The 40,469-nt window shown below is 72.3% G+C and carries 43 protein-coding genes, 1 tRNA gene and 1 riboswitch (1 of these 45 running past the window's edge); of the genes, 17 read left to right on the top strand and 27 right to left on the bottom strand.

The genetic code is table 11. The features are described from left to right. Nucleotides 1–503 precede the first annotated feature (503 nt). The 7 genes from IE99_RS0124010 to IE99_RS0123980 form a co-directional block, all read right to left on the bottom strand. Nucleotides 504–1,286, bottom strand: coding sequence for a patatin-like phospholipase family protein (locus IE99_RS0124010; protein ID WP_030175201.1), 783 nt, complete (start codon nt 1,284–1,286; stop codon nt 504–506). Between the two features lie 88 nt (nt 1,287–1,374). Then, nucleotides 1,375–1,731 carry a hypothetical protein gene (locus IE99_RS0124005; protein WP_157610464.1) on the bottom strand — a complete coding sequence of 119 codons (357 nt, stop codon included), beginning with the start codon at nt 1,729–1,731 and terminating at the stop codon, nt 1,375–1,377. A 258-nt stretch (nt 1,732–1,989) separates the two neighbouring features. Further along, nucleotides 1,990–2,577, bottom strand: coding sequence for a phospholipid scramblase-related protein (locus IE99_RS0124000; RefSeq protein ID WP_030175194.1), 588 nt, complete (start codon nt 2,575–2,577; stop codon nt 1,990–1,992). Between the two features lie 206 nt (nt 2,578–2,783). Beyond that, nucleotides 2,784–4,409 carry a chaperonin GroEL gene (groL, locus tag IE99_RS0123995; protein WP_030175191.1) on the bottom strand — a complete coding sequence of 542 codons (1,626 nt, stop codon included), beginning with the start codon at nt 4,407–4,409 and terminating at the stop codon, nt 2,784–2,786. A gap of 433 nt (nt 4,410–4,842) precedes the next feature. Continuing rightward, nucleotides 4,843–5,118: a MoaD/ThiS family protein gene (locus IE99_RS0123990; protein ID WP_030175188.1), complete on the bottom strand. Its 276-nt coding sequence runs from the start codon at nt 5,116–5,118 to the stop codon at nt 4,843–4,845. A gap of 18 nt (nt 5,119–5,136) precedes the next feature. Continuing rightward, complete coding sequence (gene thrC / locus IE99_RS0123985; RefSeq protein WP_030175185.1) at nt 5,137–6,381, bottom strand: threonine synthase; 1,245 nt, start codon at nt 6,379–6,381, stop codon at nt 5,137–5,139. 16 nt (nt 6,382–6,397) lie between these two features. Further along, a riboswitch (SAM riboswitch) is annotated at nt 6,398–6,539 on the bottom strand. Nucleotides 6,540–6,636: 97 nt separating this feature from the next. Beyond that, the gene (locus IE99_RS0123980; protein ID WP_037559984.1) at nt 6,637–7,578 is read right to left on the bottom strand and encodes a cation diffusion facilitator family transporter; all 942 of its coding nucleotides are present in this window, start codon (nt 7,576–7,578) and stop codon (nt 6,637–6,639) included. A 124-nt stretch (nt 7,579–7,702) separates the two neighbouring features. Here IE99_RS0123980 and IE99_RS0123975 point away from each other — a divergent pair, with 124 nt between their 5' ends. Then, on the top strand, nt 7,703–9,139 hold the full coding sequence (locus IE99_RS0123975) for an alpha,alpha-trehalose-phosphate synthase (UDP-forming) (RefSeq protein WP_030175179.1): 1,437 nt from the start codon (nt 7,703–7,705) through the stop codon (nt 9,137–9,139). A gap of 22 nt (nt 9,140–9,161) precedes the next feature. Here IE99_RS0123975 and IE99_RS0123970 read toward each other — a convergent pair whose 3' ends face one another. Together IE99_RS0123970 and IE99_RS0123965 are read right to left on the bottom strand one after the other, a co-directional pair. Beyond that, nucleotides 9,162–10,187: a sulfotransferase family protein gene (locus IE99_RS0123970; RefSeq protein ID WP_030175176.1), complete on the bottom strand. Its 1,026-nt coding sequence runs from the start codon at nt 10,185–10,187 to the stop codon at nt 9,162–9,164. Between the two features lie 100 nt (nt 10,188–10,287). Continuing rightward, nucleotides 10,288–10,839 carry an RNA polymerase sigma factor gene (locus IE99_RS0123965; protein WP_030175173.1) on the bottom strand — a complete coding sequence of 184 codons (552 nt, stop codon included), beginning with the start codon at nt 10,837–10,839 and terminating at the stop codon, nt 10,288–10,290. Between the two features lie 57 nt (nt 10,840–10,896). Here IE99_RS0123965 and IE99_RS30675 point away from each other — a divergent pair, with 57 nt between their 5' ends. Both IE99_RS30675 and IE99_RS0123950 read left to right on the top strand, forming a co-directional pair. Further along, nucleotides 10,897–12,861 carry a protein kinase domain-containing protein gene (locus IE99_RS30675; RefSeq protein WP_051713129.1) on the top strand — a complete coding sequence of 655 codons (1,965 nt, stop codon included), beginning with the start codon at nt 10,897–10,899 and terminating at the stop codon, nt 12,859–12,861. Between the two features lie 133 nt (nt 12,862–12,994). After that, nucleotides 12,995–13,582, top strand: a complete 588-nt coding sequence (locus IE99_RS0123950; RefSeq protein ID WP_030175167.1) for a PadR family transcriptional regulator — start codon at nt 12,995–12,997, stop codon at nt 13,580–13,582. Between the two features lie 54 nt (nt 13,583–13,636). Here IE99_RS0123950 and IE99_RS0123945 read toward each other — a convergent pair whose 3' ends face one another. The 4 genes from IE99_RS0123945 to IE99_RS0123930 form a co-directional block, all read right to left on the bottom strand. Further along, complete coding sequence (locus IE99_RS0123945; protein WP_030175165.1) at nt 13,637–14,491, bottom strand: hypothetical protein; 855 nt, start codon at nt 14,489–14,491, stop codon at nt 13,637–13,639. A gap of 153 nt (nt 14,492–14,644) precedes the next feature. Continuing rightward, nucleotides 14,645–15,472 (bottom strand): hypothetical protein, encoded by an 828-nt coding sequence (locus IE99_RS0123940; RefSeq protein WP_051713127.1) that lies wholly within the window; start codon nt 15,470–15,472, stop codon nt 14,645–14,647. A gap of 424 nt (nt 15,473–15,896) precedes the next feature. Then, nucleotides 15,897–16,718 carry a trehalose-phosphatase gene (gene otsB / locus IE99_RS0123935; protein ID WP_037559982.1) on the bottom strand — a complete coding sequence of 274 codons (822 nt, stop codon included), beginning with the start codon at nt 16,716–16,718 and terminating at the stop codon, nt 15,897–15,899. A gap of 19 nt (nt 16,719–16,737) precedes the next feature. Further along, nucleotides 16,738–17,055, bottom strand: a complete 318-nt coding sequence (locus tag IE99_RS0123930; protein WP_030175157.1) for a DUF3263 domain-containing protein — start codon at nt 17,053–17,055, stop codon at nt 16,738–16,740. 359 nt (nt 17,056–17,414) lie between these two features. Between IE99_RS0123930 and IE99_RS0123925 the strand changes: the two genes are divergently transcribed. After that, a complete protein-coding gene (locus tag IE99_RS0123925) occupies nt 17,415–18,005 on the top strand; it encodes a MarR family winged helix-turn-helix transcriptional regulator (RefSeq protein WP_051713125.1) in 591 nt (196 codons plus the stop codon). A gap of 71 nt (nt 18,006–18,076) precedes the next feature. Here IE99_RS0123925 and IE99_RS0123920 read toward each other — a convergent pair whose 3' ends face one another. The 4 genes from IE99_RS0123920 to IE99_RS0123905 all read right to left on the bottom strand — a co-directional run bounded on the left by IE99_RS0123920 (nt 18,077) and on the right by IE99_RS0123905 (nt 21,234). Beyond that, nucleotides 18,077–18,349, bottom strand: a complete 273-nt coding sequence (locus IE99_RS0123920) for an SHOCT domain-containing protein (protein WP_084219889.1) — start codon at nt 18,347–18,349, stop codon at nt 18,077–18,079. 117 nt (nt 18,350–18,466) lie between these two features. Further along, nucleotides 18,467–20,215 (bottom strand): S8 family peptidase, encoded by a 1,749-nt coding sequence (locus tag IE99_RS30670; RefSeq protein ID WP_051713123.1) that lies wholly within the window; start codon nt 20,213–20,215, stop codon nt 18,467–18,469. Between the two features lie 120 nt (nt 20,216–20,335). Then, on the bottom strand, nt 20,336–20,797 hold the full coding sequence (locus IE99_RS0123910) for a hypothetical protein (RefSeq protein WP_030175146.1): 462 nt from the start codon (nt 20,795–20,797) through the stop codon (nt 20,336–20,338). 161 nt (nt 20,798–20,958) lie between these two features. Continuing rightward, nucleotides 20,959–21,234, bottom strand: a complete 276-nt coding sequence (locus IE99_RS0123905) for a GlsB/YeaQ/YmgE family stress response membrane protein (protein WP_030175143.1) — start codon at nt 21,232–21,234, stop codon at nt 20,959–20,961. Between the two features lie 179 nt (nt 21,235–21,413). On the opposite strand from IE99_RS0123905, the gene IE99_RS0123900 reads away from it, so the two are divergent. From IE99_RS0123900 to IE99_RS0123880, 5 genes are all read left to right on the top strand, one after another. Further along, nucleotides 21,414–21,896: a hypothetical protein gene (locus IE99_RS0123900; protein ID WP_030175141.1), complete on the top strand. Its 483-nt coding sequence runs from the start codon at nt 21,414–21,416 to the stop codon at nt 21,894–21,896. Nucleotides 21,897–21,985: 89 nt separating this feature from the next. Further along, nucleotides 21,986–22,975, top strand: a complete 990-nt coding sequence (locus IE99_RS0123895; RefSeq protein ID WP_037559997.1) for an Acg family FMN-binding oxidoreductase — start codon at nt 21,986–21,988, stop codon at nt 22,973–22,975. Beyond that, a complete protein-coding gene (locus IE99_RS0123890; protein WP_051713121.1) occupies nt 22,972–23,466 on the top strand; it encodes a hemerythrin domain-containing protein in 495 nt (164 codons plus the stop codon). The genes IE99_RS0123895 and IE99_RS0123890 overlap by 4 nt, the downstream gene beginning before the upstream one ends. Before the next feature lie 31 nt (nt 23,467–23,497). Beyond that, on the top strand, nt 23,498–24,847 hold the full coding sequence (locus IE99_RS0123885) for a beta/alpha barrel domain-containing protein (RefSeq protein ID WP_030175132.1): 1,350 nt from the start codon (nt 23,498–23,500) through the stop codon (nt 24,845–24,847). Further along, on the top strand, nt 24,844–26,034 hold the full coding sequence (locus tag IE99_RS0123880; RefSeq protein WP_211258907.1) for a TIGR04053 family radical SAM/SPASM domain-containing protein: 1,191 nt from the start codon (nt 24,844–24,846) through the stop codon (nt 26,032–26,034). Before IE99_RS0123885 ends, IE99_RS0123880 begins: the two co-directional genes overlap by 4 nt. Before the next feature lie 81 nt (nt 26,035–26,115). Here the strand turns inward: IE99_RS0123880 and IE99_RS0123875 are convergent, their stop codons facing one another. Continuing rightward, nucleotides 26,116–26,658 (bottom strand): hypothetical protein, encoded by a 543-nt coding sequence (locus tag IE99_RS0123875; RefSeq protein ID WP_030175112.1) that lies wholly within the window; start codon nt 26,656–26,658, stop codon nt 26,116–26,118. A gap of 217 nt (nt 26,659–26,875) precedes the next feature. Between IE99_RS0123875 and IE99_RS30665 the strand changes: the two genes are divergently transcribed. After that, nucleotides 26,876–27,775: a helix-turn-helix domain-containing protein gene (locus tag IE99_RS30665; RefSeq protein WP_051713119.1), complete on the top strand. Its 900-nt coding sequence runs from the start codon at nt 26,876–26,878 to the stop codon at nt 27,773–27,775. 82 nt (nt 27,776–27,857) lie between these two features. Here IE99_RS30665 and IE99_RS0123865 read toward each other — a convergent pair. Then, a tRNA-Thr gene (locus IE99_RS0123865) sits at nt 27,858–27,933 on the bottom strand. A 145-nt stretch (nt 27,934–28,078) separates the two neighbouring features. Here IE99_RS0123865 and IE99_RS0123860 point away from each other — a divergent pair. Beyond that, complete coding sequence (locus IE99_RS0123860; RefSeq protein ID WP_030175107.1) at nt 28,079–28,426, top strand: YciI family protein; 348 nt, start codon at nt 28,079–28,081, stop codon at nt 28,424–28,426. Continuing rightward, nucleotides 28,427–29,614 carry an RNA polymerase sigma factor gene (locus IE99_RS0123855; protein ID WP_030175105.1) on the top strand — a complete coding sequence of 396 codons (1,188 nt, stop codon included), beginning with the start codon at nt 28,427–28,429 and terminating at the stop codon, nt 29,612–29,614. Here the strand turns inward: IE99_RS0123855 and rlmB are convergent. Next, complete coding sequence (gene rlmB / locus IE99_RS0123850) at nt 29,595–30,569, bottom strand: 23S rRNA (guanosine(2251)-2'-O)-methyltransferase RlmB (protein ID WP_037559981.1); 975 nt, start codon at nt 30,567–30,569, stop codon at nt 29,595–29,597. The two genes, IE99_RS0123855 and rlmB, sit on opposite strands and share 20 nt — an antisense overlap. Before the next feature lie 22 nt (nt 30,570–30,591). After that, a complete protein-coding gene (gene cysS, locus IE99_RS0123845; protein WP_030175101.1) occupies nt 30,592–31,983 on the bottom strand; it encodes a cysteine--tRNA ligase in 1,392 nt (463 codons plus the stop codon). A 243-nt stretch (nt 31,984–32,226) separates the two neighbouring features. Between cysS and IE99_RS0123840 the strand changes: the two genes are divergently transcribed. Continuing rightward, nucleotides 32,227–32,994 carry a DUF2637 domain-containing protein gene (locus tag IE99_RS0123840; protein WP_030175099.1) on the top strand — a complete coding sequence of 256 codons (768 nt, stop codon included), beginning with the start codon at nt 32,227–32,229 and terminating at the stop codon, nt 32,992–32,994. Here the strand turns inward: IE99_RS0123840 and ispF are convergent, their stop codons facing one another. Continuing rightward, the gene (gene ispF / locus IE99_RS0123835) at nt 32,995–33,465 is read right to left on the bottom strand and encodes a 2-C-methyl-D-erythritol 2,4-cyclodiphosphate synthase (RefSeq protein ID WP_030175096.1); all 471 of its coding nucleotides are present in this window, start codon (nt 33,463–33,465) and stop codon (nt 32,995–32,997) included. 22 nt (nt 33,466–33,487) lie between these two features. Next, the gene (locus IE99_RS0123830; RefSeq protein ID WP_030175092.1) at nt 33,488–33,970 is read right to left on the bottom strand and encodes a CarD family transcriptional regulator; all 483 of its coding nucleotides are present in this window, start codon (nt 33,968–33,970) and stop codon (nt 33,488–33,490) included. A 321-nt stretch (nt 33,971–34,291) separates the two neighbouring features. Here IE99_RS0123830 and IE99_RS0123825 point away from each other — a divergent pair, with 321 nt between their 5' ends. Together IE99_RS0123825 and IE99_RS0123820 are read left to right on the top strand one after the other, a co-directional pair. Next, a complete protein-coding gene (locus IE99_RS0123825; protein WP_030175089.1) occupies nt 34,292–35,047 on the top strand; it encodes a hypothetical protein in 756 nt (251 codons plus the stop codon). A 126-nt stretch (nt 35,048–35,173) separates the two neighbouring features. Next, a complete protein-coding gene (locus IE99_RS0123820) occupies nt 35,174–36,046 on the top strand; it encodes a hypothetical protein (RefSeq protein WP_157610462.1) in 873 nt (290 codons plus the stop codon). A 60-nt stretch (nt 36,047–36,106) separates the two neighbouring features. Here the strand turns inward: IE99_RS0123820 and IE99_RS0123815 are convergent, their stop codons facing one another. Both IE99_RS0123815 and IE99_RS0123810 read right to left on the bottom strand, forming a co-directional pair. Then, a complete protein-coding gene (locus tag IE99_RS0123815; protein WP_483852548.1) occupies nt 36,107–36,778 on the bottom strand; it encodes a winged helix-turn-helix domain-containing protein in 672 nt (223 codons plus the stop codon). A gap of 76 nt (nt 36,779–36,854) precedes the next feature. Further along, complete coding sequence (locus IE99_RS0123810; protein ID WP_030175080.1) at nt 36,855–38,039, bottom strand: sensor histidine kinase; 1,185 nt, start codon at nt 38,037–38,039, stop codon at nt 36,855–36,857. 181 nt (nt 38,040–38,220) lie between these two features. On the opposite strand from IE99_RS0123810, the gene phoU reads away from it, so the two are divergent. Both phoU and IE99_RS0123800 read left to right on the top strand, forming a co-directional pair. Next, nucleotides 38,221–38,883, top strand: coding sequence for a phosphate signaling complex protein PhoU (phoU, locus tag IE99_RS0123805; protein ID WP_030175077.1), 663 nt, complete (start codon nt 38,221–38,223; stop codon nt 38,881–38,883). 154 nt (nt 38,884–39,037) lie between these two features. Beyond that, complete coding sequence (locus IE99_RS0123800) at nt 39,038–39,976, top strand: DUF6924 domain-containing protein (RefSeq protein WP_030175074.1); 939 nt, start codon at nt 39,038–39,040, stop codon at nt 39,974–39,976. A gap of 63 nt (nt 39,977–40,039) precedes the next feature. On the opposite strand, the gene IE99_RS0123795 is transcribed toward IE99_RS0123800, so the two are convergent. After that, complete coding sequence (locus IE99_RS0123795; RefSeq protein ID WP_030175071.1) at nt 40,040–40,456, bottom strand: VOC family protein; 417 nt, start codon at nt 40,454–40,456, stop codon at nt 40,040–40,042. Between the two features lie 10 nt (nt 40,457–40,466). After that, on the bottom strand, nt 40,467–40,469 hold the end of the coding sequence (locus tag IE99_RS0123790; RefSeq protein WP_245623323.1) for a helix-turn-helix transcriptional regulator. Its footprint extends 372 nt past the window's final position; only the last 3 of its 375 coding nucleotides appear in the window; the start codon falls outside the window, past its right edge; the stop codon is at nt 40,467–40,469.

The following is a 40,469-nucleotide window of genomic DNA, read 5'->3' as shown; positions in this document are numbered from 1 at the left end:
CCGGATCGATAAAGGCACTGGCTTTTAACACGCTGTTGAGTTCTCAAGAAACGGACACCCACCGCGCTCAACCCGCATCCGCGAGTCTCGCCCCGGGGCGACTCATTTACTTTATCGGTTCCGCCTGGATTGTCAATTCCGGGCTTCCGATCCGCTGTTCGGTTCCGCTTGCGCGGTTCCTTTCCGGCGGTGGAGCTATTTCATCAGATCCGGCTCGAATGTCAAATTCGAGCTTTTCTGACCCCGCCCACGGCGCTGCCGACGCGACGAAGCCGCATCGACTGGTTCGTGAGTGGGTTCCCTTTGGGCCGGCCGCCTCTCGGCGTCCCGCTCCCCGTGGGGCGAAGAGAACAGTATGCCCATGGCGGCGCAACGTCAAACCGGCCGGCGACATCCGGCGCGTCGCTGCGGTGCGCCGCGCCCCGGCAGTCGCAGCGTGTCCCGCTTGACCTGCGATTTCGTTCCCGATCGCGGTTCTCCGCCACCGGAGATCGCTCATCGGTTCAGAGCTTGCCGGCCGCCTCCGCGGCCTGGCGGACGCCGGCGCGGTAGGCGGCGCCCCAGACGGTGTAGTCGCCCAGGACGGGACCGAACACCTCAAGGGACTCCTCGTCCGGAACGATCCGGACGTCCACGTGCACGTCCCCCTTCCAGGCGTACAGGTGCGCCACCGGCTCGACCAGCACGATCCTCTCGGCGCCGGCGGCCAGGCCGACGTTGCCGCCGCCCGCGATGCCGCCGTCCATGTACCGGCGTCCGCCGATGCTGATCGGCGGGTAGAAGCCCGGCATCGCGCAGCTCGCCGCCACGGCCGCCACCGCTGGGGCGCCGCTGTCGCGGTCCCACACCACGGGTTCACCGCTGTCCACATCGACTCCTGTGATCAGCAGCCGGGCCCGTGGCCACTCCCGCGCCCCGGTCAGGAACTCCATCGACGCGAGGTGGGCTTCCTCGGGGATCGTCTCCGTCTCCAGCGCGATCCGCCCCGCCAGCCGTCGCGCCTGCGCCGGGTCCAGGGTGGGGTCGCCGAGGACGGCGAGCACCTCGTCCAGCCGTCCGGGGCCCGGCGCCGGACCGCGCGGAGTCGGCAGGACCGCGAGCTCCTCCAGGTTCCGTCCGGAACGCAGCGCCGCTCCGACGATCGCACCCGCCGAGCTGCCGACGATCAGGTCCGCGTCGGCGAGGTCCGCGCCGTGCTCCCGCATTCCGGCGGCGAGTCCCGTCATCCAGGCGGTTCCGACCAGACCACCCGGTCCGAGAACGACCGCGGTATTCGTGAGATCCATGCGATGATCCTGCGACCTCAAGCGCGGTCAAGGTCAAGACGACGGCTGTTCCCGGGCTGACGCGCCACATGCGAGTCGGGGCCGGGGATCAGGGTTTGGCCTGGTAGCCGCCGACGAAGAGGATGCCCTCGGCGATCATCCAGACGGCGGCCGCCGTGGCGAGCAGCGCGTCCAGGCGTTGCGGGCGGTGCCGGACGGACGGGGTCGTCCAGGCGGCCACGCCGATTCCGGCGGCCAGCGCCGCGACCGGGAGGGAGGCGGACACCGCGGTCGCGAAGTCCGCGCCGCACTGGAGGTCGTGCCCGGTGCCGGTGCCGCAGAAGGCGGCCTCACCCCAGCCGCCGAGGCCCGAGAAGGCCCAGAGGACGGCCAGCGCGCAGTTCGCGATGGTCGGAACCGCCGGTGAGATCCACCAGCCGTTCGGACGTCCGGGCCCGGCCTGCACGAGCGGAACGTACCTCGCCTCGGCGTGCACCGGAAGCCGAGTGGGGGAACCGGCGCGCCGACCCCGACCGGCGCCTCAGCCGTCGACGACCGGAACCGTCGCGATCGCGAGCGAAGCCAGGTTCGAGCGAAGCGAGAACCTGATCGCGCAGCGAGCCCCCCGGGCGAGTCGAAGCGATGCAGCGATCGCACCGCAGTGCCCGTAGAAGGAAGGCGCCCAAGCGCCTGACGCCAAGGGCGCTGCAAGCAGACACAGCAATCAAACAAGGTCCTTGGATTCGTGGAGGTTCATGTCCATGACGATGGCGGTCATGGCGGCCATGGTCCGCAGGGGTTCGGGGACGGTGCCGAAGATCTCGACGTCGTACTTGTCCGCGTTGGTGAGCAGGTGGGTGGCGAGGCCGGCCCATTTCTTGCGGACGTGGGCGACCTTGCCGCCCTGGACGGCGGTGACCTCGAAGTTGTTGTGTCCGAGGTCCACGGTGACGAGGCCGACGCGGGTGTCCTCGCCGTCCCGGAGGAGGTAGCGGCGGCCGATGCGCTCGGTGACGAAGGCGCCGAGGAGTTCACCGACGGGCGTGCGGATCTCGGTGCGTTCCCGTCCGGCGGCCTTGTCGATGATCAGGAGGGGTTCGCCGTCGGGGGTGGTGAGGAGGACCGCTCGGGCGTCCAGGTCGGATTTGCCGATGGCGGTCCGGAGGGTCTCCAGGCCGCGGCGGTCGTTCTTCTCGGCGGCGATGGCGAGGACGGTGCCGTCGCCGTCCATCACCCTGTACCGGGATTTGGCGAAGGGGCCTCGGCGTGGCTGTTCGACCCTGAGGTTGGGGGAGGCGAAGACGTCGCTCACGGGTTCTCCTGCCTGTCGGGGGCATCTCGTGGACGCGTCCGCCGCTTCGCGGCGGGAACGGTGTCCAGGCGGCGATCCTCCCAAGGTGCGCGGGTGGAGGGAAGGAACTCGCGTTTTCCGGCCGTGCGGTGGAGGGCGGGCCGGATGCGCAAAAGGGGCGGCCCGTGGGGCCGCCCCTCTCATGGTGCGTGGTTACGCGGTGCCGATCAGAAGTCCATGCCTCCGCCGTCGGGCATGCCCGCCGGGGCCGGGTTCTTCTCGGGCTTCTCGGCGATGACCGCCTCGGTGGTCAGGAACAGCGCGGCGATCGACGAGGCGTTCTGCAGCGCGGACCGGGTCACCTTGGCCGGGTCGAGGATGCCCGACTCGAACATGTTGACGTACTCGCCGGTGGCCGCGTTCAGGCCCTCGCCCGGGGTGAGCGAGCGGACCCGCTCCACCACGACGCCGCCTTCGAGGCCGGCGTTCACGGCGATCTGCTTGAGCGGCTCCTCGAGGGCGCGCTTCACGATGTTCGCACCCGTGGCCTCGTCGCCCGCAAGCTCCAGCTTGTCGAACGCCTTGGCGCCGGCCTGCAGCAGCGCGACGCCACCGCCGGGGACGATGCCCTCTTCGACCGCGGCCTTCGCGTTGCGGACGGCGTCCTCGATGCGGTGCTTGCGCTCCTTGAGCTCCACCTCGGTCGCGGCGCCGGCCTTGATGACGGCGACGCCGCCCGCGAGCTTGGCCAGGCGCTCCTGGAGCTTCTCGCGGTCGTAGTCGGAGTCGGTGTTGTCGATCTCGGTGCGGATCTGGTTGACCCGGCCCGCGATCTCGTTGGCGTCACCGGCGCCGTCCACGATCGTCGTCTCGTCCTTGGCGATGACGATCTTGCGGGCGCGGCCGAGCATGTCGACCGAGGTGTTCTCCAGCTTGAGGCCGACGTCCTCGCTGATGACCTGGCCGCCGGTGAGGACGGCGATGTCCTGCAGCATGGCCTTGCGGCGGTCGCCGAAGCCGGGGGCCTTCACCGCGACGGACTTGAAGATGCCGCGGATCTTGTTGACGACCAGCGTGGCCAGGGCCTCGCCCTCGACGTCCTCCGCGATGATCAGCAGCGGCTTGCCGCCCTGCATGACACCCTCGAGGACCGGCAGCAGGTCCTTGTTGGCCGAAACCTTGCCCTGGACGATCAGGATGTACGGGTCCTCGAGGACCGCTTCCATCCGCTCGGGGTCGGTCACGAAGTAGTGCGAGATGTAGCCCTTGTCGAAGCGCATGCCCTCGGTGAGCTCGAGCTCCAGACCGAAGGTCTGGCTCTCCTCGACCGTGATCACGCCTTCCTTGCCGACCTTGTCCATCGCCTCGGCGATCATCTCGCCGATCTGCGTGTCGCCGGCGGAGATGGAGGCGGTGGAGGCGATCTGCTCCTTGGTCTCCACGTCCTTGGCGAGCTTGGACAGCTCCTCGCTGACGCGCTCGACCGCGGCCTCGATGCCCCGCTTCAGGGACATCGGGTTCGCGCCGGCCGCGACGTTGCGCAGGCCCTCGCGTACCAGGGCCTGGGCGAGGACGGTCGCCGTGGTGGTGCCGTCACCGGCGACGTCGTCGGTCTTCTTGGCGACCTCCTTGACGAGCTCCGCCCCGATCTTCTCCCACGGGTCCTCGAGCTCGATCTCCTTGGCGATCGACACACCGTCGTTGGTGATCGTGGGAGCGCCCCACTTCTTCTCCAGCACGACGTTGCGCCCCTTGGGACCAAGGGTCACCTTCACGGCGTCGGCGAGCTGGTTCATGCCGCGCTCGAGACCGCGGCGGGCCTCTTCGTCGAACGCGATCATCTTTGCAGCCATAGGCTCCAGTCCTCCCGGAACAAGGTGGCTTGAAGGGATCGAGCCGACGCCCGCGACGGACGGCCCCCGCCGACGGCTGCCATTCCGCCGCCGGGCTGAGGCCTCGTCGCCCCGACCCACAAACTGTGAAGCTGTCACTCTCCACAGCAGAGTGCCAATGTTTGTTTAGCACTCTACCCTGCCGAGTGCAAGCAACGAACATCCTCGCCCGGGCCGCCCGTCCACGCCGGGCGAAACCCGTCCGACCTGCGAGGAAAGCCCGTTTTGGCCGGTCTCGAACGTGCCGTGGGCCGGCCCGCGCAGGCGGTTTCCGCCTCGCCGCGACCGTCTGCGACCTGCCTCGAAGCGAGCGAGCCCGACCCGAGTGCCCTGCGAGGGCGCACTCGGGTCGGGCTCGCGATGTCGTCCGCCATCCCCCCGCGAGGGCGTGCGGTCAGCCGCCCGCGACCGCCGGGATGATGGAGATCTGGGCGCCCGCCGGGGTCGGGGTGTCCAGGCCCTCGGTGAAGCGGACGTCCTCGTCACCGACGTAGACGTTCACGAAGCGGCGGATCTTGCCCGCGTCGTCCAGGATGCGGGCGGAGATGCCGGTGAAGTTGGCCTCCAGGTCGGCGACGACCGCGCGGAGGGTGTCGCCGTCGGCCTTCACCTCGGACTCGCCGCCGGTGTAGGTCCGCAGGATCGTCGGGATGCGGACGGACACGCTCATTGTTGGTCTCCTTCGTTCTCAGGCGAGGCCGGCGGCGCGGAACGCCTCCAGGGACGGGGCGATGTTCGCGGACGGCGCGACCACCGGGGACACGGCGTCCAGGGTCTTGAGGCCGTCACCGGAGTTGATGATCACGGTTTCGGCGGCGGGGTCGAGCTGCCCGGTCTCGACCAGCTTGCGGAGGGTCGCGACGGTGACGCCGCCGGCGGTCTCGCCGAAGATGCCCTCGGTGCGCGCGAGGAGGCGGATGCCCTCGACGACCTGCTCGTCCGTGACGTCCTCGACGGACCCGCCGGTGCGGCGCGCCACGTCCAGGACGTAGGGGCCGTCGGCGGGGTTGCCGATCGCGAGCGACTTCGCGATCGTGTCGGGCTTCACCGGCCGGACGACGTCGTGGCCCGCCTTGAACGCGGCGGCGACGGGGCCGCAGCCGGCGGCCTGCGCGCCGAACACGCGGTACGGCCTGTCCTCGACGAGGCCCAGCTTGATGAACTCCTGGAACGCCTTGTCGATCTTGGTGAGCTGGGAGCCGGACGCGACCGGCACCACGATCTGGTCCGGCAGCCGCCAGCCGAGCTGCTCGGCGATCTCGTAGCCGAGGGTCTTGGAGCCCTCCGCGTAGTACGGCCGGACGTTCACGTTGACGAACGCCCAGTCCTCCTGCTCGCCCGCGATCTCGGACGCGAGCCGGTTGACGTCGTCGTAGTTGCCGTCGACGGTCACGAACGTGCCGCCGTACACGGCCGTCGTGATGATCTTCTGCGCCTCGAGGTTCGACGGGACGAACACCGCGCTGCGGATCCCGGCGCGGGCCGCGGCGGCGGCGACCGCGTTCGCGAGGTTGCCGGTGGACGGGCAGGCCAGCACCTTGAAGCCGAGCTCGCGGGCGGCGGCCAGCGCGACGGCGACGACGCGGTCCTTGAACGAGTGGGTCGGGTTGCCGCTGTCGTCCTTCACCCAGAGCCGCTGCAGGCCGAGCGACTCGGCGAGCTGGTCGGCGCGCACCAGGCGGGTCAGGCCGGGCTCGATGTTGGGGGTGTCGGCGACGTTCGCCGGGACGGGCAGCAGCCCGCGGTAACGCCAGATGTTCTGGGGGCCGGACTCGATGCTCTCGCGGGTGACGGAGCCGAAGTCGTAGGCGATTTCGAGCGGACCGAAACACGCTTCGCATGCGTAGTGCGGGCCGAGTTCGCGGGAGGATCCGCATTCGCGGCAGACGAGAGCGGTAGCGGGTCCGAGGTCAACGGCAGGCGTGAGTGCCATGTGGGCGAGGCCTTTCTCCCCATCTTCCCTGCGCCACCTTGGTCGCAGGCCGGAGTTGGCACCATCTCCCGGCCGGCCCCGCAGGATCGCGAGCGCACATGAGCCGAGTGGTTGCCGGGGCTTCGCAGGGCCGGTCCCTCCACCCCTCTGGATGAGCGATATTCAGTTGTCGAGACCATCCCCGTTGAGGGAGATCTGGCATGACTTTACCCGATCTGACCGGATGCCAGGCAGGTGCGTCCAGCACGTGAGACGTTACCCGAGGCCGTCATTGATCACGCGCTGGGTCGGGTCGAGGAAGACGTGCCGGACGATCGGGAGGCGCTCGCGAAGGCGGCGGTCGATGCCCTCGGCGACGTCCTCGGCCTCGTCGGCGCTGATCGCGTCGGAGAAGTGGACCTTGGCGGCGACGAGCAGATCGTCCGGACCGAAATGCATGGTGAGCAGTTCGTCGATGCCGGTGACGCCCCGCGCGCCGGCGATCTCGGCGCGGATCTCGCGCTGCACGGAGGGCTCGGCGGCCTGGCCGATGAGGAGCCGCCGGCTGTCGATGCCGAGCACGACCGCGACGACGACGAGCAGCAGGCCGATCAGGATGGAGGCCAGGCCGTCCCACAGGTCGGAGCCGGTGATCTCGCGGAGGATCAGGCCCGCGAAGGCGAACGCGAGCCCGACCATGGCGGCGGAGTCCTCGAAGAGGGCGGCCTTGAACGTCACGTCCGGCGTGGTACGGACGTGGTCGACCAGCGGGCGGCCGTTCTCGCGGGTCTCCCGCCGCGCCTGGGTGACCGCCCGCAGCAGGGAGCCGCCCTCCAGCACCGCGGCGACCCCGAGGACGCCGAAGGCGAGCCAGGCGTGCTCGCCGGTGCCGGTGCCGCCGCGCCCGGTGATCGCCAGGACGCCCACGAAGATCGAGTAGCCGCCGCCGGCCACGAAGATGCCGAAGGCGGCGAGCAGCGACCAGAAGTAGCGCTCGTTGCCGAACCCGAACGGGTGGCGCGGGGTGGGCGGACGGGCGCTGCGCCGCAGCGACGTGAGCAGGAACGCCTCGTTGAGGGTGTCGGCGATCGAGTGCGCGCCCTCCGCGAGCATGGCGCTCGACCCGGCGAGGACCCCGGCGATGAGTTTGGTGACCGCCAGGAGGAGGTTCGCCGCCCCGGCGACCAAAACCGTCTTTCTGGTCTCGGACGCGCTCACCCCGGGTCGGCTACCCGCAAAGAAATCCCCTAATCCCGGCCTTCGTCACGTATTGCCTCTTGCGCCTCGGTAAATTTCACGGGTCACTTTGAACCTTCGCCGTCTCAGCTGAGACCCTTCGGTTATGAGCCAAGTGCTGGTGGCCTCGAACCGCGGCCCGGTGTCGTTCTCCCTGTCCGATGACGGCGCGCTCAGCATGCGGCGCGGGGGCGGCGGGCTGGTGTCCGGCCTCGCCGGCGTCGCCGCCGAGACCGACGTGCTGTGGGTCTGCGCGGCGCTCGGCGACGCCGACCGCACGGCCGCCGGGCAGGCCCCGGACAACAGGCTCGAACGGGCCGGACACGACACCGGCGGCGCGTCCGTCCGGATGCTGGACATCCCGGAGGCGACCTTCCACCGCGCCTACAACGCGGTCGCGAACTCGACGCTGTGGTTCGTCCACCACCTGCTCTACGACACCCCGCGCAGCCCGCACTTCGACGCGCGGGCGCGCCGCGACTGGCAGTCGTACGAGGCGTACAACGCCGCGTTCGCCGACGCGCTCGCCCTCGACGCGGCACCCGGCGCGAAGGCCGCGATCCAGGACTACCACCTGTCGCTGGCCCCCCGGATGCTCCGCGACCGGCGCCCCGATCTGAAGATCGCGCACTTCTCGCACACCCCGTGGGCGCCGCCCGAGTACTACCGGCTGCTGCCGGACGACATCGGCGAGCAGGTCCTGCGCGGCATCCTCGGCGCCGACCACGCCGGGTTCCTTACGGAGCGGTGGGCGTCCGCGTTCCTCGACTGCTGCGAGCGGCTGCTGCCGGACGCGCGGGTCGACCGCGCGGCCCGCACCGTCGCGTCCTCCGGGCGGGTGACGCGCATCGGCGTCCACGGCCTCGGGGTGGACGGGGCGGCGCTGCGCGAGCGGGCGGCCCGGCCGGACGTCGCCGAGCGGGCCGAGGCGCTGCGGGCGCAGGTCGGCGACCGGCAGCTCATCGTCCGGATCGACCGGACGGAGCTGTCCAAGAACATCGTGCGCGGGCTCGCCGCGTACCGGGAGCTGCTGCTCAATCACCCGGAATGGCGCGGACGCGTCGTCCACCTGGCGTTCGCCTACCCGTCGCGCACCGACCTGCCCGAGTACCGCGACTACACGGCGGCGGTACGGCGGGCGGCGCAGCAGATCACCGACGAGTTCGGCACGCCGGACTGGGACCCGCTGATCCTCCAGGTGAAGGACGACTATCCGCGGTCGCTCGCCGCGTACGGGCTCGCCGACGTGCTCGTCGTGAACCCGATCAGGGACGGGATGAACCTCGTCGCGAAGGAGGGTCCCATCCTTTCCGGGCGGGGCTGCGCACTGGTCCTGTCGCGGGAGGCGGGCGCCGCCGCCGAGCTGGCGGACAACGCCCTGGTGGTCAACCCGTACGACGTGTCGCAGACCGCGGAGGCGCTGCACCGGGCCCTGCTGATGCCGTCCCGCGAGCGCGAGGAGCGCCGCGCCCGCCTGGTCGCCGCCGCGACGGCCCTTCCGCCCCAGCGCTGGTTCGCCGACCAGCTCGCCGCCCTCGGCTGAGCCGGCCGGGGCGGGCGGGCGGTCAGCCCTCGACCGGCTCGGCGGCCTGAACGGGCTCCAGGCGGCATTCGACCGGTCCAGGTTCGTTGCGCCGCCGCCACAGGTCGCGGAGGTCGGCCTTGCGCTGCGCCATCCGGCGGTGGGTGCTGGTCCGGGCGAGGCGGGCGAGCTGCGCGGCGGACGGCTTGGGCAGCCCGCTCGGCTCGTACCCGTAGTCGGTGAGCCGGTCCCCGAACGCCGTCTCGGCGAGGGCGATCTGCCACGGTTCGAGGCGCTGCGCCCAGGATCCGACGCGGGTCGGCGTGACGGCGCTGTGGGTGCGGTCGTGCCACTTCTTCCGGGACGGGACGGTCTCCTTCGCGACGTCCCGCGGATCCGCCATCGACGGGTGGAACTCCTCGCCGAGGAACGCGCAGAGACGGGTCAGCTCGTCGGCGGGGTCCGCGACGAGGCGCTCGTACTGCAGCTCGTAGAAGGTGTCGGGCCCCAGCCGGTCCGCCATCTTGCGGCCGGTGTCGATCGCCTCCCGCCACGCGGAGATCGCGTGGTGCACGTCCAGGTGGTACCAGGGCATCTCCTGCAGGGAGGCCACGCAGTCCCGGCCGTCCCGGATGAGGTGGATGAACTGGGCGTTCGGGAACATCCGCTGGAGCGTCGGGATGTGCTTGAAGTAGCTCGGCCGCTTGTCGCCCCAGCGCGGCTTGCCGTGCGAACGGGCGTACGAGCGGAACACGATGCCGATCGCCGAGCCGACGGTCGGCGGGCCGGCGACGATCTCCTCGACCACCTGGTCGGCGTCCAGCCCGAGGTCACCGAACTTGGTCTCCTTGCGGTCGGTGATCCAGCGCGCCAGCATCCGGCGGTTCTCCGGGTCGCCGAGGTCGCCGAAGTTGATCCGCGCCCGGTAGACGTTCAGCAGGAACCGGGTCTCGGCCGGGATCGCGATCCGCGGGTGCGAGTGCAGCATGAGCTGGAGCAGCGTTGTCCCCGAGCGCGGGCAGCCGAGGACGAAGATTGGCCGGTCGGACGTGCAAAGGGCTGGTGACATGCGGAAATCGTCGCCGCGCCGGTCCCGCCGCATCCAGTGACTGGGCGCAAGGTTGCCGTCGGATGACCGATGTTTTAGCCGCGCCATGCACGCGGCGGCGTCAGGTGTAGGACTCGCCGAGCGTCTGCCTGACCTGCTTGCGGGCCTCGTGGATGCGGGACTTCACCGTGCCGAGCGGCAGCTTGAGCTGCTCGGCGATCTCCGCGTACTCCAGCTGGGAGACGTCCCGCAGGACGAGGGCCTGGATGAGGTCGGGCTTGCGGGCCTCGAGGTCTTCCATGGCGTCCAGGATGTCGACCCGGGAGCCCGCGATGACACTGGTGCGGCGCGGGTCGGGACGCTGCTGGGGCAGCTCGCCGGCCTGCTCGACCGAGCGGCGCTTCAGCGACCGGTAGGTGGAGCGGGCCGAGTTCGCCACGACGACGTGCAGCCACGTGCTGAACCGGGACCTGCCCTCGAACCGGTGGATGTTGCGGGCGACCTGCAGCAGCGCGTCCTGGCATGCCTCCTCGGCGTCCTGCCGGCAGGGCAGGAACCGGGAGCTGTGCCGCAGCACGTCCGGCTCGATCTTGCGGAGGAGCTCGTTCAGGGCGCCCTGGTCGCCCTGGGCGGCCTTGCCCGCCAGCTCCTCGGTCCTCTCATCGAATGCCATCGCCGCGCCTCAAGTCTCGATCACGCACTCACCCCGTTTGTTCGGCATGATACGGGAGTGTCCTTCCCACCATCAGTCGGCCGTTACCGAATCGACCGCGTCCTGGGTTCCGGGGCGTTCGCGTCTGTGTGGCTCGGGCACGACGACGCACTCGAGTCGCAGGTCGCCATCAAGGTCCTGTCCGGCAGCCTCATCGACGACCTGGACGTGCGGAATCGGTTCCTGGAGGAGGCGCGGATCCTGCGCCGCGCCGACTCCGAGCGGCTGGTCCGCGTCCACGACATCGGGGAGCTTCCCGACGGGCGGCCCTACTTCGTCATGTCCTACGCGGATCGCGGAACCCTCGGGGACCGCATGCGCGAACGGCCACTTGCGGTCAACGAAGCCCTTGCGCTCGCCGAGGAGATCGCCTACGGCGTCGAGGTGATCAACACGCTGGGCGTGATCCACCGCGACCTCAAGCCGTCCAACGTGCTGTTCCAGTCGACGCCGGACGGCGGCGAGAAGCTGCTCATCGCCGACCTCGGGCTCGCCAAGGCGCTCGCGCACGCGTCCGGGGCGTTCACGCTGCCGGTCGGGACGCCCGGGTACATGTCGCCCGAGCAGGCGCGTTTCGGCGGCGGGCTGGACGTGCGCGCCGACGTGTACGGGCTCGGCGCGCTGATCTACCACATGCTGACCGGGCGGGCGCCCGGCCCGGCGCCGGTGAAGGTCCCCCCGAGCGAGCTGCGCGAGGGCGTCTCCCCCGCGCTCGACCAGGTGATCCTGCGCGCCCTGGAGGTCGAGCGGGAGAAGCGCTGGCCGACCGCGGAGGCGTTCGCCGAGGCGCTGTCGACGCTGCGTCCGACGGCGACCCCCGCGACCCCCGCACCGCCCGCGACGCCCGCCGGACCGCCGCCGATCTCGTCGGACGAGACCGTCCAGGACTTCCATCCCGACGGCACGCCCGGCGGTGCCCAGTCGCCGCCCGGCGGTGCCCAGCAGCCGCCGAGCGGCCCGGGGCACACCTCGCCGTCCGGCACGGAGCAGCCGCCCGCGGCGCAGACGCGGTTCGAGGAGCCGGGGGACGACGACCGGACGTCCGAGATGCGCGTCCCGCCGGCCGCTCAGGGGCCCGGCGACGCGACGGTCGTCGACCGGCCGGCCGGCGGTCCGCTGGAGTCGCCGACGAGTCCCGACCAGGGCCGCCCCGCGCCCCCGCCGGGCGATCAGGGCAAGACGGCCGTGTTCCCGGCCCAGCCGCCCCCCGGGCCCCCGCAGGGGCCGGGCGGCCCGGGACAACCCGGCCACCCCGGTCCTCCCGGGCAGCAGGGCGGCTCGGGGCAGCCGTTCGGCGCGCCGCCGCCCACCGGCTTCCAGCCGCCGCCCGGCCCCGGGCAGCAGGGCGGCGGGCGGTCCGGCGGGACGCCGAAGAGGTTCGTGACCCCGCTGATCATCACGGCGATCGTGCTGGCGGTCGCGCTGGCGGGCGGTCTCGCGCTCGGCACGCTGTTCTCCGGCGACGACGGCGGGAAGGACGGCGAGGACGGCAAGGGCGGCGTCCCGAAGGACTTCGTCGCGATCACCGACGCGTCCGGCAAGATCAAGGTCGCGGTGCCGAAGGTGTGGCCGAAGCAGCAGGAGGCCACCTGGCAGCCGTCGACCGTCGCGCTCGCCGACCCGCAGGCGCGGCCGGTGCTGCGCGCCACGCCGGACATCGCGGGCTTCAAGGGCGACGGCAAGAGCCCCGGCGTCTTCATCGGCGTGACCACGGACGTCGCCGACGGGAAGCTGCCGCCGCCCGGCGCGGCGACCCACGCGCAGTGCACGAAGGGCGCGGTGGAGAACTACACGACGCCCGACAAGGCGCTCAGCGGGACGATCACGCGGTTCACCGGCTGCAAGGCGGGGACGCCGTTCGTCACCGAGGTCGGCCTGAAGGACAGGTCCGGCAAGTTCGGCCTGTGGATCCGGATCAAGGAGTCCGACGGCCGCGACGTGACCAAGAGCGTCCTCGGCACGCTGAAGGTCACCGGCCCCTAGCCTTCCCGCACGCGACACGACCCCGTCACCGGACCGCCGGTGGCGGGGTCGTTCGCTGTGTGCACGGTTTGCATCACGACAGATTCCGATATATCGTTAATGCATCGCAAGCAATCGACTGAAGGAGTCATCGATGTATCACCACGAATCACGGCGCGGCGGCCCCCGGAACTCCGGGCAGCGCGCGCGCCGCGGCGAAGGGTTCGGCCCCTGGGGGCCCGGTTTCGGACCCGGTCCCGGCGGCCCGCGAGGCAGGGGCGGTGGACGCGGCCGGCGCACCCGGCGCGGAAACGTCCGCGCCGCCCTGCTGGCCCTGCTCGCCGAGCGGCCCATGCACGGCTACGAGATGATCCAGGAGCTGGACGGCCGCACCGGCGGCGTCTGGCGGCCGAGCCCGGGTTCGGTCTACCCGACCCTCCAGCTGCTGGAGGACGAGGGCCTGGTCAGCAGCAGGGAGGAGGGCGGCAAGCGGCTGTTCTCCCTCACCGCGACCGGAGGGGAGGAGGCCGCGAAGCAGACCATCGCCCCCTGGGACGAGGTCGCCGAGGCCGCCGGTGAGAACGTCCTGCGCGGACGCGAGGCCATCGGGCAGCTGATGGGCGCCCTGCACCAGGTCATGGCCGTCGGCAGCGAGGCGCAGAAGGCCCGTGCCCTGGACGTCGTCAACGACGCCCGCCGCCGCCTCTACGGGATCCTCGCCGATGACCCTGAGGCGGAGTAACCCCGAGGACGGCCGCCGTGGTCCGCCGGACGCGTCCGGCAGGCCACGGCGGTCTCATTTCGCGGGGAAGGGGGCGTGCTTCGCCGGCCGGTCGCCCATGTAGATCTGGCCCCACACGTACAGCCCCAGGTCGCGGCGGGTCACCGTCCGCCGCACCGGCACGTTCATCGTCGCCCGGACGAGGTAGGACGCGCCCGCCGGCATGTACTTGTCGCCGCCGTCCCCCGCCACCGGCCTGCCGCCGGAGATGGTTTGGACGACCTCGCTGCGGGTCGGCGGCGTGCACATGCTCGCCGGAACCCCCGTCTGCGGTTCGCATCGTGTGCGCGCGGACGCAATCACCAGGTTCCGCTTCACGAACACGTCGCCGGGGAAGTCGAGCAGCACCTGCTGCTTCGTCGGGTTCGTCAGGACGTACTCGATGTAGGCGAACGACATGCCGGCCGGCGGCGGCGACGTGAGCGTCGCGGCCACGCCGTCGTTCACCCCGGCGGTCACGGCCGCGATCCGGTACCGGGCGCCGTACGCGGTGCCGACCTCGATCGGGGCGCCGCCGCGCGGGCGCGGGCCGCCCGCCGTCGCGGTCGCGGTCTCGGTACCGCCGTTGGCGGTGACCTTCCCGTCCGTCTCGTCCTCGGAGCCGGGGATCAGCAGGAGACCTGCCGTGACCAGCACCGCGAGCCCGAGCACTCCGCCCCCGACCAGGATGCCGAGGCGGCCCGCGGACCCCCGCCCGGCGCGGGCGTCGCGGCGCCGCTCGGCGCGCGAGCCGATCCGCACCTCCACGCCGCCCGTCTCGTACGACCCCGTGAGCCCGGCCGCGGAACGGGGGGCCGCGCCGGGGCCGGGTTCGGGCGGCGCGCCGCCGAGGCCGCCTTGGCGATGCAGGGGTCCGGGTTCCGTGTTCACCGTCTAGCCTCTCGCATTTCGGGCGTTGATTCCGTGGTGGCCGCGATGCCGTCACGATCAGCACATCTTGGCGCAAACGGCCGCGGAATCCATAGCGGGCGCGGGAGAGTCGCACCGGACGCCATCACATCCGGCCACGGCGGGTGCCCGGCGTCAGCCCTTCGGGAACGGCGCGCGCTTCGCCAGCCGATCCGCCATATAGAGCTGCTTCCACACGTAGAGGCCCATGTCGCTGCTGGTCAGCGTCTTCTGCACGGGCACGTCGACCGTCGCCCGGACGAGGTAGGACGCGCCCGCCGGCATGTACTTGTCGCCGCCGTCCCCGTCGACCGGCCGGCCGCCGGAGAGCGTGCGGACGACCTCGCTGCGGGTCGGCGGCGTGCACATGTCCTCGGGGACCCCGGCCTGCGGCATGCAGCGTCCGCGCGCGTCCGGCGTCACCAGGTTCCGCCTCACGAACACGTCGCCGGGGAAGTCGAGCAGCACCTGCTGCTTCGTCGGGTTCGTCAGGACGTACTCGATGTAGGCGAACGACGTTCCGGTCGGCGGGGACGACTGGAGCGTCGGCGCCACGCCGTCGTTCACGCCGCCGGTCACGGCCGCGATGCGGTACCGGGCGCCGTCGGCGGTGCCGACCTCGATCGGCGTCCCGCCCCGTGGCAGCCGCCCGGCCGGCGCGCCCGCGTCGGTCCCGCCGGCGGCGGTGGTGCCGCCGCCCTCCTCGTCCCCGGGCCCGGAGGTCAGGACCAGGCCGCCGGTGACGAGCGCCGCGAGCGCCAGGACCCCGGCGGCGACGATCCCGCTACGGCGTCCCGCCGTCCCCTGCCGGGACTCCCGCGCCCGCAGGTGCCGCTCGGACCGCGACCCGAGCCGCACCTGGACCCCGCTGGTCTCCCGGGCCCCCACCAGCCCGGACGCGGCGGTCGGCGGCGCCGTCTCGGCGGCGACGGGCGGCCGGCTGACGGGCTGCGCCGGCGGCACCGCCGGATCCTCGGGCCTCCCCAGCGGAGCGCGCGCCCCCGTGAGGGGGGGTGCGGCGGCGACGATGGGACGGGTCGGGGCGCCCGGGGGGATCGGTGTGCCGCCCGTGGTCGTCGCGGTGGGCGAGACGATGGGGAAGCCGTCCGTGGGCGTGGCCCGGGGAGGCAGGTCGTATGAGGGCGGGGCGCTCGCGAACTGCCCCGGCGTCCGTCCCAGCTCGCCCGGACGGCGTGGAGATCCAGGTTCCATGTTCACCGTCAAGCCTCCCCCCGCTCGGGCGTGGGTTCCATGTTCGCCACACCGCCGTCACAATCCAGCATATTTTGACCCGAACGGCAGCGAGATCCACAGAGGCCGTCCAAGAGTCGCTCCAGATCTCATAAATCTGGTCACGACTCTTGTCACCCGGCGATGAGAAACGGCGTCAGGGCGTGGGGGCGAGCAGCGTTCCGAGCAGGTCGACGACGCCGGACGGGCCGTCCACGACCAGGTCCGCGCGCTCGGCCAGCGCGGTCACCTCGGTGGAACCGCTGCACACCGTCACGCCGGGAACCCCTTCGTCGCGCAGCGCGTCGATCGCGTCGAACGCCGCGAGGTCGCCGAGGTCGTCGCCCGCGAACAGCACCGCCGACGGACGGGAGCCCCGCTCGTCGAGGAACGTGCGCAGCGCCCGGCCCTTGTCCATGCCGGGCGGCCGCAGCTCCAGGACGAACCGTCCGGGCTCCACGACCAGGCCGGTGCGCTCGGCGAGCGCGGCGAGCAGGCTGCGCAGCCGCTCCAGCGCGACCTGCGGTTCGGCGCAGCGCCGCGTGTGCACGGCGAGCGCCCGGCCCTTGTCCTCGATGAACACCTCGGCCGGGGCGCCGGACGCGGCGAGCACGCCCGGCAGCTTCGCGCGCGCCTCCGACACGCCGGGCGGCGGCTCGGGCGCGGTCAGGACGCCGGCCTCCCAGCGCTCCAGCCCGTACTGCCCGAGCACCACGAGCCCGTCGATTCCGGCGAACCCGCCGTACTCCACGGCGACGGCGGCCGGCCGGCCGGTGATCACGACGATCGCGCCGACCCGCGTGGCGAGGCCGGCCAGCGCCTCGGCCGCCCGGGGATGGGCGCGGGCGGCCGCCGGATCGGCCACGATCGGGGCGAGGGTGCCGTCGAAGTCGAAGCCGAGCACGGCCCCCTCGGGAGCGGTGCGGATCGCGTCGAGTCCGGCCGCGCCGGCGGCCGTCACGGGGTGGGGAGAGTTCACACCGACCAGTGTGGGTGATTCACGGCCGGATGCCGAACCGGCGCTCGGCGCGGCGGCGCTGCCGCTGCGAACGCATCCGGCGGAGACGCTTGACCAGCATCGGGTCGCACTCGAGCGCCTCGGGCCGGTCGATGAGGATGTTCAGGAGCTGGTAGTACCGCGTCGCCGACATGTCGAACAGTTCGCGGATGGCCTGCTCCTTGGCTCCGGCGTACTTCCACCACTGCCGTTCGAAGGCGAGGATCCGGCGGTCGCGCTCGGAGAGGAGGTCGGCGGGGAAGACGGCGTCGTCCTCCGGGCCTTCGGTCACGGGTTGCAGGGCTGAGCCATCGTCCATGGTTCCGTCCTGGTGGGGGCCTGCGGCCGGGGAAGCGCCGTCGCGGGGGGCGTCGCCGGGGACGTTCGCCGCACGCATGGAAGTCCCCTCTGTGGTTACTGATCCCGGGTCGTCCGGGTTCGGCCGGGAGCCATGCTAGCCGTCCCGGCCGACAAGTTCCGGTGGTTCGCGCGGGAGGCATCGGCCGGGTTCAGTGCACCACATCCCCCTTCACCTGGGACTTCGCAAGGCCCACGTGTCCCGGAAGCGGACGTGCGCCGCAGCGGCACCGCGCGTCGTGCGCGGACGCCCCCGGGCTAGGGTGAGGACCCATTCGGTCCGGCGGCCCGGCCGGAGCGGGCACGAACGGGAGATCCTGGATGACGACGGAGCGCTTCACGGCCGCGGGGACGGTCCTCGACGGCGGGACGGCCCCCGACCCGGTCCTCACCGGCATCGATGTCGCGCTCTTCCATCTCCGGCGTGTCTGGGCCAAGCCGGACCTGATGAAGCGCATCCGCGCGCAGAATCCGTGCGGGCCGGGCGCGCGCCCCCTCCAGCTCTCGAACCTGATGGTCGTGCACGCGGTCCACGAGCTGACCGCGACCGGCCCCCCGGCCGAGGTCACCGTCGGCGCCGTCGCGGACGCCCTGGACGTCGACCCGTCGACGGCGAGCCGCCTCGTCACGCACGCGATCGACGCCGGGCTGGTGTCGCGCCGCCCGTCCCCGGTCGACGCGCGCCGCGCCAACCTCGGGCTGACCGATACCGGCCGCCGGGTCAAGGACGTCGCGGACCGGTTCCGCCGCGGCTACCTCGACACGCTGATGGCCGGCTGGACGGACGCGGAGCGCACCGCGTTCGCCCGGCTCCTCACCCGCTTCGCCGACACCGCCGCCCGGGTTCCGATGGACCCGGACGGCGTCCTGCGCATCTTCGAAGAGGCCGGCGCGCGCCACGCCCCCTGCTGAGCCCCGCGCGATCCGGGACGGGAGCCGGGCAGAGCCGCAGCCCGCCCGCCGATGAGCCGGGAGGCGGCTCGTCATGACGAGCCGTGGAGGCCCGCCATGCGCCGGAGGAACTCGTCGTCGTCGATCTCGCCGCGGGCGAACCGCTCGGCGAGGATCGACCGGGCCCCCGCCATCGGGTCGCCCGCGCCCGCCGCAGGCGTCCGGCGGCGGATCAGGTAGAAGGCGCCGATCAGGACGGCCAGCCAGAGCAGGCTGAAGGTGATCGGGAAGACGGGCCAGAAGGCGGGCGGGTCGCCCTCGCCGTGCCACCCGGGGTGGAACCGCGTCGCGAATGTCGTCAGCATGGTCATCGACCTCCGGTCTCGTTCGGATGGATCGATGCTCCGGGACAGGTCCGGCCGCCGTCGTCGTACGGCCGGAGGCACTCCCCCTACGCCCGCCGGAGTAGCGCCGAGGCTCCGCTACCACCAGGGCGGGCGGTACTCCTCGTCGTCGTCCGGTTTCGCGGGCGGCGGGGCGGCGGGCTCGTCCGTGACGGCGGGCTCGCCGGGGTCGGCCAGGGCGCTGCGGCGGAACCGCTCCCAGTCCTCGTCGTCGAGGGGTCCGGTGTCGCCGGCCGGGGACGGGTCGCCGGGCCTGCTCGTGTGCGCATCGCCGTTCGCGGGCACGCCGCCGTTCGCGGGCGCGTGGCCGTTGCCGTTGAGGGGGGCGGGGGCCCGGGCGCCGCCGTCCGGCGCGAACTCCCCCGGGACGAACGGACGCAGCTCCGGCGCGGGCCTGGGCGCCGGGCCGGGCGGCGGCTCCTCGACCGGGACCGGTTCGGGGGTGCCGGCGAACTCGGGGGGCGGTCCGGCCTGGGCCGCGGCGACGCTCGCGGCGACGGGCTCGCGGGGCTCGTCCGGCAGCGCGTCCGGCGCGTCCTCCTCCTCGGGGCGCCGCTGCCGCCAGCCGAGCACGAGCCCGACGACCACCAGCACCCCGCCGCCGCCGAGCACCGCCGGCAGGAGCCACCCGGAGTCCTCGGCGGGCTCCTGCTCCGCGATGGGCGCGGGGCTCGCCGACGCCGGGGGCGCCGGCTCCGGGGCGCCCGCCGTGCGGTTGATCGCGGCCGCGGCGACGAGCGTGCGGACGGCGTCCACGGGCCCGGCGCAGGTGCTGGACCCGGTCGGGCGGCCGGCGCGCGCGGGCGACCCCTGGACGAGGGCGCGGCGCACGTCCTCCGGGTCGAGGTCCGGGTAGCGGGAGCGGACGAGCGCGGCGACCCCGGCGACCATCGCCGACGACGCGCTCGTGCCCGACCCGACGATGTAGCCGCCGCCCGCGTCGGCGCTGACGATGTCGACGCCGGGCGCGCAGACCGCCACGTACGGGTGCCGGTTGCTGTCCTTCCACACGCGCAGCCGCTTGTCGAGCGCGCCGACGGCGATGACGCCCGGGTACGCGGCGGGGAAGTTCTTCCGGTTCGCGCTCGACCCGTCGTTGCCCGCGGACGCGATCAGCACGACGCCCTTGCCGAGCGCGTACCTGATGGCGCTCTCCCCCGACCGGCTGCCGTTGTAGGCGGGGCGGCCGCCGCCGAGCGACATGTTGATGATGTCGGCGCCCTGGTCGACGGCGTACCGGATGCCCTGCGCGACGGGGTCGCGGTCGCCGGCGGCCTGCTGGTCGCCGCGCCGCAGCGGGTCGTCGTTCTCCAGCGTCACCCGGACGGACAGGATCCGGCTCTGCGGCGCGACCCCCATCATCCCCTCCGACAGCCCGGGGCCGTGGCCGTGACCGGCGATGATGCTGGCCATCGACGTCCCGTGCAGGCCCCAGTACCGGCCGCCGGGGCGGCGCGCGCCGCCGGCGAGGTCGGGGCCGCTGACGACGCGTCCGGTGAGGTCGGGGTGGCGGCGGTCGACGCCGGTGTCGAGGACGGCGACGGTGACGCCCGCGCCCTTGGACCACTTCCAGGCCCGCTGCGCGCGCATCGCCGTCAGGTGCCACTCGCGGGCGCGGATCTGGTCGGCGCGGGACGCGGCGGCCGCGGCGAAGGGGGCGCCCGCGGCGGCGCCGCGGACGTCCTGCCGGGGGGCGAGCCGGTCGTCGCCGGGAGCGATCGCGACCGGGACGGCGACGGCCGCGCCGAGCGTCAGGACGGTGAGCACCGCGGTGGTGCGGGCACCGGCCCGCGCGGCGGGACGGGCGCGCCGGCCTGCCTGGGACACGCCGCCGCACCTCCTCCCGGATCGCGCCTGGTCTGATGAGCCCCGTGGGACGCGAGGCATCATTCTGCCACGCGAATCGCCCGCCTCCCGGGCACTCGTCACATTAGGGGACCGCCCGGATCAGACGCAGGTTCCGTAGGGTTTGTCACAGCGGAGCGCCTTCCCCCCGAGCGCGGGCCTGACCTTGGCGATGAGCTCCCCGGGGCCGGTCACGAGCCAGTTCGGGCCCCGCAGGATCGCGAACTCGCCCTGCTCGCCGAGGGCGCTCTGCCCGACGCCGGTCCGCCAGCTCCGCAGCGCGGTGTCGACGGTCATGCCCAGATCGGGGGTGATGACGGTGGCGGCGACGTACCGTCCGGCGTAGCGGCATTCGACGCGGGAGGGGTCGGCCGCGCAGCCGGTCGCGCCGTGCTCGCGCAGAACGTCGCCGATCTGCGCGGCGTCCTGGTACGAGCGGGCGTTCGCGGCGGGCCGGACGGAACCGTCCCCGTCCCCGTCCAGGGCGAACGCGGCGACGCCCGCCGTGGCGAGCACCGTCCCGCCGACCGCCCCGGCGATGGCGAGCATGGCCTTCGGCTTCATGCCGTCCAGCATGCCGTACCCGTGGGTAACTCCAGCCGGTTCCGGGTGTTAGCCCGACCACGTAAGCGATCACTCCCCGCTTACGCGGCGGCCGTCCACGGCACTCGCCGTGGACGGCCGCTCCGACATGAGTCCCCGGTTCCCCCGGGTCGGCCGGTGGATCAGCGGTGGCCGGCACCGCGCCGCTGGAACGCGGCGACGGCGGCCACTCCGATCGCGGCCATCCCGATCTGGAAGACCAGCTCGATCCAGTCGATCCCGTTGGTGGTCGCCACCCCGACCGACTGGGCGATGACCGTCCCGACGAGCGCCGCGACGATGCCGACGCCGATGGTGAGCAGGATTCCGATGGGCTGCCGCCCCGGCAGGACCAGCCGCCCGACCGCCCCGATGATCGCTCCGATGACGATCGCAGTGATGATGCCCGTGATGGTCACTGGCGCACTCTCCTTCGTAGGCACGAGTAAGCCCCTTGTGCCCACTTGAAGCAAAGTTTCACATCCCAGCCGCGGAATGACCTATGACCTGGTTCACCCGGGACCCAAGGCCCTGCCTTCCGCCTCCTCCGACGGGTCACGCTGAGGGCACCGCCCCGTCCCGGAGGAGAAACACCGCCATGCGCATCCCGTCCCGCACCGGAGGACCCCTGCTCGACGCCGTCGGCGTCGCCATGCTCGTCGCCGGGCCCGCCATGCTGATCCGCGCCGGCCTCGGCCGCCGGCAGATCCGCCGGGAACTGGCCGCGCAGGAGATCGCCTTCCCCGACGACCCGCCCGCCGCGTACGCCCGCCACGCCGGACGCCGCGTCGAGACCGGCCCCCAGGCGTGCGCGTTCGCCGACGTGATCCGGACGAACCTCGCCGGCTTCACCGGCGGCCGCACGTACGCGCAGCTCGGCGCGGAACTCGCGGCCGTGAAGGCGGAGGGCGGCGACGGGACCCGGCTCACCGAGCTGCAGCGCACCGCGTTCACCGGCGAGATGCTCCGCGCGTCCCTCATGTCGGCCTACCAGGCATGGCAGGTCACCACGCTCGCCGCCGGCCTCGGCGCCCTCTTCACCGGCCTCGGCGCCGGCCTCGTCTCCCGCCGGGACCACTGACCTTCGGTCCCCGCCTACGGGGACCTTCGCCCCTGGGAACCTCCATCGCCGCCCACGACGATGAGGACCGGCAGCACGTGGAGGTGCCCATGCCCCACCCATTCGCAACGCACGTCGGCGTCCGGCGCCTCGTGACCGCGGCCACCGCGGCCCCGTCGGTGCACAACACCCAGCCCTGGCGCTTCCGGCTCCACGACGCGTCCGTCCTGGAACTGCACGCGGACCCCGACCGGAAGCTCGACGTCCTCGACCCGCGGGGCCGCGCCCTGTACATCTCGTGCGGCGCCGCCCTGTTCAACCTCCGGCTCGGGATCCGGATGACCGGGCACCGGCCGCTCGTCCAGTCCTTCCCCGACAACGTGGACGACCCGAACCTCGTGGCCGCCGTGGCCGTCGAGGAGGCGCCGATGCCGTCGTCGACGCACGCCGAGCTCTACGCGACGATCCCGCACCGCCGCACCAGCCGCCGCCCCTTCTCCAAGCGCATCGTGTCGCGGGCCGTCCGGGACGAACTGGTGGAGGCCGCGCGGGCCGAGGGCGCCGCGCTCGGGATGCCCGGACCGCAGACCACCGCGTACCTGCTCAGCCTGGTCGCCGACGCCGACCGCAGGCTCGTCGCCGACGACCGCTACCTCACCGAGCTCGCCCGCTGGACGTGCGGCCGGGGACGCGACGACGGCATTCCCTGGTACGCCTACGGCCCCCGGCCCACCGGGCGCGGCCTGCCGATGCGCGACTTCGGCCTCGCGGGACCCGTGACCGGGCGCGACGCCGACGACTTCGCCGTCCGGCCGCAGCTCGGCGTCCTGCTCACCCAGGGCGACGAACCCGCCGACTGGCTGCTCGCCGGTCAGGCCCTGCAGCGGATCCTGCTGACGGCGACCAGGCGCGGGCTGTCCACGTCGCTGCTGTCGCAGCCGTGGGACATGCAGTCCGGCAGCCGTCCCGACACCGGCGCCACCCGCCCGGCGGGGCACATCCAGGCCATCATCCGCTTCGGCTACGGGCCGCCCGTCCCGGGCACGCCCCGCCGGCCGTTCCCCGCAGTTCTGCAACGCACCCAGAAAGGCTGGAAGTGACCCTCGTCCAAGAATTCACCGACATCTTCCGGACGGAGCATCGCGCCGTCCGCGACCTCCTCCTCGACCTCGTGGAGGGCTTCCGGGCCCGCGACGCCGAGCGGGTCCGCGGCCTCATCACCGCGATCGACTCCGCCATGGGGCCGCACTTCCGGTACGAGGAGGAGGCGATGTACCCGCGGCTCGTCGCCATCTTCGGCGAGGCCTACGTGGACAAGCTCCTCGCCGACCACGACGGGGCCGTCCTCAACGTCCGGGAGATCTACGAACTCGCCGGCAAGGAGGCCCTCACCGAGGCCGACGCGGAGCGCGGCGTCGAACTGACCCGGCAGATCCTTCCCCACGTCAGCGACTGCGACGGGCTCTCGATCATGGTCGAGACCCTCCCGGACGAGACGGTGGACACCATCCTTTCCACGCGCCGCAGCGCCCGCGGCGCCGGCCTGTCCCTGCTCGACTGGGCCGCGACGGACCGCGAACGCCGTGTCTGAGCCGCGCCTGCCTGAGGTCATCCAGGGTGGGATGGGCGCAGGGGTCTCGGGCTGGCGCCTGGCCGGTGCCGTCGCCGGCACCGGCCAGCTCGGCGTGGTGTCCGGCGTGGCGCTCGACGCGCTCCTGGCGCGCGGGCTCCAGGCCGGGGACCCCGGCGGCGACCTGCGCCGCGCCCTCGCCGCCTTCCCGCTGCGCGACGTCGCCGAGCGCATCCTGCGCCGCTACTTCATCCCCGGCGGCATCGAGCCGGGCCGCCCGTTCCGCCAGGTCCCCAAGCTCAGCCTCCATCGGAACGAGTTCCGCGACGACCTGAACGTCGCGGGCAACTTCGCGGAGGTCTGGCTCGCGAAGGAGGGCCACGACGGCCCCGTCGGGATCAACTACCTCGAGAAGATCCAGCTCGCCACCCCGCCGGCCGTGTACGGGGCGATGCTCGCGGGCGTCGACTACATCCTCATGGGCGCCGGCATCCCGACCGAGATCCCCGCCCTCCTGGACGCCTTCGCCGAGGGCCGCACCGGCCACCTCACGATCACCGTCGCGGGCTCCGACACGGGTGACCGGATCTCGTTCGATCCTCCCTCTCCCGCGCCCCGGCCGCGCTTCCTGGCGATCGTGTCGTCCTACGTCCTGGCGATGTACCTGAACCGGTCGTCCGCCACGCGCCCGGACGGGTTCGTCCTGGAGGGCCCCACGGCGGGCGGCCACAGCGCGCCGCCCCGCGGCCGCCTGCGGCTGGACGATGACGGCGAGCCCGTCTACGGCCCCCGCGACGAGGTCGACCTGTCCAAGGTCGCCGAACTGGGCCTGCCGTTCTGGCTCGCCGGCGGCCACGCGCACCCCTCCGCACTGGCCGCGGCCCGCGCCGCCGGAGCGGCGGGCATCCAGGCGGGCAGCATCTTCGCGCTCAGCCAGGAGTCGGGCCTGCGGCCCGACCTGCGGCGGGAACTCGTCACCCGAGCCCTGAAGGGCGACCTGCGCGTCCGCAACGACCCGCAGGCGTCCCCGGCCGGTTTCCCGTTCAAGGTCGTCGCCCTGGAGGGCACCCTCTCCGAGGAGGACGTCTACTCAGAGCGTCCCCGCCTCTGCGACCTCGGCTACCTGCGGACGCCCTACGTCCGCGAGAACGGCGCGGTCGGCTACCGCTGCCCCGCCGAACCCGTGGAGGACTACGTCCGCAAGGGAGGGGACGCGGCGGACGCCGTGGGCCGCCGATGCCTCTGCAACGCCCTCGTCGCCAACGTCGGCCTGGGCCGCCACCGCCCCGGCGGCTACATCGAACCGCCGCTCGTCACCCTCGGCCAGGACCTGGACTTCCTTCCGGACCTCCCGGCCGACTACTCCGCCACCGACGCCGTCCACTACCTCCTGGGCCGATGAAACAGATCCGCAGTCCGCGCCACGACACGACCGACCGTCCGTTCATCGTGATCTGGGAGGCCACCCAAGCGTGCCCTCTGGCCTGCCGCCACTGCCGCGCCTCGGCGGTCCCCGACCGCGACCCGGGCGAACTGGCGACCGCCGAGGCGTACGCCCTCATGGAGCAGATCGCCGCCTTCGGCACGCCGCCCCCGATGTTCGTCATCACGGGCGGCGACCCGTTCCAGCGGCCCGACCTCTTCGACCTGGTCCGGCATGGAACGTCACTCGGCCTTCCCGTCGCGGTCTCGCCCTCGGGCACCCCGACCCTCACCCGCGAGAACCTCGCCGCCCTCGCGGAGGCGGGCGCGCGGGCGATCTCCCTGAGCCTGGACGGCTCCACCCCGGAGATCCACGACGCCTTCCGGGCCACTCCGGACGTCTACCGCTGGACCCTGGACGCCTGGCGCGACGCCCACGACCTGGGCCTGAAGGTGCAGATCAACACCACGGTCACCGGCCACAACCTGACCGACCTGCCGGAGATCGTCCGGGTCGTCCACGCGGAGAAGGCGCTGACCTGGAGCGCCTTCCTCCTCGTCCCCACGGGCCGGGGCCGCCTGCTCCCGCCCCTGGACGCGCACCAGGTCGAGGACGTCCTGAACTTCGTCTACGACGCGGGCGCCCACATCCCCGCCCGCACCACGGAAGGCCACCACTTCCGCCGCGTGGCGATCCAACGGGAGATCCTGGCCCGCCGAGGTGCCGATCACATCACGGCCCTGGGCCTGGGCGACCTCTACAAGACCCTCACCTCTGAACTGGCCGCCCTCAACCTGCCGCCCCGCCGAAGCCGCCGCCCACCCATGGACGTCAACTCCGCCCGCGGCTTCGTCTTCATCTCCCACCTGGGCTCGGTACATCCGAGCGGCTTTCTCCCCATGTCAGCGGGCAACGTCCGGGAATCCGAACTCCCCGACATCTACCGGACCTCGCCCCTCTTCACGGGCCTGCGCAATCCGGCGAAACTGCAAGGCCGCTGCGGCAGCTGCGAATTCAACAGCATCTGCGGCGGCTCCCGCTCCCGCGCAATGGCTTTGACGGGAGACCCGTACGCGGAAGACCCCTGGTGCTCCTACATCCCCGGCACCTTTCCCCACCAGCGAGAACTGACGGCCCTCCTCCATCCCCGGACCTCCGCCGCCTGAAAAGGAATCGCCCCGAACCCGGCCATGGACCGGGCTCGGAGCGATGACCAATCCGGCATCAGCGTGCGGACGCCGGAAGAGTCAGGGCCTCTTGGTCTCCCAGTACTTCCAGCCCTCCTTCGAGGTGGGGATGTTGCCGTAGAAGGCGTCCAGGACCACCTCGGAGCAGTTCGGCCGGACGCGCCGCTTCTCGAAGAGCACCTTGTACCCGATCACGCGGTAGCGGATGTGGCCGTACCGGTTCTTGCTGATCTTGTGCTTGTACCAGTGCCCCACCGTCACGGTGTTGCTCTTGGTCGCCGACTTGGACACGCTCCCCTTGACGGTGGCCCACACCGCCTTGACGGACGCCTCCGCACCGACCTCCAGCTTGGCCTCCTTCGTCCAGGACCGGTCGACCTTGCCGGTGATCTCGCCGCCCTTCCCGTCCACGAAGTGGGTGCCGGGCACCCAGTAGTTGACGACCTTCTTCGACTTCACCTTGTAGTAGATCTCGGTCGGGCAGCCCTTGGCCGCCTTGACGGGGTTGGAGGGCGGGTTGGGGGCCGCCACCGCCGGGGCGGCGCCGACGGCGAGGGACGCCGCCGTCGCGAGACCGAGCCCGATCGCACGGAAACTGCTCATCTCATCTCCTGGTCGTGTTTCGGCACGAAAGTTCCCGTGCCATTCCGTCTCTTTCGGCGCCCGCCCCACGGCCGATTTGTGAACGTGCCTCGAGGCCCGTTCCGGGGTGACGCCTTCCATGCCGGCAACCAGCATTCAACCGGCTGTGACCAGGTATTCCGTACCGTTCGGCCGTTCGGGATGGACCCGAACGGCCGGCTTCTGCCACACTCTGCGCGTGAGCGGCGAGAACGCATCCGAGGCAAAGCTGGATCCTTCTTCGGCGACCACCGAAGAAGAGTTCGTGGTGGCGCTGCGGAGGCTGCGCGAACGCAGCGGGCTGACTTTCAAGGAAATCGAGCGCCGCACGTCCGCCACCGGTGGTTACGCCTTACCCGCCTCCACCCTGGCCACGGCGCTGCACCGCCATAACGCCCCCCGGCGCGAAATGGTCGCCGAACTCGTCCGCGTCTGCGGCGGCGGCCCCGAGGACGTGGCCCGATGGCTGGCGACCCGGGAACGCCTCGTCCACCCCATGACCAGCGAGCCGGAGGCCCCTGCCGCGCCTCCCGAAACACCGCCCTCGACCCGCCGCATATCGAGCCGAACGGTCGCGGCGACCCTCGCGTCCGTCGCCGTCGCGGCGATCACGGGCGCCGCCTACTTCACCCGCCCAGCGGAAGCACCGTCCGAGACGCCACCTCCCGCAGCAGGCCCTTCGGCCACCACGGTCCTCAAACTCGGAGACCTCTGCCTTTCCGAGCGGAGGAACGACCGAAGCGGCCGCATCTACCTGACGGACTGCGCCAAGAGCTTTCCGCCCCGCGCTCTCACCAGACACGGGACGCTCTGGCGCATCACCACCGTCCACCCGCAGTTCGGCCCCGGCTGCATGGGCGTGGTCGACGGCTCGGCCGAACCCGGCACGCCCCTCTCCGACGACACCTGCGACCGCATCCAGACGGACCGCTTCACGATGCGCAGGACGCCGCGCGGCCACCAACTACTCCCCGAGAACCGCGACCTGTGCGTAGGCGTCAAGGGAACCCCGACCCTCAACGCCCCCGTCCTACAACTCCCCTGTGACCCGAACGCCCCCGGCCAACTCTTCAACATCGCCGAGACACCCACTGAATGACAGCGCCGCCACCAAAGCGCCCACCCGGCCAGGCCGCCAGAACCCCACGCGATCTTGAGGAGCGGGGGAAGGGCCAATGAACTGGAGCCGGCGAGGGGACTTGAACCCCTAACCTTCTGTTTACAAGACAGATGCTCTGCCAGTTGAGCTACGCCGGCGTGGTCGCCACCGCATGGTAGTCCACGGGGCGGGGGGTTCGCTCGCGGGACGGGGTTGGCGAAGATTTTTCTCCCGGTGTCGATGTGGGTGTGATCCGTTCGTGTAGACGGTGAGAGGTCCGCAGCGACGTCACGGGAGGACGCCATGAAGCTGTACGCGCTCAACATGTTCCAGCCGGTCGGGGAGAGGCCGCCGCCGGAGGTGCTGGACCCGATCATGAAGGAGCTGTTCGAGATCCGGCGGGAGCTGGAGATGGCGGAGTCCTGGGTGTTCGGGGCCGGGTTCCATGAGCCGTCGGCGAGCACCGTGGTGCGGGTGCGCGGGAGCGACGTCGTCGCCACCGACGGGCCCTACACCGAGGGGAAGGAGCACCTCGGCGGGATCACGATCATCAAGGTGCAGGATCTGGACGAGGCGCTGGAGTGGGCCGGGCAGTACGCGCGGATCACCGGGCTTCCGATCGAGGTGCGGCCCTTCCAAAGCGAGGGCTGATTGGAGGTCGAGCGGGTCTTCCGCCGGGAGCACGGGCGGGCGGTGGCCGTCCTGGTCCGTGAGTTCGGCGATGTGGACGTCGCCGAAGAGGCCGTCCAGGACGCGTTCGCCGAGGCCGTCCGGCGGTGGCCGGTGGACGGGACGCCGCCCAGCCCCGCCGGGTGGATCATCACGACGGCGCGGCGGCGGGCCATCGACCGGTTGCGGCGGGAGGCCGTGCGGGGGCGGAAGCAGGCCGAGGCCGCCCTGGTGGCGGGCGAGGCCGTCGATGAGGGGGCCGTGCCGGACGAGCGGTTGCGGCTGATCTTCACGTGCTGCCACCCCGCGCTCGCCCCGGCCACGCGGGTGGCGTTGACCCTGCGGCTGGTCGGGGGGCTCAGTACCGCGGAGATCGCGCACGCGTTCCTGGTTCCCGAGGCGACGATGGCGCAGCGGCTGGTGCGGGCCAAGAACAAGATCCGGGACGCGGGGATCCCCTACCGGGTGCCGCGGGAGGCGGATCTGCCGGGGCGGGTGGGCAGCGTGCTGGCCGTCCTGTATCTCGTGTTCAGCGAGGGGTACCGGGCGCGGGAGGGTGAGCTGACGCGGGTCGATCTGTGCGCGGAGGCCATCCGGCTCGGGCGTGTGCTGGCGGAGCTGATGCCGGACGAGCCCGAGGTGATGGGGTTGCTCGCGCTGATGCTTCTCGTCCACGCGCGGCGGGACGCCCGGGAGGTCGGTGGGGAGCTCGTCCTCCTCGCGGATCAGGACCCCGGGTTGTGGGATCGGAAGCTGATGGAGGAGGGGCGGAGCATCGTTAGGCGGTGCCTGCGGTGGGGGCGGCCCGGGCCGTACCAGATCCAGGCCGCCATCAACGCCGTGCACAGCGAGCCGCCGACGGATTGGCGGCAGATCCTCGCCCTGTACGACCAGCTGTCGGCGGTCACCCCCGGGCCCGTCGTCGCGTTGAACCGGGCCGTGGCCGTGGCGGAGGTCGAGGGGCCCGCCGTGGCGCTCGGCCTCGTGGACGGGCTGGAGATCGAGCGGTTCTACCTGTTCCACGCCGTGCGCGCCGATCTCCTGCGCCGGGTCGGGCGTAACGCGGAGGCCGCGGACGCCTACCGGGCGGCGCTCGACCTGACGGAGAACGAGGCCGAGCGCCGCTTCCTGCGCGGGAGGATCCGCGAGGTCACGCGCGCAGGCGGCTGACCTCGTACAGGGCGATGCCGGCGGCCACGCCCGCGTTCAGGGACTCGGCCTTGCCCGGCATCGGGATCGTGACGAGCATGTCGCAGGTGTCGGCGACGAGGCGTCCGATGCCCTTGCCCTCCGAGCCGACGACCAGCACGAACGGGCCGGACGCGAGTTCCATGTCGGCGACGGTGACGCCGCCGCGGGCGTCCAGGCCCGCGACGAAGCACCCGGCCTTCTGGTACGCCTTGAGCTGCCGCGACAGGTTCGTGCACTGCGCGACGGGGATGGACGCGAGCGTCCCGGCGGACGACTTCCAGGCGCCCGCGGTGACCCCGGCGGCGCGCCGCTCCGGGACGACGACGCCGGACGCGCCGAACGCCGACGCGGACCGGACGATCGCGCCCAGGTTGCGGGGGTCGGTGATCCCGTCGACCGCGACGATCAGCGGGGCCGTGCCGCGCAGCAGGTCGTCGGGGTGGGCGTAGCGGTACGGCTTGACCTGCAGCGCGATGCCCTGGTGGACGGCGCCGTCGGTGAGCCGGTCGAGTTCGTTCTTGCCGGTCTCCAGCAGCGGGACGCCGCGGTCGGCGGCGAGCTGGATCGACTCTCGGATGCGCTCGTCCGTGCCGGACATCACATACAGGGCGCTGCCGGGGACGCCCGCGCGCAGCGCCTCGACGACCGGGTTGCGGCCGGTGACGAGCTCGGGTACCTCGCCGGTCGCGCGGCGGGCGCCCGCGGGGCGGCCCGCGGCGGGACGCTGCTCGTCGGTGCGGGACCGGGCGCCCGGCCCGAGGGTCTGGGTCCCGGTGCGGCGGGCGCTCTTCACGGCGCGGGCCTTCTGCCGCTTGCCGTGCCAGTGCCGGTCCTCGGCCTTCGGAGTCGGTCCCTTGCCCTTGCGCTTGGCCATCATGCCCCCTGCGTTCTCGCTGCCGGGCGGCACTTCGGCGGACGCCCTCGAACCCCTCATTTTAGGCGCGTCCGCGCGTGCCTCAGTCGCGTTTCAGCTCCCACCGGGGGCCGTGGGCCGTGTCCTCCACCATGATCCCCGCGTTGATGAGGCCGTCGCGGATGGCGTCCGCCGCCGCGTAGTCCTTGCGGGCGCGGGCGGCCTGGCGCTGCTCCAGCGCGACGGCGACGAGGGCGTCGACGACGGGACGCAGGTCGTCCGCGCCGGCGGTGTTCCACTGGGGCGCCAGCGGATCGAGCCCCAGGACGTCCGCCATCGCGCGCACCGACCCGAGCAGCGCCGACACGGCGGCGTGGTCGCCGGAGGCCAGGGCGCTGTTCCCCTCCCGCACCGTCTCGTGCAGGGTCGCCAGCGCCTGGGGGACGCCCAGGTCGTCGTCCATCGCCGAGACGAAGGCGGCGGGCAGGGACCAGGGCCCCGCCGGGGCGACCTCCGCCGCCCGCGTCACGAACCCCTCGATCCGCTGGTAGGCGGAGACGGCCTCGGCGAGGGCGGCGTCGGTGTAGTCCATCAGGGAGCGGTAGTGCGCGGACGCGAGGTAGTACCGGATCTCCGCCGGACGGGCCTTCCCGAGCAGGTCGGGGAGCAGGACGACGTTTCCGACCGACTTGCTCATCTTCTCGCCGTCCACGGTGAGGAGACCGTTGTGCAGCCAATACCGGGCGAATTCATCGCCGGCCGCCCGGGACTGCGCGATCTCGTTCTCGTGGTGCGGGAAGATCAGGTCGACGCCGCCGCCATGGATGTCGAACGTCGGCCCGAGGTATTTCGTGGCCATGGCGGAGCATTCGAGATGCCAGCCCGGCCGTCCCTCTCCCCAGGGCGTTTCCCAGGACGGCTCGCCGGGCTTGGCGCCCTTCCAGAGCGTGAAGTCGCGCGGGTCGCGCTTGGCGTCCTCGTTGGGGGTGTCGCCCGCCGACCGCATGTTCTCCAGCCGCTGGTTCGACAGCGAGCCGTAGCGGTCGGCCCAGGACCGCACGTCGAAGTAGACGTCCCCGCCGGCGGCGTAGGCGTGCCCGTTCTCGATCAGCCGCCGGATGAGGACGATCATCTCCGGAACGTGGCCGGTGGCGCGCGGCTCGATCGTCGGGGGCAGGCATCCGAGCAGGTCGTAGCCCTGGTTGAAGACGCGCTGGTTGCCCTCGGCGATCGCGAACCAGGGCACGCCCGCGTCCGCCGCAACGGCGATGATCTTGTCGTCGACATCGGTGACGTTCCGGGCGAACGTCACCGTGTATCCGGAGCGGCGGAGCCAGCGAAGCAGGACGTCGTAGATGACGCCGGAGCGGAGGTGGCCGATGTGGGGCGCGGCCTGCGGGGTGGCACCGCACACGTACATCCCCACGCGGCCCTCTTCGAGGGGCTCGAACGTGCGGACGCTACGGGTACCGGTGTCGTAAAGGCGCAGGCTCACAGGGTCAAGGCTATTGGATCGGCGCATGCCTTCGTGGCGCTATCGCGCCCCTGGCGCCGCATCCGGCCGGTGGTGCGGCCGGCGTCCTGATGAGGGCGCCGGCCTCGGCGTCCCGCGCCGGGGAATCCCGGAGTCCTTCCGCCGTCCGCGAGGCCGGGTGATCATGAAATAGGGGGCGTGACCGCCGGTTCCGCTGGCTACGCTCCCAAGAAGAAGATCGTCCCTTCCCCCGGAACGAGAGCCATGGCATCCGACGAGCCCCGACCCGACCCGTCCGGCCCGCACTTCTCGCCCGGCCGGCGCCTCGCCCTCGTGGCCCTCGCCGGCCTGGTGGTCGCCGCGCTGGCGGGCGGCGCCTACACGCTGACGTACGGCGCCCTCCGCGATCTCGCCGAGGCGGGCGGCGCGGGCGAGCGCTGGTCGCACGTCCACCCGATCATGGTGGACACGCTGACGGCGCTGGCGATCCTCTCCCTGGTCGTCGCCCGCCACGCCCGCTGGTGGACCCGCCTGCTCCGCTGGACGCTGCTGCTGCTCCTCACCGGAGGTGTCGCGGCGGCGGCCGTGCAGCACTCCGTGTGGGGGTACGGCGAGATCCCCCGCGATCCGCTCCGCGCCGGGGTGGCGGTGGCCCCGCAGGTCATGCTGGTCATCGCGGTATGGCTGTGGCTGACGATGGTGAAGCACATCCGGGTGGCGGCCCGCACCGGTCCCGGCGCCGAACCGGTCACCACGCAGCGCGGCCACGTCAAGCTGATCGAGGCGCCGGACGAGTCGCGTCCCGAACTCGACTCCCAGCCGGACCGCGACCCTCAGCCGGAGCTGGATCCGCTTCCGCGGCCCCTGGCCATCACGGCCCCGCCGGCCGCCCCGCCGACGGACGTGGAGGTGGCGAGCCGCCGCCCGGACGCGAAGGCCCCGGAGGAGAGCGACGACGACGATCTCCCCATCTGGGATTGGGACCCGCCGTCCAGCACCTTCCGCAGCTCCCCGACCCCGCCCACCGAATGATCAGGAGGCGGGGACGACGAGGGCGCCCGCGATCGCGGCCAGGCCCTCTCCGCGTCCGGTGAGGCCCAGCCCGTCGGTGGTGGTGGCGGACACGCTCACCGGAGCGCCGCCGAGCGCCTCGCTCAGGACCTTCTCCGCCTCGGCGCGCCGCTTGCCGATCTTGGGTCGGTTGCCGATGACCTGGACGGACACGTTCCCGATCGTGTAGCCGGCCTCGGCGACGCGGCGGGCCACCTCGGCGAGGAGCGCCCGGCCGGACGCGCCGGACCAGCGGGGGTCGGCGGTGCCGAACACCGCGCCGAGGTCGCCCAGACCGCAGGCGGACAGGAGGGCGTCGCAGGCCGCGTGGGCGGCGACGTCGCCGTCGGAGTGGCCGGACAGGCCGTGGCCCTCACCGGGCCATTCGAGCCCGGCCACCCACAGGGGGCGCGGCTCGGACGAGAACGGGTGGACGTCGGTTCCGACGCCCACCCGGGGAAGCGCTACGTTCAACTCAGCTGGCCAGGACCTCGTCGAGCAGGGCCTCGGCCTTGTCCTCATTGGTCTTCTCGGCGAGCGCGAGCTCGCTGACCAGGATCTGACGCGCCTTGGCGAGCATGCGCTTCTCGCCCGCGGACAGACCGCGCTCCTTGTCGCGGCGCCACAGGTCGCGAACGACCTCGGCGACCTTGTTGACGTCGCCGGAGGCGAGCTTCTCAAGGTTCGCCTTGTACCGGCGCGACCAGTTGGTGGGCTCTTCGGTGTAGGGTGCGCGAAGCACCTCGAACACCTTGTCCAGACCCTCCTGGCCGACGACGTCGCGGACACCGACGTCCTCGACGTTCTCGACAGGCACGCGCACTGTCAGGTCACCCTTGTCGACCTTCAGCACCAGATAGGTCTTTTCCACATCTTTGATGGTGCGAGTCTCGATGGCCTCGATCCGAGCAGCCCCGTGGTGGGGGTAGACGACGGTGTCGCCGACCTGGAAAGTCATGTGACAAGTACCCCTTCCGCTAGAACCAGGGTAGCACGCAAACGAGCGTGACCGAACCGGGCATCAGGGCATATCCGCAGGTCAGCACCCTTATTAGGGTATTGACAAAGCCCTTTATCGGTGCATCTCCGACCAGTTCCCGACACGCTTAGTGACAGCTCCGTCACACAACTCTCACCGTCCTGCCATATCGGTTATGCGGGCCGGGTGACAAGCACCCTGCCGATCCCGCGGAACCGGCCCATACTGGAAGGTGAAGACCCCGGGCGCGGCGGGTACGAAGCGCCCGTGGCCCCCGCCGCGGACGAGGGGAGAGCTGACGTGAGGCCGGACGGCGCCCCGGACCCCGACGACTACGGGCTGCCCCGCGTCGACGTCGTGATCCCCGACGACGCCCGCGAGCTCGACGGCGACGTCCTCGCCTACCACCGCGAGGAGCGCCGCCGCCGGCGCCGGGAGCGGCTGGCGCGGCTCGGCCGCCCCCTCACCCGCTTCGGCGTCGCCATCCCGATCATCGCGGGCGCGCTGCTCGTCGCGCTGGTGAGCGGCATGCTGATGACCGTGTTCGGGCCGCGTCCCGGCCCGCGGCCGAGTCCGGCCCGGCTGGCGCCCCTCCCGTCCGCCGGTCCCGGGCGGATCGGCGGGCTGCTCCCGGACGGCCACGTCGACGCCGTCGCGGGCGAGCGCACCCGCACGCTGCTCCGCTCCCTGCGGCCGGGCGTGATCGCCGTCGTCCCGCCCGCCTACCGCTGCCGGCGGGTCGTCGCCGAACTCGCGGCCCGGACGCGGGAGCGCCGCCTGCACTTCTGGCTCGTCGCCGACCCCCGTCCGGCGGCCGGGGGTCGGGCACCCGTCGGCATCAAGGACCTCCGGGCGTGCGCGGGAACCGCCCACGACGGAACGCCCCGGCTCCTCGACGACCCCCGCGCGCTCCTCGCCACCGCCTACGCCGGGACGGCGCCCCGCCACCTCACCGCCGTCCTCGTCCGCGCGGACGGCGTCGTCACCGCCGTGCTCCAGGACCCGCGCGTCGGGCCGGAGCTCACCCGGCAGATCGCGGTCCTGCGGTCGGGCTGACGGATTCCCCGCCGTGTCGCGCACCCCGGGGCGGGGTTCGCGCCCCGGCATCGCTACGCTTCCCCTGGCGTATCTCACGCCGCTCTTCAGACCTTGAACGCCATTTTTCGCGAGGAGACCGACGCCGTGATCCGAAACAGCCGTCGAGTGGTCGCGCTCGCCGTCGCGGGCGCCGTCGCCGTCGCGCCGGTGATCTCCGGCTGCGGCGCCGGCTCGGAGCCCCAGACCGCCGCTCCGACCCAGCTGGCCGAGGGCGTCAACGCCTGGGTGCCGAAGAACAAGCCCGAGGCGCCGGAGGTCGACATCCGGCACATGTTCCTGCTCGGCCCGAAGGCCGGGGAGGCGTTCCCGTCGGGCGCCGCGCTGCCGCTGTACGCGACCCTCATCAACCAGGTGAAGGGCCGCGCCGACCGGCTCGTGTCGGTGAGCTCGCCGGCCTTCTCCGGCGCGTCCATCGCCGGCGGCGCGGTGACGCTGCCGCCGGCCGGTCCGGACGGCATGGGCGTCGCCGTCCAGCTCGTCGGGAAGACCGGGGCGACGGTGTCGCCGTCCGCGAGCCCGACCAAGAAGAAGACCGCGACCGCGAGCCCGACCGCCTCGCCCACCGGCACCGCCACGCCGACGGAGGACGCGGCGACGCCCGCCCCGACCGGCCAGGGCGCGACCCCGAGCCCGGAGGAGTCGCCGACGTCGAGCAACACGCCGGAGGCGGCGACGCCGACCGCGACCCAGGCTCCCGCCGGCAACGCCCCGACCATCGTGCTGACCGGCCTGAACAAGCGGCTGATCGGCGGCGAGCGGATCACGGTGACGCTGCGGTTCGAGAAGGCCGGCTCCATCGAGCTGTCGCTGCCGGTCGTCCCGCACCAGGACGAGTTCGCCACGCTCACCGCGGTGGCCCCCGGCGTCCCGCTGCCGACCGTGTCGCCCGCGACCGGCGGCACCGAGGGCGGGCACGGCGCGCCCACCTCCGAGGCCCCCGCCGAGGGCGGTCACTGAGCCCGGACACGAGACGGCCCGCACGGATCTCCGTGCGGGCCGTTCGCGTCCGGCAGGGGATCAGGGCTCGAACTTGTAGCCCAGGCCCCGGACGGTCACGATGTACCGCGGCGTGGACGGCGCCTCCTCGATCTTGGCGCGGAGCCGCTTGATGTGGACGTCCAGCGTCTTGGTGTCGCCCACGTAGTCCGCCCCCCACACCCGGTCGATCAGCTGCATGCGGGTGAGGACGCGGCCCGCGTTGCGGAGCAGCACCTCCAGCAGCTCGAACTCCTTCAGGGGAAGCTGGACGGGCGCCCCGTTCACGCTGACGACGTGGCGTTCCACGTCCATGCGCACCGGGCCCGCCTCCAGGGTCGCCGGGGCGAGTTCCTCCACATCGCCCTGGCGGCGCAGGACTGCCCGCATCCGCGCGATGAGCTCGCGGGTGGAGAACGGCTTGGTGACGTAGTCGTCGGCGCCGAGTTCCAGCCCGACGACCTTGTCGACCTCGCTGTCCTTGGCGGTCAGCATGATGACGGGCACGCTGGAGCGTGCCCGCAGTTCCCGGCACACCTCCGTGCCGGGCAGACCGGGCAGCATCAGGTCGAGCAGCACGAGGTCGGCACCGTTGCGCTCGAAGATGTCCAGCGCGTCGGGGCCCGTGGCGGCGACCGCCACCTCGAAGCCCTCCTTGCGCAGGGTGTAGGACAGTGCGTCGCTGAACGACTCCTCGTCTTCAACGACGAGCACACGGGTCACGGTGTTGCCTCCCGGGCGGATTCCATCGCGGCCCCGGGGACGGGACCGCGCAGGCACCTCATGGTGCTCATATCTCAGCGGTGGTGTGAAGCGGGGCCGCGGGCGTCTCCGCGGCCGGTTCGAGCAGCGGCAGCCGGATCGTGAACGTCGACCCGGACCCCTCCTTGCTCCACACCGTCACCTCACCGCCGTGCTTGGTGGTGACGTGCTTGACGATCGCGAGCCCGAGCCCGGTGCCGCCCGTCTGGCGGGACCGCGCCGGGTCGACCCGGTAGAACCGCTCGAAGATCCGCTCGACTTCGGCGTCCGGGATCCCGATGCCCTGGTCGGCGACGTTGATCTCGATGTTCAGGTCGTCCACGCGCCGGGTCGACACCACCACTCGGGTGCGTTCGGGACTGTACGCGACGGCGTTGTCGACCAGGTTGCGCAGCGCGGTGATCAGCAGCTCCTCATCGCCCCGCACCTTCAGGCCGGGCTGGCCGCCGACGGCGAGCTCGATCTCCTTCGAGGACGCCTTGATCTGGCAGCGGTCGAGCGCCTCCGCGGTCACCTCGTCCAGCCCCACCGGGCGCATGTCGGGCAGCGGCTCGTCGCCCTGCACGCGCGACAGCGTCATGAGGTCCTGCACGAGGTTGGTGAGCCGGACCGACTCGTACTGCATCCGGCCGGCGAACCGCCGCACCGCCTCGGGGTCGTCGGCGGCGCTCTCCACCGTCTCCGCCAGCAGCGACAGCGCCCCGACGGGCGTCTTCAGCTCGTGGCTGACGTTCGCGACGAAGTCCCGGCGGATGGCCTCCGTCCGGCGCATGTCGGTGAGGTCCTCGGCCAGCACCAGGACCAGGCCGTGGGACCCGAGCGGCGCGACCCTGACCGCGAACCAGCGGCCGTCGGCCCGGCTCCGGCCCCGCGCGCGGCCCACCTGGATCTCGGTCTCCCGGATCTCCCCGTCCCGCCGGACGAGCCGCGCCATCGCGAGCAGCTCGTCCAGGACGAGCCGGTCGTCGCTGACCATGCCGAACGCGCGGGCGGCGGAACTGGCGCGCAGCACCCGGTCCTCGGCGTCCACCACCACGGCGGACGACCGCAGCACACTGAGCACGGACGCGACGCCCGGCGGAACGCCGGCCCCCGCGCTCCCCGGCACCTGCGTCCGCTGGGCCCGCTCGCTCACGCGCACCGCCAATCCCGTAGCGAGCCCTATCGCGAGCCCGGCAAGCCCGGCAAGGCTCGCGATGAATTCGACCTCCACACCACGGATGGTAGGTGGCCCCAGAGGGTTCCCCGCCCTCCGCGCACGCCCGACGCGGGGTCGTTCGCCCAATGTTCACCTTCTTATCCGGGCAGGTTCACGCAGGTCAGGCAGGCTGTGGCGTGGGCGAGTCCGCTCTCGCCCCCCGTTCGCCCGCCCAGCCCTCGCAAAGGAACCCCAATTGCGCGACGCCTACCACGAGGAGCTCGACTCCCTCTCCGACAAGCTGGTCGAGATGACGCGGCTCGTCCGGTCCGCGATGGCCCGCGCGGTGACCGCCCTGCTGGACGCTGACCTCCGCCTGTCCGAGGAGGTCATCAGCGGTGACGAGCTCGTCAACAAGATCGACGCGGAGATCGAGGAGACCGTCTTCGACCTGATGGCCCGCCAGCAGCCCGTCGCCGGCGACCTCCGCACGCTGATCACGACCCTGCGGATGAGCGGCGACCTGGAGCGGATGGGCGACCTCGCCGTCCACATCGCCAAGACGGCCCGGCGACGCCACCCGGAGTCGGCGGTGCCGCCCGTCCTGCAGGCGACCGTCCTGGAGATGGGCCAGATCGCCGAACGCATGATCGCCAAGGCGGGCAGCGTGATCGCGTCCCGCGACGTCGAGATGGGCCTCGAACTGGACGCCGACGACGACCAGATGGACCGCCTCCACCGCCGCCTGTTCGACATGCTGCTCTCCCCCAAGTGGAAGTACGGCGTCGAACCGGCCGTCGACATCACCCTCGCCGGCCGCTATTTCGAGCGCTTCGCCGACCACGCCGTCCACGTGGCGGAGAACGTCGTCTACCTGGTCACCGGCCAGCGCCCCGCCGAGATCACCGACCTGAACTGACCCGCTCGCCGGAGGAACCCGCCGCCCGGACAGGGCGGCGGGTTCCTCTCTTGGCGCTCAAGCCACGGGCAACGAGGTGGCCGCCCTCCAGGCCGATCCCGCCACGATGTCCTACCCCGTCGTCATCATGGCCGGGAGCATTCGGAGGAGAGCCATGTCCATTCCCGCGCTTCCCACGCCGACGCCCGGCGAGGTGCTGCTGGTCTGCACTCGCCATGAGGCCGACACGGCATTGTGGGGCGGCCTGCTCAAGGAGCTCGGGGCGTGCCGGGACGGTGATGTGCTCGTCCTCGATGGCGGCGGGACGCGGCTTCGCCTTGTCGAAGGCGCCGGGTGGAACTACCTGCACGGAGGCGACGTTCCGGCGCTCTTCCCTTCCGGTGACCAGGTGGTCGTCGTCCTGGCCGACTCTCCGGTGGTGTACGGCGGGGCGGCTCCGCTGCTGGTGGATCTGGCGGAGATCCCCGGGCGCGGCGTCCGGGTCCAGCCGGCCCGGCTCGGGGAGATCATCACCGCGTTGACGAGCGGCGCGCTCGCGTTCGAGCATCTGGTCCAGGACATGGACGTGAGCGGGGTGTACCAGGGCGACGACGGCCGACCGGCCTTCCCCGCTGCCACGCCGCTCACGCACCGGACCTTCCCCGCACTGCCCTCCACGCCCGCCGCCCTGCTCGTCCGCACCTCCTTCGATGATGAGGAGGGCTGGCACGCCCTGCTGGCCGAGTTGGGCGGAACCAACGAGGACGGCTGGCTCGGCGCAGACCTGGACCCCAGCCAGATCGACGTGGAGCACTACCCGCTGACGGCGTTGGTCGTCGACGACCGGGCCTTCGAGGGACTCCTGCCGGGCCAGGTCCCGGCCTTGGTCCCCCGCGAGGAGCACACCACGCTGGTCGCGCTCGCCGACGCGAGCAGCTTCACCGAGCCCGGACGGCCCCTGACCGTCGTCGACCTGTACGACACCCCTGGACGGCCCGCCGTCCTCCCGTGCCGTGAGGTCGGATCGATGGCGTGCAATCTGGAGATCGCGAACATGGATTTCCGCGATTACGTCGCCCGCAAGGACGTCGAGCCGTGGTGGGAGACGTCCTGATTCGGGCGGCGACCGGAGGGCTCCTGCGGCTGCGGGAGCCCTCCGATCGCGTCGCGCGCCTCGTTACTTCTTGCGGGGCTGGTTGAAGCGGAGCATGTTGCCGGCCGGGTCGCGGAAGGCGCAGTCGCGGACGCCGTACGGCTGGTCCATCGGCTCCTGGAGGACCTCGGCGCCCGCGCCGCTGATGCGATCGAAGGTGGCGTCGACGTCGTCGGTCTTGAAGATGACGCCGCGCAGCATGCCCTTGGCGAGTAGTTCCGCCGCGGCCTGCTTGTCGGCGGACGAGGCGTTCGGGTCGGCGAGGGGCGGCTCGAGGACGATCTCCACATCGGGCTGCGTCGGGGAGCCGAGGGTCACCCAGCGCATCCCCTCGAAGCCGACGTCGTTGCGCACCTCGAGGCCCAGGACGTCCCGGTAGAAGGGGAGCGCCTTGTCGTGGTCGTCGACGGCGATGAAGCACTGCGAAAGCTTGATGTCCATGGCCACAACGCTA

The sequence above is a fragment of the Spirillospora albida genome (genome assembly GCF_000718255.1).
GTDB lineage: Bacteria > Actinomycetota > Actinomycetes > Streptosporangiales > Streptosporangiaceae > Spirillospora > Spirillospora albida.
Note: the sequence above shows the minus strand (reverse complement) of the source record. Positions and strands in the feature narration are given on the sequence as shown.

What these genes read in the sequence shown, in the direction of transcription:
- IE99_RS0124010 (WP_030175201.1), bottom strand. Translation starts at nt 1,286, where the DNA reads ATGGATCTCACGAATACCGCGGTCGTTCTCGGACCGGGTGGTCTGGTC.
- groL (WP_030175191.1), bottom strand. Translation starts at nt 4,409, where the DNA reads ATGGCTGCAAAGATGATCGCGTTCGACGAAGAGGCCCGCCGCGGTCTC.
- IE99_RS0123990 (WP_030175188.1), bottom strand. Translation starts at nt 5,118, where the DNA reads ATGAGCGTGTCCGTCCGCATCCCGACGATCCTGCGGACCTACACCGGC.
- thrC (WP_030175185.1), bottom strand. Translation starts at nt 6,381, where the DNA reads ATGGCACTCACGCCTGCCGTTGACCTCGGACCCGCTACCGCTCTCGTC.
- IE99_RS0123975 (WP_030175179.1), top strand. Translation starts at nt 7,703, where the DNA reads ATGAGCCAAGTGCTGGTGGCCTCGAACCGCGGCCCGGTGTCGTTCTCC.
- IE99_RS0123970 (WP_030175176.1), bottom strand. Translation starts at nt 10,187, where the DNA reads ATGTCACCAGCCCTTTGCACGTCCGACCGGCCAATCTTCGTCCTCGGC.
- IE99_RS0123965 (WP_030175173.1), bottom strand. Translation starts at nt 10,839, where the DNA reads ATGGCATTCGATGAGAGGACCGAGGAGCTGGCGGGCAAGGCCGCCCAG.
- IE99_RS0123950 (WP_030175167.1), top strand. Translation starts at nt 12,995, where the DNA reads ATGTATCACCACGAATCACGGCGCGGCGGCCCCCGGAACTCCGGGCAG.
- IE99_RS0123930 (WP_030175157.1), bottom strand. Translation starts at nt 17,055, where the DNA reads ATGGACGATGGCTCAGCCCTGCAACCCGTGACCGAAGGCCCGGAGGAC.
- IE99_RS0123925 (WP_051713125.1), top strand. Translation starts at nt 17,415, where the DNA reads ATGACGACGGAGCGCTTCACGGCCGCGGGGACGGTCCTCGACGGCGGG.
- IE99_RS0123920 (WP_084219889.1), bottom strand. Translation starts at nt 18,349, where the DNA reads ATGCTGACGACATTCGCGACGCGGTTCCACCCCGGGTGGCACGGCGAG.
- IE99_RS0123910 (WP_030175146.1), bottom strand. Translation starts at nt 20,797, where the DNA reads ATGAAGCCGAAGGCCATGCTCGCCATCGCCGGGGCGGTCGGCGGGACG.
- IE99_RS0123900 (WP_030175141.1), top strand. Translation starts at nt 21,414, where the DNA reads ATGCGCATCCCGTCCCGCACCGGAGGACCCCTGCTCGACGCCGTCGGC.
- IE99_RS0123895 (WP_037559997.1), top strand. Translation starts at nt 21,986, where the DNA reads ATGCCCCACCCATTCGCAACGCACGTCGGCGTCCGGCGCCTCGTGACC.
- IE99_RS0123885 (WP_030175132.1), top strand. Translation starts at nt 23,498, where the DNA reads ATGGGCGCAGGGGTCTCGGGCTGGCGCCTGGCCGGTGCCGTCGCCGGC.
- IE99_RS0123880 (WP_211258907.1), top strand. Translation starts at nt 24,844, where the DNA reads ATGAAACAGATCCGCAGTCCGCGCCACGACACGACCGACCGTCCGTTC.
- IE99_RS0123875 (WP_030175112.1), bottom strand. Translation starts at nt 26,658, where the DNA reads ATGAGCAGTTTCCGTGCGATCGGGCTCGGTCTCGCGACGGCGGCGTCC.
- IE99_RS0123860 (WP_030175107.1), top strand. Translation starts at nt 28,079, where the DNA reads ATGAAGCTGTACGCGCTCAACATGTTCCAGCCGGTCGGGGAGAGGCCG.
- rlmB (WP_037559981.1), bottom strand. Translation starts at nt 30,569, where the DNA reads ATGAGGGGTTCGAGGGCGTCCGCCGAAGTGCCGCCCGGCAGCGAGAAC.
- IE99_RS0123840 (WP_030175099.1), top strand. Translation starts at nt 32,227, where the DNA reads ATGGCATCCGACGAGCCCCGACCCGACCCGTCCGGCCCGCACTTCTCG.
- IE99_RS0123830 (WP_030175092.1), bottom strand. Translation starts at nt 33,970, where the DNA reads ATGACTTTCCAGGTCGGCGACACCGTCGTCTACCCCCACCACGGGGCT.
- IE99_RS0123800 (WP_030175074.1), top strand. Translation starts at nt 39,038, where the DNA reads ATGTCCATTCCCGCGCTTCCCACGCCGACGCCCGGCGAGGTGCTGCTG.
- IE99_RS0123795 (WP_030175071.1), bottom strand. Translation starts at nt 40,456, where the DNA reads ATGGACATCAAGCTTTCGCAGTGCTTCATCGCCGTCGACGACCACGAC.